This window comes from Oscillospiraceae bacterium MB24-C1, from assembly GCA_030913685.1.
In the GTDB taxonomy this organism is placed as follows: domain Bacteria; phylum Bacillota; class Clostridia; order Oscillospirales; family Ruminococcaceae; genus Yanshouia.
Genome location: CP133187.1, coordinates 2050001 through 2107671 on the forward strand (window position 1 = coordinate 2050001; position 57671 = coordinate 2107671).

The following is a 57671-nucleotide window of genomic DNA, read 5'->3' on the forward strand; positions in this document are numbered from 1 at the left end:
CAAGGGTTTGGCTGTTCGCCAATTAAAGCGGTACGCGAGCTGGGTTCAGAACGTCGTGAGACAGTTCGGTCCCTATCTGTCGTGGGCGCAGGATATTTGAGAGGAGCTGTCCTTAGTACGAGAGGACCGGGATGGACGCACCTCTGGTGCACCAGTTGTCACGCCAGTGGCACAGCTGGGCAGCTATGTGCGGATCGGATAAACGCTGAAAGCATCTAAGCGTGAAGCCGTCCTCAAGATAAGATATCCCACTGCTATAAGCAGGTAAGACCCCCGGAAGACTACCGGGTTGATAGGCTCAAGGTGTAAGCACGGCGACGTGTTAAGCCAGCGAGTACTAATCGGTCGAGGGCTTGACCTTTAAGTGATCTTAATAGGTCTCGCATATTGCAGACATTTCATTGTTCAATTTTGAGTGTGCAGAACATTCTAAATAGTCTTGGGGCTATGCCGCAAGACACAGCCGGTGCCAATGACGATGAGGATCCACCCGTTCCCATTCCGAACACGGTCGTTAAGCTCATCAGTGCCGAAAATACTTGGATGGAGACGTCCTGGGAAGATAGGTCGGTGCCGGCACTTTTACGGACATCCCTGCAATAGCGGGGGTGTCTGTTTTTATTTACTTAATTGTTACATAAATGCCTTTTGTTAGCAGATTAATAATGCTATAATAATAGCAATTACATTTGGTGCATATGATCAAGATTTAGAAATATTGTCAAAGCTATTATAGAAAACATATCAGGAAGAGGGCATTACGGATGGATAAGTTTTGTATTGTTACCGAATCAACTGCTGATCTGACCCCGGCGCTAATTGATAGGTTCAATGTAACCGTAATACCGATGCGGTTTTCATTCGAAGATAAAGAATACTATAACTACCCTGACAATCGTGAGCTTTCTTCTGAAGCTTTCTACCAGATGCTTAGGGAGGGACATGTCTCTACGACTACGGCTATCAACATGAGTCAGTTTGAAGAGGCATTTGTACCCATTTTAGAACGCGGAGAAGATATTTTATATTTAGCTTTTTCCTCCGGTTTGAGCAGCACTTTTGGTACGGCTGTCATGGTTTTGGAACAGCTTCAGGAACGGTATCCCCTGCGCAAGATTGTTGTCATAGATACGCTGGCCGCCTCTATGGGCGAGGGCCTGTTGGTCTGCCTGGCAGCGATCAAAAAACAGGACGGCGCCAGTCTAAGTGAGGTTGCCGATTGGGTACGGGCAAACATCCTGAAGCTTTGTCACTGGTTTACGGTGGACGACTTGATGTATCTTTATCGTGGTGGTAGGGTGAACGCGCTTACCGCACATGTCGGGACAGCTTTTGGAATTAAGCCGATTCTGCATGTGGATAATGATGGGCATCTGATTCCTGCGGCAAAGGTGCGTGGGCGCAAGCAGTCTATTGAAGCACTCGCCGATAAAATTGGGGAGTTAGGGACTGAAATTTCGAAGCAAATGATTTTTATTGGGCATGCAGAGGCTGCCGATGCGGCACAGATGCTCGCGGATATGATCAATAAACGGTTTTCTCCAAAAGAAATACAGATCGCTTCCATCGGCCCCGTTGTGGGTAGCCATACCGGTCCGGGTCTGGTTTCGGTATTTTTCATGGGAACCGGCCGTTAGAGGACAAATATTTGAGTGCAGACAATTAAAGGGGGAGCAACATGGGCGATTTATTATCTTTAATTCGACAGCGGCAAAGTTGTCGAAATTTTGACCCTGGGCGGTTTGTTGAAAAGGAAAAGCTAATGGATATTCTTCAAGCGGCTGCGCTGTCACCTTCTGCCTGCAATAGTCAACCGTGGCGTTATATAGCAGTGGATGAACCACAACGGGTAGAACAGGTGGCACAATGCCTTCAAGACTCGGGGATGAATAAATTTGCCGGTAAAGCCACCGCTTTTGTTGTGGCAATTGAAGGAAAGCAAAATTTAACGGCCAAGGTTGGCGAATCTCTTAAAAATCAAAAATTTTCGGGCATTGATCTCGGCCTTTCGGTGGCGCATCTGGTTCTGGCTGCCGAGGCATTGGGGCTGTCCAGTTGTATATTGGGCTGGTTTAATGAGCGCAAGCTAAAAATGCTGCTTGGCATACCCAAAACCCGCCGCATTCGTCTAGTGGTAGCGCTGGGTTATGCAATGGCGGATGATGTATTGCGTGATAAGCAGCGCAAAAAATTTGATGAAGTGATAAGTTTTAATAAGTTTTAATTCCAGGTAAATAAATGATAGTATAAGAAGGATATTCCGATATAGAGGAATGATATAGACAGCTGCGAGAATGTTTTTCTTTGCCCTTATTTCGCACTTTGCTTACGCTATAATGTTCAATAAAAATTTCATTCCCTTTCAAGACAGCATATTTGACCAAACAAGCGTCATGTGGACCCTTGCGTGGGGATTAGTTGCCTTGACAATCCAACAAAGCAAAAAGTGGTTTTTCTATATGTATTATCCGGCGCACCTGACGATTTTAGGATTGGCTAGAGCTATGTTATATTCCTAATTTAAGTTATTCTCATAGTCTATAGGATTGAATATAGTAGAAACGTAAAATCAAAACCGTGTATTTACTGATGTAAATACACGGTTTTAAGATAGGGGGGTTAGTTGATGGCGTAAAGTCTTTTATAAGGGCTTTTAGCGTTAGGCGTTAGTACATAAAAGTGGTGGGGCAGTATTGCATCCATCGGGATATCAAAGCGCTCACAGTATTCGGTGATATAGGGCATGATCTCTTGCATATCCTTATCTGAAGCATCAGAAGCCAGCACTTGCGGGGGCAAGTTGGTCAGTGGCTGTGCAGAGCGGATAAATATTTTGCCGCCATGCATGCCGGTGCCGCAGAAATAACCAAAAGGAACACGTTCTTCACAGCCCAGACCCAACACAACAATATGTCCACCAGCTTGATATTCACCTAAAAAGCTACCCGCAGCTCCGCCGATGACCAGTAACGGGATTTTATTCTGATAAGCTTTCATGTGGATGCCGGCCCGGTAGCCCGCGTTGCCCTTGACAAAGATGGCACCGCCACGCATTGAATAACCGGTGGCATCGCCTGACGAGCCGTTGATGACAATGAGACCGTCGTTCATAGTATCACCGGTAGCATCCTGTGCGTTCCCGTTTACTATGATGGTGCCACCATCCAGATAAGCGCCCAACGCGTTACCCGGAACACCATTGATGTGGATTTTTTTGTCAGAAATACCTGCGCCGATAAAGCGTTGACCAAGACACCCCATTAGATTAATATCGCCTGTCGGCGCTCGGCGGATGGCCTGATTCAAAACCGTTTGGTTCATATTATACGCATCAATTTTCATAGCAGACTCCTCCGTTTCTTATTGGCCAGCGTGCTGTACGCCAAGAATTTTAAGCTCGGCGTCTGTCAGCCCAACGCCTCGGAGCATGAGGCGGTTACCGCGCAGCGCCTCGATAGAGTTGATACCCATGCCGCCCATCATTTCTTTGACTTCATGTGTCCAGCCTTCGATGAGATTGACCAATTGACGATGTGCTTCATTAGCATTTAAACGCTTGGTCAACTGAGGGGTCTGGGTACAAATTCCCCAATTGCAGCCGCCGGTGTGGCAGCCGTGGCACATGTGACAACCCATTGCAATCAGAGCGGCAGTGCCGATATAAACAGCGTCCGCACCAAGAGCGATAGCTTTGATGACGTCGGCGCTGTTGCGGATGGTGCCGCTGGCGACGACAGAAACCTCATTGCGGATACCCTCTTCACGCAGGCGTGAATCGACCACGGCGAGCGCAAGCTCAATCGGAATGCCGACGTTGTCGCGCGTCTGGGTGGGCGCGGCGCCAGTACCAGCGCGCAGACCGTCAATAGCGATAATGTCTGCGCCACTTCGCGCGATGCCGCTTGCGATAGAAGCCACGTTATGCACGGCGGCAATTTTGACAACAATCGGTTTTTTGTGAGCAGTAACCTCTTTTAGAGAGTAGACGAGCTGCCGCAGATCTTCAATGGAGTAGATATCGTGGTGCGGCGCGGGGGAAATGGCATCGCTACCTTCGGGAATCATGCGGGTTTTTGAGATATCCCCGATGTTTTTTGCGCCGGCCAGATGTCCGCCAATGCCCGGTTTTGCTCCCTGACCAATTTTAATTTCAATAGCTGCACCGGTTTCAAGATATTTGCGATGGACACCAAAACGACCGGAGGCCACCTGTACAATGGTGTGGTCACCATACTGGTACAGATCGTGATGTAGACCGCCTTCACCGGTGTTATAGTAAGTCCCCAGATCGGTTGAGGCTTTTGCCAGTGCCTCATGCGCCGGATAGCTAATCGCGCCATAACTCATGGCTGCAAACATAATCGGGGTGTTGAGCGTCAGGTGCGGGGGGAGAGTGTTGATTAGACGGCCGGAGGCATCCCGGCGGATGTTGACCGAGGTTTTGCCCAAATAGGTGCGGGTTTCCATCGGCTCTCGCAGCGGATCAATGGAAGGGTTGGTCACCTGAGCGGCATTGATGAGCAGTTTATCCCAATAAAGGGGATAGTTTTTGGTGGTGCCCATACCGGAGAGCAGTACGCCGCCGGTGGCTGCCTGCAGGTAGATTTCGCGCATGTTGTTGGCGCTCCAGTTGCTACTGATGTTGACAGCCTGTGTGTTACGGATGATTTTAATGGCTTTGGTGGGGCAGGTCGCCACACAACGATAGCAGTTGACACACTTGCTATTGTTTTCGGTAAGCGCTTTTTTATCGGCTGTGAACTGGTGCACACCGTAACTGCATTCATTGACGCATTTTCCGCACAGCGTGCAGCGACTTTCGCTGCGCACCACTTCAAAATTGGAAGCAAAGTCTAAAGCGTACATACGGATTCCTCCTTGCATCTGAAGATGACGGCCTCGCCGCCCTTTGGGGACCAGAACTTATCCAGCTCCGGCTCAATGGCGCGAATTGCGCACTCTTCGCTGGCGATATAAACGCGGCTGTTGCGCTCGCCTACGACCATTGAACGCAGCTTCAGGCGATCGTTCAATGCCATTAACCCGCCGTCAAATCCAACAAGTATAGAAAATGGGCCGGTCATCAGAAGACTGGCAAAGGTATTGCGAAGATAGGTCAGCTGTTGGCGTTCCGCCGGAGGTTTTGTGGCGATGGTATTCCAAAACGGCGCCGCAATGACGCTTGCCATTTCATTTAACGAAAGTTTTTTCCGCCGTACAAGGTAATCGATAATATAGGTGATAACCTCGGTGTCAGTGAGTAGCGTGCATTTATAACCGAACATTTCAATATATCGCCGGTTGGCATCGTAGGAGGAAATTTCTCCGTTATGTACGACAGAAAAGTTAAGTAGTGCAAAAGGGTGCGCGCCGCCCCACCAACCGGGTGTATTTGTGGGATAACGGCCGTGAGCCGTCCATGCATAGCCTTTATAGTCTTCAAGACGGTAAAATTCGCCTACGTCTTCGGGATATCCTACCGCTTTAAACACGCCCATATTTTTTCCGCTGGAGAAAACGTGGGCCCCTGGCATTGTCGTGTTGACTCGGGTGACACAGCGCATAACATATTCTTTTTCGTCAAGCTGACTATGATCAAGCTTATTTTCAAGCGGCCGCATAAAATAGCGCCAAATTAGGGGGGCATCGGTAATGCGAGGGTGCTTTCTCGTCGGAATCTTTGAGAGGTTTGCAATGTCAAAATGGCGTTCAAGGAATTTTTCACAGGTTTCTTTAGCGGTCTGATCCTCATAAAATACATGGAAGGCGTAGTGATGCTTGTACTGAGGGTAAATACCGTAGGCAGCGAAACCACCGCCTAGACCATTGGAACGGTCGTGCATTGTTGCGATAGATCGGATAATTTCATCACCAGAAATAGGCTTACCTTCCAGATCTATAACGCCTGAGATAGCGCAACCCGATGGAATTCTGACTTGTCCTTCTTTTTGCATGGGGGTTCCTCCTTTTCGAGTGGTCAGGCGGTGAAAAAATAAGAGAGGTGTCTCTAGAGGACACCTCTCTCGGTAATCGCCCTTAAATATGCAAGTAATTGTAATGCAACTTGCAATACTCGTCAAGCGATTCTGCAATTTTTATAAAACGTCCTGCAAAATCCCTCGGCTGCGCACAGTTGATTGTGCAACATTACGCAAATAAACATGGGTTATCTGCCGAGGGATGATCTAGTAATAAACGGTAAGAAAGGAAAATTTGCAGGAGCTATAAATAAACAATCATTTTTCAGCAGGCGGATCTTGCTGGGGATTTGGTTTAGCTGAAGAAATTTTATTTTTATTTTCATTCATTTTAAATTTAACACGGCGTGATGTTCTGAAGGAAATGAAAATAAATGAGCCGAGAACTGCAAGGCAAATCACAATTAATGGTAGGTCTTCAATCACGAAGAGCAGCAACGCTTCAAAGAACCAAGCCAGTTTTTCACCCGAACGCTTAAAAGAGGCGGAAATTTTATCACCTAAAGTTTTAGGCGCCGATTCTACCGGTTGATACTCAACCACCTCGCGCAGATCCAAATTTAAATAAGAATAGGCAACTTGACTATCCATCCGACGCATGGTCGCGGTTAGTGATTCTATCTGGTAGCGCACATCTGAAAGCGCCCGCTCCAGCGAAATGACATCCTCTAGCTTATCAGCCTTGGACAAAATGTCTAAAAGCCGCTCTTCCTGCAGCTTTAAGGAATTAAGATGCGCTTGTGTGTCAAAATATCTATCAGTTATGTCGTCGATATTCTCGCTCTTTGAGGTGACATTGCAGATGCCGCCGACAGCAGTCGTTACACTGTCGAGTTTATCGGCGGGAATTCTTGCTTGTATTGAAGCAGAACGCTCATAATACGAGCCGCGATGGGTCAAACTTTGACCATTGATGCTTTGATTTTCGATATAGCCGCCCTGCTCCGTAATAACGGTCAAAATCTGCTCAAATGCGGTATCAAATTCTTTTGATTCAAGCGAGAGGTGGCTATGCTTAACAATTTTGCGATCGGGCGTCATAACCTCGATATCGGTTTTATTCTGGTCGTCGGTGGAAATTTCGGCTGGTGCGTGCGCTACCATGCGTCCAGAGCCTTCAGCAATTGCAAGCTGCATATTCGAATGGCTTGCGGCAGAAGTTTCGCTGGGGGCCGCTTTATCATTTACACTTGTACTACTGCAGGCGGCGCATATTGCCAGTACTGCAAGAATTATAGCCAACGCTGATAAAATAGACTTTTTATACTGCATTAAAATGCCTCCTTTTAAATATTGTTTTCTGCTAATAAGGTACAGAAAATCTGGCAGATTATTGCATTGGCTAATTAGGTGCCATCAATTTTCTAAATATTTATAAAATATTAAAAAATATCATGGGCTGATGCTTGACATTTTTAAACCTGTCCAATATAATTGCAGTGATCGCAAAAAAAGAACAGATTGGTTAGACAGAGTCTTTCCACTCGCGAATGTTTTTGACCACTTCCATCGGGAAGGAATGGCCATACGGACAGCCGGGTCAAATGCCGAGCGGCAACTTCGTTGCCTTATTGATTGCGTTAGAAGCGCAAATTTTATAAGTTGGTTACTTAAAACCGATGTGTAAGCGGACACATAAAACTTGTGAAACGATCAATAAGAGTAGTAAAAGTAACTATTTGCTATATAGACTCTGACTGTTCTGGTTTTTAATGATGAGGGGCCTGTGCCTTTTCTAAGGTGATTAGGCAACACCTGTTCAAAAATAACAGATTTGAATCGAAGCACAAGTGTTTTGGCGAATTTCGCTGCACTTGTGCTTATTTTTGTTGATGGAGGAAAGCGCGAAAATGGATGAGAAAATGACGCTCTATGGTTTCAACAATCTGACAAAATCTTTGAGCTTTAATATCTATGATGTCTGCTATGCGAAAACTGCGCGGGAACAACAGGACTATATCGCCTATATCGACGAGCAGTACAATTCCGAGCGTCTGACCAATATATTAACCAACCTGACCGAGATGATCGGTGCGACGGTGCTTAATATCTCACGTCAGGACTACGAACCGCAAGGGGCAAGCGTGACGATTCTCATCGCCGAGGAATCAATGATTCCTAGTGGAGACACTATCGTAGGGCACCTTGATAAAAGTCATGTCACGGTGCACACCTACCCTGAGTATCACCCCGAGACGAGTATTGCCACCTTCCGCGTCGATATTGATGTGGCCACCTGTGGCGAGATTACACCTCTTTCAACGCTTGATTACCTCATCGACAGCTTCGATTCCGACATCATTACAATGGATTATCGCGTACGCGGCTTTACGCGCGACGTTACGGGCAAAAAACTTTTCATCGACCATGATATGGTTTCGATTCAGCGGTATATTGCACAGGAGACTCTGGATCACTATGACGCCATCGATATCAATGTTTACGAGTCAAATTTATTCCACACCAAGATGCTGATTAAAGAGCTGGATTTGAAGAACTACCTCTTCAAAACCGACGTGTACGAGCTGCCGCCCAAAGAGCGGCTGGCAATTACCAACAACCTGCGCCGCGAGATGATTGAAATTTTTAGCGGCAGGAATATTTATTGATGCTTTAAAAGGGGGAGCGGCATGCCACAACTTGATCAAACACGCGCACCGATCTATGAAGCGCTTGAGGAATTTAAAAAAATGCGGGTCGTCCCCTTTGACGTGCCGGGCCATAAGCGCGGCCGAGGGAACCCTGAACTTAGAAATTTTCTAGGTGAAAAATGTGTTGGCATCGACGTCAACTCGATGAAGCCGTTGGATAACCTTTGTCATCCGATTTCGGTGATAAAAGATGCTGAAGAACTGGCGGCCGAGGCGTTCGGCGCGGCTAACGCATTTTTCATGGTGAACGGCACCACCTCGTCTGTACAGACGATGGTGCTCTCCTGCTGCAAGCGGGGGGATAAAATCATCCTGCCGCGAAATGTACACCGCAGTGTTATCAACGCGCTGGTACTTTGCGGAGCGCACCCTGTCTACGTCAATCCCGAGGTGGACAAGCGTTTGGGAATCTCGTTGGGCATGTCGGTTGCACAGGTAGAAAAGGCAATCAAAGCCCACCCCGATGCGGTGGCGATTCTCGTTAACAACCCTACCTATTACGGTATTTGTTCAGATATCAAAAGCATTACGCGGTTGGCACATGCTAACGGCATGAAGGTACTGGCAGATGAGGCCCATGGCACCCATTTTTATTTCGGACGAAGGCTACCGGTGTGCGCTATGTCGGTGGGGGCTGATATGGCGGCGGTGAGTATGCATAAATCGGGTGGAAGCCTGACGCAAAGCTCGTTGTTGCTAACAGGCCCTGAGATGAACGCGGGCTATGTCAGCCAGATCATCAACCTAACCCAGACGACGAGCGGGTCCTATTTGTTGTTGTCAAGCCTCGATATCTCCCGCAGAAACCTAGCGCTGCGCGGCAAAGAGATTTTCCGCCATGTGCAGGATTTGACGCAGTATGCCCGTGAGGAGATCAACCGTATCGGCGGCTATTATGCCTACGCACAGGATCTGATCAACAACGACAGCATTTTCGATTTTGACAGTACAAAGTTATCGGTTTATACGTTGGATATTGGACTGGCTGGCATCGAGGTCTATGACCTTTTGCGCGATGAATACGACATTCAGGTCGAGTTTGGAGATCTGGGAAACATTTTGGCCTATGTCTCGGTCGGTGACCGTATGCAGGATATCGAACGGCTGGTCAGTGCGCTGGCCGAGATACGCCGCCGCTATCAGCGTGACCGAACCGGCCTCATGACGCAAGAATATCTGCCACCACAGGTTGAAGTCACCCCGCAGGATGCATTTTATGCCGAAAAAATGTCGCTGCCGCTGGATAAGGCCGAAGGCCATATTTGCAGTGAGTTTGTCATGTGCTACCCGCCCGGCATCCCGATTCTGGCCCCAGGTGAGCGAATCACCCGCGATATTTTGGATTATATTGCCTACGCTAAGGAAAAGGGCTGTTCGATGACCGGACCGGAGGATATAGAGATAGATTACCTCAATGTGCTGCGACGGGCAAAAAATTAATTTAGCAGAGTAATGATGAAGGAGACAGGCATGGAACTTTGGTTTACCGAACAGCACACCCCAAATGTGCGTTTATCTATTAAAACCGATCGGCAAATATACAGCGGCCAAAGCGATTTTCAGCGCATCGATATCTTTGAATCTGATGAATTCGGGCGGTTTCTTACCCTCGATGGCTATATGATGCTCACCGAAAAGGATGAGTTTGTCTACCACGACATGATTACCCATGTGCCGATGGCGGTGCATCCAAACGTTAAAAATGTATTGATTATCGGCGGGGGAGACGGTGGCGCTATCCGCGAGTTGGTGCGCTATCCTGAGGTGGAAAGTATTGATTTGGTCGAGATCGACGAGTTGGTGGTGGAGGTCTGCAAAAAGTATCTGCCCACGACTGCCTGCTGCTTTAGCGACCCGCGCGTGAGCACTTATTTTGAGGATGGGCTAAAATTCATCCGTTCCTGCGTCGAGGAATACGACCTGATTATTGTCGATTCTACCGACCCGTTTGGCCCGGGCGAAGGACTTTTCACCCGCGAGTTTTACGGCAATTGTTATAAAGCGCTGCGCGCCGACGGAATTCTGGTCAACCAGCATGAGAGCCCGTTTTACGACGGCGACGCCGCCGCCATGCAGCGCGCACACAAGCGCATTGCCGAAAGCTTTCCGATCAGTCGAGTGTATCAGGCGCATATTCCAACCTATCCGTCGGGGCACTGGCTGTTCGGCTTCGCTTCAAAAAAATATCACCCGATTAAAGATTTGGATGCTGTCAGATGGAATGTCCTTGGGCTGCGCACGCGTTATTACAACACCAAGCTGCACATCGGTGCATTTGCACTGCCCAACTATGTGGAGGAGATGCTGAGAAATGTTGAATAAAAACGTTGAGACCTTTTTAGGCTGCGACTGCGACTACAAGGACGCCGATATTGTTTTGTTTGGCGCACCGTTTGATTCTACCACCTCTTACCGACCGGGTGCGCGCTTTGGCAGTCGGGCGATTCGCGCAGAGTCCTACGGATTGGAAACTTACAGCCCCTATCAGGATAAGGATTTGGGTGATTATTACGTGTTTGACAGCGGTGAGCTGGAACTGTGCTTTGGTAGCTCAGAAGCGGCACTGGGTGTTGTTCAGCGGCGGACACAAACCATTCTGGAGGACGGCAAGCTGCCCGTCATGCTGGGCGGTGAGCACTCGCTGACACTCGGTGCTGTGCGGGCGCTGCTCGAAAAATATCCCGACCTTTGCATCATCCACTTTGATGCGCACACCGACCTGCGTGAGGATTATCTCGGTGCACCTCTCTCGCACGCCTCTGTGATTCGCCGCTGCTGGGAGCTGTTGGGAGATGGGCGAATTTGGCAGTTCGGCATCCGCTCAGGTGAGCGAGCTGAATTTGAGTGGGCAAAAACCCACACCGCTTTGCGCCCTTTCGACTTTGAAGGATTGGTGCAAGCGGTACAAGAAATTGATGGTAAACCGGTCTACTTTACGCTGGATTTGGACGTGCTCGACCCCGCCTTTTTCTGCGGTACCGGCACACCGGAGGCGGGCGGCGTTTCGTTCTTGGCGCTGCTAGAAGCTATTAAAACCGTCTGCACCGCAAACGTCGTCGGCTGCGATGTCATGGAGCTGGCTCCGACGCTTGATCAGTCGGGGGCCTCTACCGCATTGGCATGCAAGGTGGTACGCGAGCTGCTGTTGGCAATCAACCACTAATATAAAATAATATTAAATAAACGGAGGGTATAGATATGGGAAAAGCTCTTATCATCGGCTGCGGCGGCGTTGCTAGCGTTGCCATTCACAAATGTTGTCAGAACAGCGACGTTTTTGAGGAGATTTGTATCGCCAGCCGCACAAAATCGAAGTGTGACGAATTGAAAGAAAAGCTGACGCCAATTACTAAAACCAAAATCACAACGGCGCAGATTGACGCCAATGATGTGGACGCGCTTGTCTCGCTGATTGAGACGGTTAAGCCTGATGTGGTGCTGAATTTGGCACTGCCCTATCAGGATTTAACCATTATGGAAGCCTGCCTTGCCACTAAGACCAACTATGTGGATACCGCCAACTATGAGCCGGAGGACACCCCAAAGTTTGAGTATTCTTGGCAGTGGGCTTATCGCGAAAAATTTGAAAAAGCGGGCATTACCGCACTGCTTGGCAGTGGCTTTGACCCCGGCGTCACTGGCGTTTTTTCGGCCTATGCGCTCAAGCATCACTTTGACGAGATCAATTATATCGACATTCTCGATTGTAACGCGGGCGACCACGGGTATCCCTTTGCGACCAACTTTAACCCCGAGATCAACATCCGCGAGGTGTCGGCAAAGGGCAGCTATTGGGAGAATGGTGAATGGGTTGAGACCGAGCCGATGGAGATCAAGCGCGTATACAATTTCCCGGAAATTGGCGAGAAGGACATGTACCTTTTGCACCACGAAGAGCTAGAATCGTTGGCACTCAACATTCCGGGCATCAAGCGCATCCGTTTCTTTATGACCTTTGGTCAGAGCTATCTGACCCATCTGCGCTGCCTAGAGAATGTCGGCATGACCTCAATTGAGCCGATCGAGTTCGAGGGCAAAATGATTGTGCCGCTTCAGTTTTTAAAGGCTGTGTTGCCCGACCCTTCTTCGCTAGGCCCGCGTACAAAGGGCAAAACCAACATCGGCTGCATCTTTTACGGCAAAAAGGATGGTAAGAATAAGAGTTACTACCTCTACAACGTTTGCGACCACGAGGAATGCTACAAAGAAGTCGGTTCTCAGGCGGTTGCCTACACCACCGGCGTACCGGCGATGATCGGCGCAATGATGCTGATGAGCGGCAAATGGAATAAGCCCGGTGTGCATAACATTGAGGAGTTTGACCCGGATCCTTTCATGGATGCCCTGAATAAATACGGCCTGCCTTGGCAGGAAAGCTTTAACCCCACACCGGTGGACTGAGATGAAGCTTTCTGATTTACCAACCCCCTGTTTCGTGGTGGATGAGGCGCTACTGGAACAAAACCTGAAAATATTGCAGGGTGTTATGCAGCGCACCGGTTGCAAAATTCTGCTGGCGCAAAAGGCGTTTTCGCTCTATAAGCTCTACCCACTAATTGGGCAATATCTCAGCGGGACGGCGGCAAGCGGGCTGTATGAAGCGCGTCTGGGGTGCGAAGAGATGGGCAAGGAAAACCACGTATTTTCGCCCGCTTACCGTGAGGCCGAGCTTGTCGAGCTGACAAAGATCTGTGGTCATATTGTGTTTAATTCCTTCTCGCAGCTTGAGCGATTTGGTGCGCAGACCAAGGCGGCAGGCTGCGAAATAGGACTGCGTTTGAATCCCGAGTGTTCAACGCAGCAAGGCCACGCGGTTTATGACCCATGCTCTCCAAATTCGCGGCTGGGCGTAACAAGGGCAAATTTCCGCCCGGAGCTGCTCGATAGCGTTTCAGGCTTTCACTTTCATACGTTGTGCGAGCAGAATTCTGACGCGCTGCTGACCACCGTTACCGCTATTGAAGAACAATTCGGCGAATGGCTGCCGCAGATGAAGTGGTTAAACTTGGGCGGTGGGCACCACATCACTCGCCCAGATTATAATATCTCCGCGTTGGAACAGTGTATCAACCGGTTGCAAAATCAATATGATTTGCAGGTTTATCTCGAGCCGGGGGAGGCGGTTGCGCTTAATGCAGGCTTCTTGGTTACCTCGGTGCTTGATACGCTTAAAAACGGCATGGATATCGCAATATTAGACGTTTCTGCGGCCTGTCACATGCCAGATGTACTGGAAATGCCGTATCGCCCACCGCTTCAAGACTCCGGTTTGGCGGAGGAAAAGGCGTGCACTTATCGGTTGGGCGGCCCTACCTGCCTGGCAGGCGATATTATTGGCGATTACAGCTTTGATCAGCCCCTTAAAGCCGGTGACCGTCTGGTGTTTGGTGACATGGCGATCTACTCAATGGTCAAGACAAATACCTTCAACGGTATGCCACTGCCTGCCATTGCGCTGCGCGATCATGAGGGCGACTGCCGTATATTAAACCGATTTGGCTATATGGATTTTAAAGGCCGTCTGGCGTAAATTCCGGGAAATGGTTTGTGAAAAAGGCGACCGCTTTTAAAAAGCGGTCGCCTTTTAACGTTGTACCAATTGTTAATCGTTTATTATAGAATATAAGATATTGTATAACCAAGTTGCTTTGTTTTATCATGCGTAATATTGTTGGTAAATTTTTAGTTTGCTTTCAAGTAGACAACCGCACGTCAATCTGTTATACTAAGCCGCGAAAAGCTTTGAAAGGAGCAAATGTGATGGAAAAATTTATACCATATGAAAAGCTGTCCAAGAAACGCCAGCGTACATTGAATGCTGCGCGGCGCAAAAGCTGGGGCGCAATCAGCCCGGTAACGCGCAAACCTGAGAATCCCAAGGCTTATAACAGAAAAAAGACACGGAAGTGGGGCGATGAGCCAACCATGACCGTGTCTTTTTGATTGTCGTTAAATTAGCCGGACAGGCTTACAGCAAAGCAGTTATTCCCCGCACTCGCCAGCGTGCTGATGTTGATGGCAAACCGAGCCGGTCGATTTCAGATTTCCCTGTAAATAGCTGTTGACGGCGATTTCGGCATCGCCGGAAGCACCGACAATGACCTCTACGCCCTTTTCGTTAAAAATGTCGATTGCCCCCTGGCCCATACCTCCCGAAATGATTACCTTTACGCCCTTGTCATGCAGAAAGACAGGCAAAAATCCAGGACGGTGACCGGGGTTAGGCACAAATTGCCTACCCATGATGCGGCCGCTTTCGATTTCAAAAATGGTAAAGCCCTGACAATGGCCAAAATGTTCGGTGACAGATTTTTCTTCGGATGCAACTGCAATTTTCATAAATATCGCTCCTTTTAATTTATTAAAATCACTTAGAATCATTTTAAATAACGGTTGAAAAGAGTGTGCCAAATAGTGGAAATAGCGCAACCCGCCGGGCTGTTAGGGTAATGAGCAATGCTTTGGCAGCGATTGACGGCTTCAATAACCATGGGGTCATAAGGGATTTTGCCAACGACCGGTACCGACAGGTTGTCGCAACAGTCCTCGATTTCTGTCACGGTGGTAGGGTTGACGTCGTATTTGTTAACGCAAACGGCACAATCGACGCCGAAATGCTGCGCAGTTTCAATAATGCGCTTCATATCATGCAGGCCGGAAACAGTTGGCTCGGCGACGATGAGTACAAAATCTACGCCACTGATTGACGCAATGACGGGGCAGCCGATGCCCGGTGATCCGTCGATGATCGCAATATCGCCCTTAGCGCGATCATTTAGCTGACACTTGACAGCGGTTACCAGCTTGCCGGAGGCACCGCTCCCCATATTGAGGGTGGCTGTAGAAAAAATACACTCCTCATCCTGATAAAGCAGCAGGTCACCCGAAATGTGAGGCTGCATCGTAATGGCGTGCGCCGGACAAATTTCGGCGCAGACGCCGCAGCCCTCGCACTCGAATTCGCTTACCATAAAATTTTGTATGGCGCCAAAGCTGCAGTGGGTTTGACAAAGCCCGCAGTGGGTGCAGCACTCTTGGTCGATAACTGCCTTTTCAAAACCATAATAATCCGTTTTATTGGGGGATGGCAGATCCGGCATCACCAGATGAAGGTTGGGTGCATCCACGTCGCAGTCAGCAAAAGTATCGCTTTGACAGAGCGCGATAAAAGTGCTTGCGACGGTGGTTTTTCCGGTACCGCCTTTGCCGCTTAAAATCAAAAGTTGTTTCAAAACGGCACCTCCCCTTGAATCCGGCGCAGTAAATTTCCGAACAAGTTAAAAAAAGCTTTGCTTTCGCGCGTCGCGACGAGGCCATCGGCGTTTATTTGACCCAACTCGGGGTCATAGGGGATTTTAGCGAGAATATTAAGGCCCTTTTCACTGCAAAACTGCGCGGAGGGGTTTTCTCCGGGCAGGCATTTGTTGAGTACCACACCAAATGGCTTCTTAAACAACGTCACCAGCTCGTAGACCATCTTAAGGTTGTGTGCGCCAAACAGCGTTGGTTCAGCAACAAGCAGGCAAAAATCCGCTTTACGAATGCTTTCCATCACCGAACAGGCACTGCCGGGGGGGCAGTCAATCACCGTCAGGCCCTGATCAGGCATGAGAGCCATCAATTCCTTGATAATGGGTACGCCGGACACTTCGCCGGTGTTCAGCCGCCCGGTAAGCGCGGTAACACCACCCGACATCCCCGACTCAATGACACCAATCGGCCGCGGCATCTTACACAGCGCCTTTTCAGGGCAGAGCAAAATGCAGCCCTGACAGGAATGACAAACCTCATAAAAGATCAGCAGCTTTTCTTTGAGCAGTGCAAGGGCATTATAGCGGCAAAAGTCAACGCATCTACGGCAGGCGGTACATTTGGACGAATCCACCTGCGGGACTATAACCGAAACAGGCTGAGTTTTTAAATTTTGCGGTTTTAGAAACAAATGCCCATTGGGTGCTTCTACGTCACAATCGATATAGGTTGCCTTCTCGGCGGCGCAGGCCAGATTGACCGAAACAAGCGTTTTTCCTGTCCCACCCTTACCGCTGAGGACGGCTATCCTCATTTGCTGCCACCCCCGTGATGGTGGAACCCGGTGTGAATCTCTTCAAGAAGGGGGAGCCGATTGTCTTGAAGCGCTTTGATGTTGTCGTTGAGACTGCCGGCCTGCGCTTTATAAAGCATAATGCCTGCGGCGGTCAACACCTGTGCCGCGTTTTCGCCGCAGCGAAAGGTGATCAGTGCGTTTGCGCTGCCGTCAGCTAAAAACTGTGCAGCTTTAATTCCGGCGCCACCCTGACTTGTCACGGCGGGGTTTTCTAAAAATCGGCAGTCGCCGCTTTGGGTGTCAGCGCAGGCAAACAACGGGGCTCGTCCAAATGATGGACATACTGCTGCGTCGAGCGATTTTTCTTCGACAGGTAAAAAAATGGTCATAACACACGCTCCATTTCGTTTGATAAAACAAATCGGTACACAAGCCCACGATAAAAAACTTATGAGCTTATGCTCATAACTAGATTGTAATACCATTATAAGCATATGTCAATAACTATATGAACCAAGCTTTAAAAAATCTTTAAGTGGTTTTAATACCAGGGGTATATTATTATACTTTAAAAACAGATTATCGCCGGTCTCGGCGAATAGCAGCTATCCGCACGAGACCGGCGATAAATCATTTAAAAATTTTGGCCATTATGCCGCCAGCAATTACCGCGGCCTAGCTTTCCTCGACAGGAATGCTGGCAGGTAATTTTTTTTGAGGCACAAACGGGGCAGGAAAAATTACCACCGTTGATAGCCTCGAGATTTTCAAAACTTTCGGACCAGACATTACCGCATTCCAGACAATGGACGGGGCAGATGTTCTTAGTGAAATTTCCGCCCTCAATATGAATGGTTTTACCGTTGACAAGGCTATCGGCAATCTTTTCCCGTGCGGAAAGGAGAATGCGCTGAAATGTCGGACGAGAAACGGCCATGCGTTCGGCACACTCGCCCTGCTCTAAGCCTTCAAGGTCCTTTAAGCGGACTGCTTCCAGTTCCTCGAGCTTGAGGATATTTTCAGCAACCTGTTCAAGCCCTTCTTCAGCGGGCACAAAGAAAGCAATGGCAGGGATGTGTTCAATCTTTCTCCATTTTGTCGGTCTGGCCATGATATCACTCCGTTTTCGATATTGGCGGCTAAGCAATAAATTTAATTTAGGCTCAGGCGGCAATAGTATTATACTTTATCCTTCATTTTAAATGTGTTTCAGACGGGTGTCAACCGGTGGGGCAACACACCCGTCTTTCACAGTCTGGTAAGCGTTGGCAGCCAATAGCTCAATCATCCTTGCCTAAAGTTGCCAGGTGGTCTTTGACTTGTGTCAGCTGTTTCTCCAAAATAGCGGCCCGCTTGTTTAAATAAGCCTTTTGGTCAAGTACCGCATCACCTGCTAGAAAGGGGATGTCATTGTTGCAGCGCAACCACCCCGGTAGTCGGGGCGTATAAAATGCTCGCCGGTATCCACACCCTCGGCCGCACCGCATTGCGGGCCGCCCAAAGGAATTTACAGCCCGTGCTGAAAAATCGGTGCACGGGCCTGCTCTGCGCCCTGTCATTGGACCATTGCCCAGGGGGCCTGTTCTGTCTCTTGCTGGCATTATAACTACTCCCTTCAAATTGTTTTTTATGCCGAATGCTTTTACTTACTCTGTTCGGCACTCAAAAAGTTATTAGCATATGCCCAAAATCATCATAGCGGAATTATGAGCATATGTCAATAATTTTCTCGCTGTAGTTAATGGATTACAAAAAAGGGCTTATTCGCAAAACACGAATAAGCCAAAGCTATTGAAACCGTCCTAAAATAGAATGGGTGTGTCTATAACACTAGGTAATAAATCCTGAAAAAAAGAAGCAACCGTAAATTAGTATCGGAATGCCGGTCAATGTCGAAGTATGAAAGGGAACGGTGACTAATTCTCGTGATTCAATAAGCATTTTATTTCTGCCCAGTGAAGCAACATCAGGTCTACAATTCCAGGGTCGTACATGCTGCCGCGGCACCGTGCTATTTCATTTCGGCAATCTTCGGCCAGTAGCCTTTCGCGGTATTTGCGCTCGCTCATCATAGCATCCACCGAATCGGCCAGCGAAATAATGCGCGCCCCCAACGGAATGGCCTCCCCCGAAAGACCGGCCGGATAGCCTGAACCATCCCAACGCTCATGGTGGTGACGCACACATAAAGCGATATCTTCAAATCCGCTAATTTTGCTTAAAATATTAAAGCCTATTGTGGGGTGCTGTCGCATAATGAACCATTCGTTATCTGTCAGTCTGCCTGATTTATGCAAGATAACGTCGGGAACTCCGATTTTTCCGATATCGTGAACATGGGCTGCAATATGAATTGTCTCAGATTGTCTGACCGGCAGTTGCAGTAATCTGCAAAGAAATTCGGTAATGTCGGCCACGCGGGAGGAATGGCTGGCGGTGTAGCTATCTCTGGCCTCCATTGCGGCAACAATTGCTGCTAAAAGCTCATGGAACAGCATAAGAGACGATTGATTCTGGTTGTCCTTCACAAATATATCCTGCCTTTAATACGGCCAAACAGCCGGTTTTTTCTTGAGCCTAAAGTGCTTTTTAAAGTCACGGGTATCCCTAGACTGGGGGCCGAAATTTGTTAAAGCGCCAGATCGGGCAGTTCACTAAATTGAGCATCGCTTGATATCATCAGGTGCAAACTTCAGAGAGCTTGTTAGCATAATTGCTTCAATCAGTCGAGCGAACCGCACCGCAACGCTTTTTTGAAGAAGCCCCTTGCCGGAAAGCACCGCCAGCATTTTATTGACCGAGGGACGAGTGACTTTTAGCTTGCCGGTTGCATACAAAACCGCCAAAATAAAGTGGGGCGTGAACAATCCTGCCCACGCCCCATGCGGAATTTATTTATGATGGCATGCGCTAGCGCTTGGGCAATTTGCGCAACCGCAGCCACAGCTGCTTTTATGATTAATCTTATCCTTGATTAATTTGACGACAACCATTGTAATCACAGTAAAGACGATGGCGCCGACAATTATTGTGGGAAGATTCGAAGAAAGAAACTCAAACATTTGCTTTAGCCTCCGATTTAATGTGGCGTCCCTCACTGTGCTGATCGTAGGGGTTCTTGCGGAACAATAACCACAGTAGAGCAGCTATTAAAACAACCGCAATTGCTGTTGCGATGGTGAAACCATTGCCGGTAAAGAACAGTCCTAGCTGATAAACAATAAGGGAAATGGCATAAGCGAATACGCAAAGATAACCGATGGCAGCCCAAGTCCATTTTGCGCTGTTCATTTCGCGCTTAATAGCGCCCATTGCAGCAAAGCAGGGTGCGCAGAGCAGATTAAACAGCAAAAACGAGAAGGCCGACAGGGTGGTAAACTGCGCCGCAATAGGAGAAAGGCCTTCAAAGGTGCCTTCTTCAACCATTTCCAACGCATCACCGGCGACGCCGTAAAGGACGCCGAAGACGCCGACGACTTCCTCTTTAGCAACGAGACCCATCACAGTGGCCACTGTGGCCTGCCAAGTGCCAAAGCCCAAGGGGGCGAACAGCGGTGCGACGGCGCCGCCAACAGCTGCAAGAACCGAATGGTCCGTATCCTCAACCATTGTAAAGCTGCCCTCGACAAAGCCGAAGCTGGAGGTGAACCAGATCAGCACGCTGGCTGCGAGAATAACAGTACCAGCACGCTTGATGAAGGACCAGCCGCGCTCCCCGGTGCTGCGCAGCACGTTAGTTGCAGAAGGAACGTGATAAGCGGGCAGCTCCATGACAAACGGAGCGGGCTCCCCTGCAAAAGCCTTGGTCTTTTTAAGAATGATACCGGAAATAATAACGGCAGCCACGCCGATAAAATAGGCGGAAGGGGCAACCCACCAGGCGCCACCGAACAACGCACCTGCAATGAGGCCGACAATCGGCATTTTAGCACCACATGGGATGAACGAGGTGGTCATAATGGTCATGCGGCGGTCGCGCTCATTTTCAATGGTGCGGCTGGCCATAATGCCGGGTACCGAGCAGCCTGAACCAATGAGCATGGGGATGAAGGACTTGCCCGAAAGGCCGAATCTGCGAAAAATTCTGTCCATGATAAACGCGACGCGGGCCATATAGCCGACATCTTCAAGAATGGAGAGCAGCAAGAACAAAACGAGCATCTGCGGCACAAAACCGATAACCGCGCCTACACCGCCGACGATGCCATCGACCACAAGGCCAGTAAGCCAGTCGGCAACGCCGATGCCAGCCATCCACTCGCCGAGCGGGCCCATAATCCATTCGCCAACCAGTGTATCGTTTGTAAAGCCGGTCAGCACATCGCCAATGGTCGTGATCGAGATGTAATAGACGATAAACATAATCGTGGCAAAGATGGGCAGTGCCAAAACACGGTTGGTGACGACCTGATCGATTCGATCTGAGCCGGTGAACTTGGAGTGGTTCTTCTTTTTAACGCTGACTGAAACTACCTTGGAAATGTAAGCGTAACGCTGGTTGGTGATGATGCTTTCGGCGTCGTCATCCATTTCGGTTTCACAGGAGGCGATATGTTCTTCAATGTGCGAAAGTAGCGACGGGCCGAGCTTGAGCTCCTCAATGACCTTGATGTCGCGTTCAAACAGCTTGATGGCATACCAGCGCAGGTTGCGTTCCGGAACCTTACCCTCAAGCGACTCTTCAATATGTGCAATGGCATGCTCGACGCTGCCGTTAAAGACAGCTGGCATGTTCACGGCGGTTTTGCTCTTTGCCAGTTCTGCAGCTCTTTTAGCGACCTGTTCAGAGCCAACGCCCTTGAGTGCCGATGTTTCAATTACCTCACAGCCCAGCGCTTCACTGAGCTTAGCTAAGTCGATGACATCGCCATTTTTACGCACGATGTCGATCATGTTCACCGCGATAACGGTGGGAATGCCGAGCTCGATGAGCTGAGTGGTCAAATAAAGGTTTCGTTCAATGTTGGTGCCGTCCACAATGTTGATGATGGCGTCCGGCTTTTCGTTGACCAGATAACCACGCGCAACAACCTCTTCAAGCGTATAGGGAGACAGCGAATAGATGCCGGGCAGGTCTTGGATGATGATGTCCTTAAAGCCCTTGAGCTTGCCCTCTTTCTTTTCGACGGTAACACCGGGCCAGTTGCCGACGTACTGGGCCGAGCCAGTCAGATCGTTGAACATTGTGGTTTTACCACAGTTGGGATTACCGGCAAGCGCTATTTTAATACCCATGTATGCTCCTCCTTGAAACGCGAGTTAGGGGGTGCTAACTCGCTGATAAAATTACATTATTCGACCTCTACCATTTCTGCGTCGCTCTTGCGAAGGCTCAGTTCATAACCGCGTACCGTCACTTCGATAGGATCGCCCAAAGGCGCTACCTTGCGTACATAAATTTGCGCGCCCTTTGTTACGCCCATGTCCATAATGCGGCGCTTCACCGCCCCCACTCCGTGCAGCTTAACAACAGTGACCGTCTGGCCTATGGCGACTTGTTTCAATGTTTTCATGGATTGCTCAACTCCCTATATCATAATTCTATTAGTCATGGTTTTATCCAGCGCAATACGGCTGTCTTTAATTGATAATATCATATTTCCACCAATTTCAGAAACGACTATGACGCGTTCCCCAACCACAAAGCCCAGTTCGGCCAAGTGCTGACGTACCTCGTCCTTTCCTGTAATTTTGCAGATATAATTTACTTCTCCGGGTTTAGCCATTGTAAGAGGCATCATGTTTTGTTACTCCGTTTCATTGGGCTCACCATTTTAAGCCCCACAGTTCGACAAATGGTTAGCACATCCTAACCTCCAAACAGTCTACCACCTCTGACGCTTTTTTGTCAATAGGAAATTTTTAAAAAACTAATATAAATTAAAATTATTTTTAAAATGAAATGCGTCTAGATTTGCAGAGTCATTGAACCGAGTCTGCAAATGCCAAGGCGCGCTTTGTTATGATACAAAGCGCGCCGGTTATGGTTGAAAAGTACACACACGAAAGACATTGGAACTTGACCCACCGGGACAGGGGGTACAATTAAGGTCAGTGGATTAACCCCGACTTTTTTGTAGATAGGTTAAAACCTCAGCGGCGTTGGTATCGGGCTTTACTTTGGGCATGACGTGTTCAATATTGCCCTCGCCATCAATGATATAGGTGCTGCGTACAATGCCCATGCTCACCTTGCCATAGTTTTTCTTCTCCTGCCAGACGTCATAGGCTTTGATAGCAGTTAGCTCGGGATCGGACAATAAAATAAAAGGTAAGTTGTATTTTTCGGCGAATCTTTGGTGCGATGTCACACTGTCTTTGCTGACACCGATAACGGTAACGCCCTGAGCCTGAAACTGTTCAAAAGCCTGTGCAAAAGCGCTGGCCTGCCGGCTGCAACCGGGCGTGTTATCACGGGGATAAAAATAGAGAACGACTGTCCGACCACGAAAATCCGACAATGAAACAAGATTACTATCCTTATCCGGCAGTGTAAAATCGGGGGCCTTGGTGTTTGCGCTTAGCATGTTGTTTCCTCCTTAAAATTAAACGTCAATAAGATTTTGCCGTAGCATGTATTGTGTTATTGATGCATTGTTAGTCGACATCATTTAGCGTATTAAACGTGGATTTCTTTGCTCATTATAACATCTTTTTTGGACGGTTCAATACAATAAGGCCTGTTGCCGTAGCGCAATAATCAGCCGATGCTTCTTTTTTTGCATGGTATTCGTACCACGCACATATATTGTGTTGAATCATAGTTAGACTTTTGTACAGGGGATGTGGGGATTTGAAGATATATACAGTTCAGCCCAAAGATAGCATTTACGCTATCGCCAAAAAATATGGTATACCTATGCAGCGGCTGATAGATGATAACAACCTTAAAGGCATGCGCCATCTAATCGTCGGCCAATCGCTTGTGATCATGGCGGATGATGTCCGGCATGTTGTACAGAGCGGAGAATCGCTCCACAGCATTGCCGCTAAATATGATGTTGCTCAACAGGATGTTTTGGCGGCCAACCCAGACATCAGCGACCCGGATATAATCTGGGCCGGGCAGGTCATAACCGTTCCGCTGTCCTGGCCAAAGCAGCGCACGATCGACGTTAACGGCTATGTCTTTCCCAGTGTCGGGGACGAAACGCTAGCAAAGACGCTGCCACACCTGAACTTTGTCAGCATTTTCAGTTATCAGGTGCGCCCCGACGGTAGTCTGGCACCGATCACAGATGAAAATATTATTGCGGCGGCACGTGCGCAACGGACCGCCCCGCTAATGGTTATCACCAATATCAGGCAGGGTGGTAGTTTTGACAGCGAGTTGGTTCATACGATATTAAATGATGATGCCGTACAAAATAATATCTTAGAAAATGTAATGAAGACATTACCCAAAGGTTATTCCGGACTGGATATTGATTTTGAATACATTTATTCGTGGGACAGGGAGAAGTACAATCGTTTTGTACGAAAAGCGGTGGATACTCTACGCCCGCAGGGGTATTCGGTTTCGGTTGCGCTGGCGCCTAAAATCAGCGCCGACCAGCCCGGGCTTTTGTACGAGGCGCACGACTATTCTTTCCATGGCGCGACAGTTGATCACGTCATCCTAATGACCTACGAATGGGGGTACACCCGTGGCCCTGCTCAAGCGGTTGCACCGTTAGATAAGGTTAAACAAGTGCTCGATTATGCGGTATCGGTTATTCCAAGCCAGAAAATTCTAATGGGCATGCCCAATTACGGTTATGACTGGACGCTGCCATTTGTGCTAGGCTCAACAGCACGCTCGATGCCAAATACGGAAGCAATCAGCCTTGCGGAGCGGGTAGGGGCGGTCATTGAATTTGACAAACAGGCGCAGGCGCCGTATTTTTACTATTATGACAAAGAAGGACGAAAGCATGTTGTTTGGTTTGAAGATGCCCGCAGCATTGCGGCAAAACTTGCGCTGGTAGAAGCGTATAATTTGGGCGGGGTAAGCTATTGGACGGTAAACAAGTTCTTTCCTCAGAACTGGCTGGTACTCGAATCAATGTATGACATCCAAAAAACATTATAACCAGACAGACGATAGCTGTAACACCAAAGCATGGCCCCTTCTGTGGCTTTAAAGCGCCTTAAACGCTGCTAGTCACAGAAGGGGCTCTTTTTTGCATATAGTCGAAATTTATTGTGCTGCAGCCTGTTCATATCCTTTTATCGGTTGATTTTACGGATATGAAAGATACGCGCCAATGTCGAATCGCTATTTAATCTGTTGCATAAAGCGCGCAAAATCGCGTGCGGCGGGTGAGAGATGCGTGTCCTTTTTATAATAGAGTGTAATGCCGCGAACCACGTTGGGGTCGTCTATTTTGTAGAAGAAAAGCTTGTCGGTCGGTTCAACGTAATGGGTGATCGCGTTTCGAATAAAGGTTACGCCAAATCCGTTTGAAGCGACATAATAAGAGGTGAGCATCTGATCCAGATACATTTTAACATTTGGTGAAAAACCTGCATTTCGGCACATTTTAGAGGCGCGCTGGTGCATGTCGTTGCCCTTTTTCAGCAACAGAAAATCCTGGTGTTTAAAACAGCCCAAATCCGTTTTGGGGCAGTTTTCATCATAAAAACGGCCGTCTCGTACCTCCTCAAAGGTGAGACGATAGCTTTTAAGCTGTTCGTTTATGGCAATTTGAGCGGGCACCGCCAGCAAAATATGTTCCTCGCCCATCGGTTGGCCGATGAAGGTATTGCTGTCCATGGGGTCAACATCCAGAATAAAATCGACAACCCCCGTTTGAAGGCATTGGGTAAGGTCGCCGGTGTTACCCTCTAAAATATTGACGGTGCAATTGGGGTATCGCTCCTGAAATAAAGACGAAAGTTCAGGCAGTACATGTGCGCAAAAAAAGGCTGCTCCGCCGACACTGATGCTGCCGGAGTGGTTGATCGACAGCTCAGCTAGCTGCAGCTCAAGATCTTTTTCGATAGCCATTATCTTTTCAGCGGCATTAATATAGGCCCGCCCGGCGGCAGTAAGGCTAATGGGCGTCGTGCTGCGGTCAAAAAGTGGCATACGTATTTGCAATTCAATTTTTTTAATTTTGTTACTCAATGCGGGCTGCGTAATAAACAGCCGTTGAGCCGCCTTAGAAAAACTCAATTCCTGATAAACGGCGTAGACGTATTCCATATCTCGCAGCATGTGCTCTTCCTCCATTGATTTCTGGCTCTATTCTACTCTTTTTTGATAGTGTTCGCAACTTGTGGCGCGATTTTGAAATAGTGACGCCGGCTTGCGCCTTTATCCTTTGCCTTTCTTTAAAAGGTCTAGGTATTCCAAATTCGTCATGTTGTTATGTCGTTTTTGGAATTTTACAGCGTCGCCGCCTTTTGCTAAAATGATATTTGTAAGGAGTTTACTCGTACACCTGAAGGAGGACTAGAGTAATGGATTATATCACTGAAAAGTTTAAAAAGCTTGGGGTGGATACGGCCCCTGGGCAGGAGACAAGACAAAAACAGGAGACGCTACCTGCCAAGGGGGAGAATCTTACCGGTACACCGGTGGATTTTTCTCATGGCGATGTCGATGCTTTTACGCCGATTCCCGGAACGCTTGAGACGTTTATCCAGGGTGTCAAAGTTGGCGGCAAACAGGCCTACACCGAGTATCGTGGTAAGGCCGAACTGAGAATAGATTTAGCCAGAAAGCTCGCGGATTTTTCTGGAGCACCGGTCGACGCCGACAGCGAAATCATTCTTACGCCTGGTACGCAGGGTGCGCTGTTTTTGGCGATGGGCGCACTTGTGGGAAGGGGCGATAAAGTTGCCATTATTGAGCCCGACTATTTTGCCAACCGCAAACTAGTGGAGTTTTTTGATGGCGAGCTGCTGCCGGTACAGATTCACTATAACGATGTCGAGCATTATTCGGGGCTTGATCTTGCTGAACTGGAGGCTGCCTTTAAAAACGGCGCAAAGGTCTTTTTATTCTCGAATCCCAACAACCCCACCGGCGTGATCTATTCCCCGGACGAGGTGGCGGCTATTGGCCGCTTGGCTAAGCAATATGATGTTTCTGTAATCGCCGACGAGCTTTACAGCCGTCAAATATTCTCGGACACGCTGCCGTACACGCATTTGCGCGCACTGCCCGAACGTCCTGAAAAGCTTGTCACCATCATCGGGCCGTCCAAGACCGAGTCGTTAAGTGGTTACCGTCTCGGTGTAGCTTACGGTTCCGCAGACATAATCACCCGTATGGAAAAGCTGCAGGCCATCGTCTCGCTGCGCGCGGGCGGTTATAGCCAAGCGGTGTTCAAAGATTGGTTTGCAGAACCCGAGGGCTGGATGAGCGACCGGGTGCGACAGCACCAAGCAATTCGTGACGATCTGGCCAAAATTTTCAGAGCTTGCCCGGGCTGCTCATTGCGTGCCACCGAAGCCGGCAGCTATGTGTTTGTCACTATCCCTAAGCTTGAGGTGACCATGCTGCAATTTGTCAAGTTGTTGCGTGCGCAAGCCGCTGTGATAGTAACACCTGGCGTTGAGTTCGGTCCTCAGTTTACGTCGAGTTTCCGCATGAATTTCTCACAGGATCATAAAGCTGCGGTTGCTGCGGCGCACCGCATTGTAACCATGATTGAGCGCTACCGCGCATAAAGGAGGAAAAAATGATGGCACAATACAAAAATATCGGATTCTTGGGGTGCGGCAAAATTGGCGGCACCATGCTTGAAAGCTTAAAGAAGTTTGAGGGCGTTTCGGTTTCATTTGTACAGGCGCTGGATTTTTCGGCCGAGGGAAAGGCGTTTCCAGTAGTGACCGAGCAGGATGAGGCATTGCTGGAAAAGACTGATCTTGTGGTGGAAAGCGCTACTGCCAATGTCCTCAAGGCTAATTTTGACGGCATCATAAAGCACTGCGACGTCATGATTTTTTCGGTTACAGCTTTTTCTGATGCAGAATTTGAGCGCCATGCCAAGGAAATGGCGGAGAAATATGGGCGTAAAATTTATCTGCCCCACGGTGCCATTCTCGGCGTTGACGGCATTGTAGACGGCAACACATTGCTATCCGAAGTTTCGATTGTGACGACTAAGAGCCCTAAGAGCTTGGGCCGCGACGACACCGAGCGTACCGTTGTCTGCGAATGCAGCACCCGCGAAGCCTGCGCGCTCTATCCCCGCAACGTCAATGTCCACGCGACGGTTGCGCTGGCTGGAATCGGTTTTGACCGCACCCGTTCGCTCGTTATCTCTGACCCGGCGGTGAATACCAACACCCATGTCATTGACGTCAAAGGTGACGGCATCCATTTCTGCCTTGAAGTCAGCAGCTTCTCCACAGGGGGCGTCACCGGAAAATATACCCCCTATTCCGCCTGTGCAAGTCTGGCGCGTGTGCTGGGTCAGGGCGGTCTGTTCAGATTTGTTTAATTAGCTCCGTAAATTTTATATAGTAAAAGAGCGTGAGCCCCAACTTAAAGTTGGGGCTCACGCTCTTTTATCCTAAAAAGCTTTCAGGCGGTTTGCTTTTTCGGCCTACTACTTGAGGCCAACCATAATATAAAATTCGGCGTGGTGGTAAGACGAATCGTTATTGATGGTAGCATTCTGCACCACAAGGGTGAGTTTGGCGCGATCGTTCTCGACTGTAAAAGTCGCTTGTTCTGTCGAAAGCGCCGATTTATTCTCGTCAAACTCCTTGTACCGGGAGAATACTTCAGCAGTGTTAAAGGCGATAAGCTCTTCGCTCGTGGCTTTTGTGAGAATAATGTGAGACTGGTCGTCGCGTAAGGTTTTGGCCAGCGTGTAGCCTTGGTCGTTGCGCTGGAAGGTGCTGATCGTCTCGCGACCTACTCCGTCAGCACTTACCGAGGCGCGGGCGAGTAGTTGATAACCGGTAATGTCAATAGGCACCTTGGGTGAAAGAAACACATTGATATACCGGTTAGGTTTCCCGGAGATGCCGTACCGGTTAAAGCCGAATGTGCTTTCAAAGTCGGCGTAATAATCAAACGAGCTTGGCAACCAAGTTAATGTTTTGGCAGCATTTATCTGGTACAAATATTCCATCGATGAAGTGATTTTTTCCTTGTCGCCCTCAGGAATATTCGCGTTTGGAAGGAGGGCGTTATTTTGCAGCATACCGTTTTGAGACAGCACCGTTTCAAGACGCTGGCGCTGGCTTAGCCGACTGATGGTGAATGCGTCAACCGGCGGCATGATTGACACAAATGAAAAAGCAATGAGCAAAGCCGCAACAATGCCGGTTTTTTTAATGGGAAAAAGGCTTAGGATTATACCGGCGCAGGCGGCAAAAACACCAAATAGAATCACAAAATAGCGAGGATGCGTTACGCCAGTATCGCGCATAATGAAAGTCGAAGCAAAAAGCTGAAACACTACAATGGGAACAAGCACTTTGGGGAAGATCTTACGAAACCAGAGCGCCATATGGTTTTCGAGTCGAGCGGAAAGAAAAAGAATCAGCATAACCACAATAGCGTATGAAATAAGCAGCGGTTCCAACAGGTTGTTGCGCCAAAAATCACCGCTGATGTTTAAGGAAATATAAAGAACAAGAATAACAGTAAAAATTTCCGCCAATGGAATAATGATATAAGAAATCAAGATTTCTAAAAATTTGGGACAAGAAGCCGCACGCGCGATATTTTCCTCCCGCGCAAAGGCTGCGGGGGTCGCGCTGCTGCTCAGGCTGAACCTGCCTGGATAAACTGGAATAAGCGATAGAAAAAACACCGGCGCAAACAGTACAAATACCAGGTTGGCCATGTGCAGATAGGTGTCGGAGCCAATGGGAGCAATCAACGTATCAAAAGCGGCAATAATCAAGCTGCACCCTATAAAAATAACAGCCGCATATAATATGGACTGAAACAAAGCCTTAAAAGCGGCCATAAAACTTTCGTTAAAGCTGATGCGGCTCTTGATGACGGGCGCCAGCATATAAGCAAAAATCAATGCAAAGATGAGTACGGATGTTCTTATGTTGTTTTCGGTATTGTAATCTGGGCGTGAGCGAACTAAAAGATAATATCCCCCCGCCAACGCCGCGCTTGTTAACCCTAACAGCAACCGAATAAGTGAATTTTGGAAAAAACGTTCATATGACGCCTGTGACACAGCAGATAATGCGGCGCCAACGATGCATGCCATAAATACCTTGTCATAGGTTTTGTCGGCGATCAAAGCATAAGCATTTGTGGCGGCTGCTAGTAGTAAAAACACCGTGGTGGCAGGGTAACGCGTTGCTGCTGAGGTCAGACCGGTTATTTTTTCGGATAATCTAAAAAGCTTTTTCATGGATGTTCTCCTTTTGCCCAACTAAAAGTGTGTATATAGCCGCCCCAATTGAGAGCGGTTAAAACGGGTGCTTTGACAATACCAAAAAAAGGGTGGCTTATAAAGTTGAAAATCACAAACGCCTTACGAAATAAATGATATAAACTCCTGTGGAATTGTTTATTTTTTACAAATACCAAAAGTATATAATTTTGTACTGGCAAGGGGCAGCGTAATTCGTAGTAATTTAAACTTTACCATGTAATTTTTCCCGTTGTCAAGCCGATATGCATTAGCCGGACGATTTACTATATTTAAAATATCTGGGGTAGATATGACGTTTATAGCGCTATCTACAGTTGAAAATTGATACAACAACAAGTGGAAAAATTGTGTAGCAATGAGAGGTTGCCCCGGCGTTCTGTTTGACAAAATAATGTAAAAATTATAAAATAAAGGCATATAGTTAATATGTTTTAGAGATAATACATAGATTAGACAAGGGCTGAAGCGGTCTTGGGTGCTGCGCAAAATTTGCATATTATGCACCTGAGCTGAGTCAATATACGTTTCGACAAAACAAGACAGAGAGGAGCATAAAATGGCAAGAAGGATAAACTTAAAGGTGCTAGATGAGCAATGGAACGACTGGAAATGGCAACTGGAACATCGGATCAAAGATATTGATACCTTCGAAAAACTACTCGGCGTAAATTTTCAAGCGGAGGAGAAGGCGACGCTTAAAGAAACTTTGGAAAAATTTCCGCTTTCAATTACCCCGTATTACATGTCCTTGATCGATACACAGGATTATAAAAACGACCCTATTTACAAGCAGAGCTTCCCAAACCCGAGCGAACTGATTATTAAAAAACACGAAATGTCGGATCCGTTGGCTGAGGATAGGGACAGTCCTGTGCCCTATCTGACCCATCGCTATCCCGATAGGGTGCTGCTGCAGGTGAGCAATATTTGCTCTATGTATTGTCGTCATTGCACCCGGAAGCGCAAAGTAGGGGACATCGACTTCATTCCTGACCGTCAGGCCATAGCCAAGGCGATTGAATATATTAAAGACACGCCTCGTGTGCGTGATGTATTGCTTTCTGGCGGGGATCCGCTGATGCTCTCAGATGAGCATCTTGACTGGATTTTGACCGAATTGCGTAAAATACCGCATGTCGAGGTGATCAGAATCGGCAGCCGCATGCCCGTCGTACTGCCTTACCGCATCACCAACGATTTGGTAAAAATCCTTAAAAAGCATCACCCGGTCTGGCTGAACACCCATTTCAACCACCCTTATGAAATTACGAAGTCCTCTAAAAAAGCGCTGGCTAAACTGGCTGATGCCGGTGTCCCTCTGGGCAACCAGTCGGTGCTGCTGGCGGGGGTAAACGACTGTCCTATCATCATGAAAAAGCTGGTACAAATGCTGGTGGCAAATCGGGTGCGGCCTTACTACCTCTATCAGTGCGACCTGTCGGAGGGGTTGACACACTTTAGAACCTCGGTGGGTAAGGGCATTGAGATTATCGAAAATTTACTGGGACACACCAGTGGATTTGCCGTACCGACCTATGTAATTGATGCACCCGGCGGCGGAGGGAAAATTCCGATCATGCCAAATTATTTGATTTCGTGGTCGGATAACAAGGTAGTGCTGCGTAATTATGAGGGCATTATTACCACCTATCATGAGCCGGATTCCTATCGCTCAGTGGCCTGCAACCGCTCTTGTGACAGCTGCGATTTACAGTTTGATCTAGGCGAACGGCAGGAGAATAAAGCCATTGGCATCAGCAAGTTACTCTCGGATTATGATGAGGCTATAACGCTTATCCCCGAGAATAATACCAGGCTTAAACGGCGTAAAAATCAGCTGGAACAGCACACAAGATTGGGGCAGTAATATGGCGGATACAATGATTCGTATCGGACAATCTGAGATTCAGCATGGCAAAGCAAACGACAGGGTTTATCTGATGAAACTTTCAAAATCGGATTTTCCCGACATTATCGACCAGATTGACGATTTGGTTGTACAAAATAATTACTCAAAGGTTTTTGTTAAGGTGCCCACCTGGGCCAGACAGGGCTTTGAGAACAGGGGTTATACGGTAGAAGCATCTGTGCCGAACTTTTATGACGGCAGTGAGGATGCCATCTTCATGGCACACTATCCCGACCCAAGGCGAAAAGAGCGTGCAGACCATCAAACAATTACTCAGATAATCCGCACAGCAATGATTGCACCCAAGCTTGATGCGCCAGATTTGCCTAACGGCTTTTCTCACGCTGTTTTAACGCCAAAAGATACCGAGGAGCTTGCAACGCTGTACAAAGCAGTATTTAAAAGCTATCCTTTCCCAATATTTGACGCAGGTTATTTAAAAGAGACCATGGCCAGTCATATTGTGTATTTTGGTGTTTGGGAAGGAGTGCGTTTAGTTGCTGCATCCTCTTGCGAGATGGATGTGGCCCACAAAAACGTTGAGATGACCGACTTTGCAACGCTTGACGCCTATCGTGCCAAGGGCTTTGCCTCGTTTTTGCTCACTCAGATGGAGCAGGAAATGTGTCGCCGTGGCATAAAGACGGCCTACACCATTGCCCGTAGCATGTCCTATGGCATGAACATAACCTTTGCCAAAAACCGCTACACCTTTGCCGGTACACTTTTTAACAATACAGATATTTCCGGCGAAATTGAAAGTATGAACGTGTGGTATAAAGCACTATAATAGCGTTATCAGCTAAGGCTTTATCAGCTTTTTGTAGGGGCAGTCCTGTTTGTTCAGAATAAGGTTGAACAAGAGCCGGAGTTTCTTCCAATCAACCCGTTTTTTGCACTGTTTTGCTTGACGGATGGCACCGAAAAAGCTAAACTAAAGTGTAATGTCAAAGAACACTTGGAGGAAGTGCAATGAACAACAGCGATAAAAACATGGAAAAGATCGTAGCCCTGGCGAAGGGGCGCGGCTTTGTTTATTCCGGCTCTGAGATCTACGGTGGTCTGGCCAACACATGGGACTACGGTCCGCTGGGCGTCGAACTTAAAAACAATATTAAACGCGCATGGTGGAAAAAATTTGTACAGCAGTCGCCATACAATGTCGGACTTGACTCCGCCATTCTGATGAACCCACAGGTGTGGGTGGCATCAGGGCATGTGGGGGGTTTTTCCGACCCATTGATGGATTGCCGTGACTGTAAAACCCGCCATCGTGCCGATAAGCTGATTGAAGACCAGACCGGTGTTTCGCCCGAGGGTTGGGAATTTGACCGCATGAAGGCTTTTGTTGAAGAAAAGGATGTTAAGTGTCCTGAATGTGGCAGCACCAACTTCACCGATATTCGCTCTTTCAACCTGATGTTTAAGACGTTCCAGGGCGTAACTGAGGACGCGAAGAACCAGGTTTATCTCCGCCCCGAGACGGCACAGGGTATCTTTGTCAACTTCTCAAACATTCAACGCACCACCCGCCGCAAGGTGCCGTTTGGCGTCTGTCAGATCGGTAAAAGCTTTAGAAATGAGATTACCCCCGGCAACTTCATTTTCAGAACTCGCGAGTTTGAACAGATGGAGCTGGAATTTTTCTGCAAGCCTGGTACCGACCTCGAGTGGTTTGCCTACTGGCGAAAATTTTGCCACGATTGGCTGTTGAATCTCGGCATGACCAATGAGAATTTGCGCTTGCGTGACCACGGACCCGAAGAGCTGTCGTTCTATTCCAAGGCGACCACCGACTTCGAGTTCTTATTCCCGTTTGGCTGGGGCGAACTGTGGGGTATCGCCGACCGTACCGACTATGACTTGAGCCAGCATCAGAATACCTCCGGCAAGGCGATGGATTATTTTGATCAGGAAGCCAACGAGCACTACCTACCCTATGTCATCGAGCCGTCGCTGGGCGCCGACCGCGTTACGCTGGCATTCTTGTGCGACGCCTATGATGAGGAAGTCATCGATGCTGAGAAAAATGACACCCGCGTCGTGCTGCGGCTACATCCGGCGCTGGCTCCGTATAAAGCCTGTGTGCTGCCGCTTTCTAAAAAGCTTTCAGAAAAAGCAATGGAACTCTACAACAGTCTTTCGGAAGATTATATGATCGATTTTGACGAGGCAGGCTCTATCGGAAAGCGTTATCGTCGCCAAGACGAAATCGGAACGCCGCTTTGTATCACCTACGACTTTGAGTCGGAAACCGACGGCGCGGTGACTATCCGTGATCGCGACACGATGGAGCAGGTTCGTTTGCCCATTGCCGAGGTTTCGGATTATATCAAGGGCAAGCTGGTCTTTTGATTTTAAATGTTAATCATAGCTGGTTTTAAATCAGCTATTAGCAGGCAAAGCAACGGGGGGAATCGGTAAAAAAGGGGACTTAAGACGCGCCGCTGGGGCATCTGTGCAGCCCAGGCAATGATCAAGGTCACCTTTTGGTCGCGATTCCCCACTTTTGTCTCCGGACTACAAACTGCACCAACGAGCTGCCAAATGTGCATCAAGATGCGATGATACGTATTTTGTAATGTCCGGTGGAGTCGGTTGCGATGCAAAGAGATCCGGAGGCTGCCTGAAATTGTTGGAAGGGGTAACTCAAGAGCGATGCGACAATCTATGATAACCCGCCGCGCGTGGCTGGAAATTGACTTGGACCGCCTACAATATAATTTAACGCAGCTGCGTGCGCATCTTGCGCCCGGCTGTGAGATTTCGGCGGTCGTCAAAGCCGATGCCTACGGGCAGGGTGCCGTGCCGATCGCCCAGTACCTGCAGCAGAATCAGGGGATTGCCCGGTTTTGTGTGGCCTGCTTTTCAGAGGCGGTTAAATTGCGTGAGGCTGGCATCACCGGCGAAATACTGATACTAGCTTACACAACGCCGGAGTTGACTGGCGAGATATTGAAGTATGATCTAACCCAGTCGGTGGCCTCACCTGAATATGCCTGTGAGCTGGATGAACAGGCGCGGCTGGCGGGTGGGATTGTCAAAATGCATGTCAAGCTGGACACCGGTATGACCCGTACCGGCTTTGACTGTAAAACACCACAGGACATTGCACAGATTGTCAAGGTCTACCAAATGCCCAACCTTTCGGCCGCCGGCACGTTCAGCCACTTTTCTTCGGCGGATGACGGCAGCGAGGGCGCGGATGAATACTGCCATATGCAAATTACGCGTTTTAACGAGGTGATTGCTGCGCTGCGTGAACAAGGTTGTAACCTTGGCACGCTACACATGTGCAATACCGGTGGCATACAAAAATATCCACAGGCGCATTTTGACATGGTGCGTTGCGGTGCGGCAATGGCGGGCTATAACACCGCCGCTCATATCCCCAAATGGGATTTAAAAATTATGAGTGCACTTAAAGTCACGGTTATTTCACTACGCGATGTTCAGCCCGGAACGCCGGTTAGCTACAGCCGAACCTTTAAGGCTGAAAAGCCGCTGCGTGTTGCGGTGCTGTCCATCGGATATGCCGACGGTTACCCGCGCAACCTTTCGCGCGTGGGTCGGGTCATATTGCACGGCAAGTGGGCACGTCAGCTGGGTAACGTCTGTATGGATCAGATGATGGTGGATGTGACCGATATCCCTGGGGTTGAGATAGGCGATGCTGCTACCATTATCGGCGAAGACGGCGGCCTGATTCAGACTGCCGACGATCTCGGCGCGCAGTACGGGTCGTGTATGCACGAGGTGCTTTCGCGCCTTGGGTCAAGGCTGCAAAGGATTTACTATCGCAATGATAAAATAGAGACGATTTTGTAATACGCTTCTATTTGGCGCAATAAAAGGAATAACAAAGCCCGTTTAGGTGCATGTGCTGCACGAAAACGGGCTTTTAATATGCTTGAAGCGGGGCACGGGCTTATACTGATCTTCCGCTAAAAATCAATATTTTCAAGAGGGCTTCTACCCGGCATCATCCGTACCGGTCGAAAAATCCGCTCGTGAATAAGTTTGTTTTTTAATGGGAAATAGTATTGTAGTCAAACTACTTATTGCTGTCTAAAATCTTTGAAACTTTGTACTTGTCGGTTGCTCCGGTGTTCAGTTTAAAGTCGAGGGTATCAGCCATCGCAATCATGTCACTGCGGAAGGCGTCGCCTTTGTAGGCACTGAGCAGTGAGGCTTTAGCGCTGGTGAACGCCGTGCCATCGCCAAGCGTGTCGCGAAGCTCGTAGATGACATAATAGTTGTCGTCCTCATAAAACTCGGGGGTGTTCTGCTTTGTAGAGGTAAAGATTTGGTCGAGCAGCGCCTGTGGATACGAGGTGTTGCCCTTGTTTACCAGCAGCTCCTGCTCCGACTCGACCAGCGGGGGCGTCTCTTCGGTGTTTCCAGCCGCGGCCTGAGCTCGGTCATTTTCTACAACGATAATATCGAACAGCGGTTCGCCAGCTTGTACGCGCGCTTTATAAGCTTCATAGAGCTTTTGCTGCTCGTCAAGCTTACCGCTGTCCAGCGTTTCGCCGGTCAAAATATCACGCTTAGAAAGTACCAGCATCAGTGAACGGCGGTAATTGTCGGTAAAGTAGGTCTTTAGCTCAGATTCCGGCACAGCCTTTTCTCCACCCTCGCCATAATAGGCCTCAAACACCTGATTGGCGAGCTGAGAATTAACGGCGATCGCTTCAGCGGAGGCCAACGAAATGCCCAGCTTCTCAAGGCTGGCGCCCTCGGTACCCCAGGTCTTGTTGAGCGACTGTTTAATAGAGGAGGCAATCGTTTCGTCTAATGTGATGTTAAGACGGGTGGCCTCAGAGGTGACGGCCGCATAAGTCTTAACCAGCTCTACCGTGCGGTTGTTGATCCATTGTTCGGCCTTTACACCGTCGATTTCTTGCGACAGAATATCACCGTAAGGATTGGCAACCTTTTGATATGCCTCGTTCATGGCGTTTACCTGGTTGAAAATATAAATGCCCGCGGGAATAGAGCCATCTTTATAGGTAGCTGCGATCTCCGCCTGCTTGCTGCCGCATCCGGCTAAAGAAACAGCCGCCATACCCAGCGCCAAACCCAGCGCTGCCAGCTTTTTAATGGTCATATTTTTTGTTTCCTCCTTAAATCGTCCGCTATTAATCATAATTATCAAAAACAAGCTATACTATTATACCCTCGCAAAGCGGCAAAGTCCAGCATTGCATTGAGATTTTTGCCATAAAAGCAACTCTCATTGAAAGAAGGCACATTCTGTGTTAAAATAAATGTTTGATTAAGAATTTAAAAAGGATGTTGACAGGATGATAAGACAGGGGTTCAATAATGAAACCTATATCAGGCAGCAGAGCGCAAAGATACGTGAACGCGTCGAACGGTTTGGCGGCAAGTTGTATCTTGAATTTGGAGGCAAGTTGTTTGACGATTTTCATGCGGCCCGGGTGTTGCCCGGTTTTGATTTAAATGGCAAGGTGAAGCTTTTATGGGAACTGCGAGAGCAGGCTGAAATTATTTTTTGCATTAGCGCGACGGCGATTGAAAAGAATAAAGTGCGTTCAGATGTGGGAATCACCTATGACTTGGATGTGCTGCGCCTTATCGACAGCCTGCGCCGCATGGATTTATATATCGGCTCGGTACTCATCACGCAGTATTCCGGGCAGAGTGCCGCCGATGTCTTTCGCAAAAAGCTGGAGATGCGTGGCGAGAGGGTGTATGTGCACACACTGACCAAAGGGTACCCTTCGGATGTGGATACCATCGTCTCGGACGAGGGCTACGGCGCAAACCCTTATGTAGAAACCTCCCGCCCACTGGTGGTGGTCACCGCCCCTGGCCCAGGCAGCGGAAAACTTGCCACCTGCCTGTCGCAGCTTTATCACGACCAAAAGCGCGGCGTCAAGGCGGGTTATGCCAAATACGAGACGTTTCCCGTGTGGAACCTGCCGCTACAGCACCCTGTCAATGTGGCCTATGAAGCGGCGACGGCCGATCTAAAGGACGTCAACATGATTGATCCCTTCCACCTGTCGGCTTACGGCGTGACGACTGTCAATTACAACCGTGATATTGAGGCGTTTCCGGTGGTACGAACCATCCTTAATCGCATCATCGGTGGGGATATTTATGCTTCGCCTACCGATATGGGTGTCAATATGATCGGTAGCTGCATCACCGATGACGAAGCGGTGCGTCAGGCGGCTTCTCAGGAAATTATTCGTCGCTATTTCAAGGCGCGTTGCGACTATAAAAAGGGAGAGGGCGATCTTGAAGCCTGTCAGCGTATTGAGTTCTTGATGAGTTCCTTGGATCTGCGCAGTACGGACAGGCGCACCGTTGCTCCTGCTGTGAAAAAATCGCAGGAAAGCGGCAGAAGCGCGGTGGCGCTTGAGCTGCCCGACGGGCAGATCGTCACCGGAAAATCCTCCGAGCTGATGAATGACACCGCCAGTGTGGTGCTCAATTCCATCAAGCTTTTGGCAGGGCTATCCGATGAAATTCTACTGATCTCGCCGATCGTGCTTGAGCCGATTGTGCGGCTTAAAAAAGAGGTGCTGGGTTCGCGCTATCCGGTATTAAAGCTGGAGGAAGTGTTGCAGGCGCTCTCTATTTCTGCTGCGACCAACCCCACCGCCGAACTGGCGATGAAGCAGCTGCCCAAGCTGCGCGGCTGCGATGCGCATTGTTCAGACATTATTACACAGGCTGACGGCGCAACGTTTTTAAAGCTCGGCATCAACTATACCTGCGAACCGCAGTTCCCCACCAAGGATTTGTATTTTAAATAGGCAACAACAGCCGCCGGGAACATCCGACGGCCGTAGAGCTGGCGCTATTGTATAAATGCTGCCTCAAAGCGGTATTGGGGCATGTATTATAAAGTCTGTCCTAGGCAGTTTTTACGTCCCCTCCTACGCCCTTTTATAGATGGAGGGCGCTGGGAGCTTTGTCCAAAACAAAAACCTCCGCCCGAAATTTTTCAGGGCGGAGGTTTTTATATTACGCGGCGATCACCCGGGCAGCCAATACCGTCATGTCGTCCTCATGATCGGTGATGCGTCTTGCCGACGCGGTTTCGAGCAGTTCCTCACACATCTGCTCCAATGGGCGGTCTGCCAGCGCAATGAGCTGAGAAGAGATCCAGTCGCCGCCCGAGTCGAGCAGGCCGTCTGAAATCATAATGATAAGGTCCCCCTCGGATAGTGAAAGCGTTGTGTGTTTAGCTTCGGCCCCGCTGAGAATGCCCGCGGGCAACGAGGGCGATTCCACCTTGGCACAGCGGCCCTGTCGCAGAATAAAGGTCGGGGCTGCGCCCGCCTTAAAAATATCCAGCCGACAGGTGTATAGATCCAATAGCGCAGCGTCCACGGTACACAATCGCTCCTCTCCGCCGCCAGAAAGCAGGGCGGCGTTGACCAAGCGCAGCGCAGCGGTAAAATCCGCGCCAGCCTTTAAGAGCCGCTCTAAAAGCGAGGTGGTCATAGTGGCGTCAACTGCTGCGGGGCTGCCTACCCCCATGCCATCGCTTAACAGCAGCACGGCGCGGCTCTGCGCACGAGTAATGACGCTGCAGCTGTCTCCGCAGAATCGATTTTGGTTAGCGGCGCGCTGGACAAAAGCTGTTTCGAGCGCGTAATGCGCTTTTGCTGTCCAAAACAGGCGGGCAATGGCACCCTCGCACAGCGTTTCGGGCTCTGAAAGCTCCTGTGACACAATCTCGGACAGATCGGCGGTTGTCTCCGGCGGTAGCAGGCGCGACACCTTATGTAACGGTAGTTCAATTAAAAGGCTGACATGCTGCTGCGCGTCAAGGTAGCAGCAGATTGACCCGGCTTCGCAGTTTTTGGCGGCTAAATATTTGGAGATGGCGTCGGTAGTGGTTACAGGCGCGCTGGTATATTCGCTGAGCTGTTCCTGCAGCGAAGCTAACAGCAGCCCCATTCCGCTGAACTGATCGCTAGAGACGCTGCGCAACTGCGCGGCGTGCCGCTTTTCGGCGCGACGGTTTAAATAACCGCCGGTTTGATCGTTGATGGCGGCCAGCAGCTTTTCGGTGTGTAAGCACTTGAAGTGTGTTGGGAAATCTGCCATAACTGCCTTGTGGCCACTACGAGCCACCGCAAAAACATGGTTTAGCGCATCGGCGGTTTCCTCGTAATTACTCTGCCAGCATCGGGGTGAATCTTTGCAGCTCTTACAAACCTTGGCACAGGCCTTTGCCAGAACCGACTCAATGGGGTCGCCGTTTAAAGCGTCAAGTTTTTCTGAGACTTGGCCGGTGACTGAAGCGATGTCGCACAGGGCATGACGGGTGCGTGAAAGCTGTGATATGACCACCCGCCGTATCATTTCGCCTTCGGCCGAGTCGGCGGCGCGAGCCAACCCCAGCCGGCGCAGAAGCGAGGCTGGTATGATCATCAGAATGGCCGCAGCCAACATGCACTCAATAAACAATGTTGTTGCCGGACCTGCGTTGTTTTGTGCAATCAGCGCTAGCATTGCGGCGACAGTCATGGCGGCGGCGGCACCAAGGCGTCCGAGCGGTGCAAAAATACCTGCGGCTAATCCGCCTGCACAAAATACGGCCAAAAGTTGTGGCTCGCCTGCAAGGGCGGCGGCCAAGCCCGCCGTGACAGCGGCAGCGGCACTAAAGCCCGAGCCGGCAAAGCAGCCGCAGCATAAAATGACAGCTAGGGCACAGACGCGAGCGGGGGAGATCCCTGCCACTGTAAAGGCACTTAGCCCCATATAAATTACTGCCAGCCAGATGCCGGTGCAGACGCCGTTTGTTCGGGTGAGGCCGGTACCCTCGCGCAGCGCGCGGTAGGATTTTGCAAACAAAATGCCAGCTGTGGCGGTAATGGCCGTCTCACAAAAAACCATGACAAAACCATAGAGATTTCGATCCCCTGAAATAGCAATGGCCAACCCGGTGGTGGCGATGGTTGCCGAAGCGAGCAGAGGCGAAAAAACGTGCATGCGTGCCTTTGAGATGAATGAAAAGGCCCAGCGCAGCGCCAACAAAAGTACTAGGCAGGCCATATAACGCAGCGTGCCGTTGCCTTTTAGCAAAAACAGATAGCCGAGAGTTGCTCCGACGGCGGAGGCGATAGCCTGATCGGGCGGCGCAGCGCCCGCCCATGCCACCCCAAACGGGGCGGCGGTGAGCATGATGGAAGCGCCGCTCATAACAAAGCCGATTATGGCAGCGCCGATCTGCTCCAACGGTCCGGTGGCCTCGCGCAGCCTGCCAAACAGACGTGAAGAAGCGGTGGCGGAAATAGACATGGAATGGCCCCCTTATAGGTTTGATGGAAAATACTGTAAAATTAATTTTAAGCTTGTCCACCAAAAAAAGCTGTCGTTTCGCATAAGAGAAACAGCGGTAAATAAGTGAATTTATTGGGATTCTTGACAATGCCGCGCGACTAGCCTAATATAATATCGTTAAGGCTATAAAATGGAAATATCCTTAGATTTAAATTAAGCTTCAAATATGGAGGAATCACGATGATCGACCACAGCCATCCGCGCACACGTTTTGCACCCAGCCCCACCGGATATATGCATGTAGGCAACCTGCGCACGGCGCTCTATGCTTATCTTGCCGCCAAAGCCGATGAAAACGGCGTGTTTATACTCAGGGTGGAAGACACCGACCAAGAACGCTTTGTGGAAGGTGCCATGGATGTGATCTATCAGACCCTCAAAGAGACCGGGCTGGTCTGGGATGAGGGCCCCGACGTAAGCGGACCGGTCGGACCATATATCCAGTCGGATAGAAAGAGCATCTACGAGAAATATGCCCAGCAGCTCATCGACCAGGGCGATGCGTATTACTGTTTTTGTGACAAAGAGCGTCTCGATGAAATGAAGACGCTACAGCGCGCTTCAAATATTGCCCCCAAATATGACCGCCACTGCCTGTCGCTTTCCAAGGAAGAGATTGCGGACAAGCTCAAGGCCGGTGTGCCGCATGTTATCCGTCAGCGCATTCCAGACAGCGGTACCGTCACTTTTCACGATGAAATCCGCGAGGGTATCACCGTTGAGTGTAATACGTTGGACGACCAGGTGCTGATCAAGGCCGACGGTATGCCCACCTATAACTTTGCAAATGTTGTGGATGATCATCTCATGGGCATCACGACCGTTATTCGCGGTACCGAATATCTGTCCTCTGCGCCTAAATATAATCTGTTGTATCAGGCGTTCGGGTGGGAGATCCCCAAATATCTGCACTGTCCGCCGGTTATGAAGGATGCGACTCAGAAGCTTTCAAAGCGCAATGGTGACGCCTCTTATCAGGATCTGGTGGCCAAGGGCTATTTAAAAGAAGCAGTGCTCAACTATATTGCGCTGCTCGGCTGGAGCCCACGTAGCGGGCAGGAAATTATGACGCTCGACGAGATGAAAAAGGATTTTTCGATCTACGACGTCTCAAAATCCCCGGCAATTTTTGACCCTATCAAGCTTAACTACGTCAACGCCGAATATATTCGCCGCATGTCGCCTGAGCAATTTTTAGAGGTTGCACTGCCGTGGATGAAGCAGGCTGTCAAGCGTGAGGATGTTGACTTTGCGCTGTTGGCCGAGGCGCTGCACCCCCGCTGTGAGGTGTTGGGCGATATTCCCCCGCAACTTGATTTTATCGACGCGCTACCGGACTACGACATCGCACTTTACACCTCAAAAAAGATGAAAACGAACCCCGAAGTGGCGCTGGATTCTCTAAAACAGGTTCGCCCGATTCTTGAGGGTATAGAAAGCTTTACCGTTACAAACATTCACGATACGTTATTTGCCCTCATCGAAAAATTAGGTTGCAAAAATGGCATCATTCTCTGGCCGCTGCGCGTTGCAGTCAGCGGCAAGCAGTTTACTCCCGGTGGCGGCATTGAGATTGCAGCCGCTATAGGCAAAACCGACGCACTTTCACGTATTGACGCCGGAATCAAAAAGCTTGAAGCGGCAGTAAAATAAACGGTTAGGAGACCTTGACAGCTATGTATCGCAATGTGATGGAAAGGCTCGTTGAAGCTAAAGTTGACAGACTTTGGAAAAACCACACAGGATGCACCTGCGCGCGATGCCGCGAAGATGTGATCGCCTTAGCACTCAACAATCTGCCGCCGAAATATGTTGTCAGCGACGCAGGCGCGCTCTTTGTAAAAATGACGCAGCTTGAAAATATCAATGAAGTCGAAATTACCAGGCAGGTAGCCGCTGCGATGAAAGTCGTAGACGAGTCGCCTCACCATGACGAATAATTAAAGGGAGTGTTTGTATGCAATACACGATTTCCGACAACATGAATGGTGTTCAGGGTTCCATTATTCGCGAACTTTTTAAGCTGGCCAAGGACCCCAACATGATTGCATTTGGCGGCGGTAATCCTTCTTCCGAGTCGTTCCCCGTCGATGCCATTGCCAAAATAACTGCCCAAGCGTTTAAAGAGGATGCCGTTTCGGTGTTGCAGTACGGCTTGTCAGAGGGCTACACTCCCTTGCGCGAGACGATGAAAAAGCATCTTGCTAAGGTCGAAGGCATTGATTTTGAAGAAAACGAACTATTGATCGTCTCCGGCGGGCAACAGGCCGCCGACCTTGCTACCAAGGTGCTGGTTAACCGCGGCGACGTCATTCTAACCGAAGAGCCGGCCTTTGTTGGCTGCTTGAACACCTTTCGCTCCTATGGGGCTAAGTTGGTTGGCGTACCGGTAGAAAGCGACGGCATTAATGTCGATAAGTTGGAAGAAGCGCTTAAAGCCAACGACAACGTACGCTTTTTGTATACCATCCCCAGCTTTCAAAACCCGAGCGGCATCACCATGTCGGCTCAAAAGCGTAAAAAGGTCTTTGAACTGTGCCAAAAGTATGACGTCATGATCTTTGAAGATAACCCTTACAGTGAGTTGCGTTTCAGTGGGGAGAGCCAAAAGCCCATTAAGGCGCTGGATACCGATGGCCGGGTTGTTTATGCCGGCAGTTTTTCAAAGGTAATGGCACCGGCCTTCCGCTTGGGATTTATCGTGTTTAATAAAGCCCTCACCAGCCGGTTCACAGTTGCTAAGCAGTGTACAGACGTACACTCCACCGTTTTGTTCCAGTACATCGTCAACGAATACATGACAAAGCACGATTATCAGGCGCACATCGACCACACCCGCGAAATTTACCGCAGGAAATGTGATATCATGTTGGGCGAGATGGAGAAGAAGTTCCATTCTTCTGTGTCTTTCAACCGGCCGGAAGGCGGACTTTTCGTTATGGCGTTCTTGCCTGAGGGCATGGATTCCTATCCCTTTGTGCAGGAAGGTATTAAGCGCGGTGTTTACTGCGTGCCGGGCGTCGCCTTTATGGTGGACGGAGATAAGCCCAACAACGGCTTTAGAATGAATTATTCCACCCCAAGCGATGAGCAGATCGTAAAGGGTGTAGATATTTTGGGTAAGCTGACACACGAGTGGTTTAAATAAGAAGCCCACTTTACGGCGGTGAATGAATTTTGTTACCATAAACAGCTGCCAAATCACGCAACCAAACAGAAAGGGTGAGACCCATGGCTGAAGAAATCAGCACCCAACAGGTTTCTGAAAAGAAAAAAATTGTGCTTTCGGGCATACAGCCCTCAGGGCTTATAACCATCGGAAATTATCTTGGCGCGGTAAAAAATTGGGCCGAAATCCAGGAAAATTATAATTGCCTATTTATGGTCGCCAACCTACACGCCACCACTGTGCGACAGGACCCCGTCGCGCTGCGTAGAAATACGCTGGAGGCGTATGCCATGCTGCTGGCTTGCGGCGTCGATCCGCAGCGTAGCATCGTGTTTATCCAGAGCCACAACCCACACCATACCGAGCTGATGTGGGCGCTCAACTGCTACACCCAGTTCGGTGAGCTCTCGCGTATGACCCAGTTTAAGGATAAATCGGCGCGTTACGCCGATAACATCAATGCCGGACTGTTTACCTATCCGACGCTTATGGCGGCAGATATTCTCTTGTATCAGGCACACTATGTGCCGGTGGGTGAGGATCAGCGGCAGCACGTCGAGCTGACCCGTGACATCGCCCAGCGCGTCAACGGTGTGATGGGCAATGTGTTTACGATGCCGGAGTGCCTGTTCCCTAAAGCGGGTGCAAAGATTATGGCACTGACCGACCCGACCAAGAAAATGAGTAAGTCCGACCCCAATCCCAAGTCTTATGTTGCAGTGCTTGACCCCCGAGATACCATCGTCAAAAAGCTTAAAAGCGCTGTTACTGATTCGGGCAGCGGTATCCATCGCGGCGAGGGCAAAGAGGGGATTGCAAACCTCATGACCATCTACTCAGCGTTCACCAAAAAGAGCGACGAGGAGATTATGCGTGAGTTTGATGGTAAGGGCTACGGCGAATTTAAGGTGGCGGTGGGAGAAACGGTGGCCGATACGTTGGCGCCTGTTAAGGCGGAGTTTGACCGCCTGATAGCCGACAAGGCTTATCTTGAGGGGTGCTATACCGACGGCGTACAAAAGGCGATGCATTTTTCACGGCGTACCCGAGATAAAGTCTATAAAAAGATGGGATTTTCGCTGTAATAGCTTCAACAAACGCTGCGCCTCAACTAGGGGGTGCGGCGTTTTTGTATTTTAGCCGTAAGACACTTTTAATGGTCTGAAGATTTATGTGAGAACGTTGCCCAATATCAGGGAGTCAAGCTTCTTCATATTATTTGCGAACAATGTAAATAATTTATGAAAGCACTTGACAATAGAGAGCGATAATGATAAAGTACATTTAGCACTCAGGTGTCAAGAGTGCTAAACAAGCAGATTAAGGACGATTTTCGCCCGAATAAAAGGGGGCTTACCAATGGCATTGGATAAACGTAAGATGCTTATTCTTGAAGCGGTTGTTGAGCAGTTCATCCGCACGGGCGAACCGGTAGGCTCTAAATTTGTAGCACATGCGATGCAAAATGCCGTTTCCTCCGCCACTATCCGCAACGATATGGTTATGCTTGAGGAAGCAGGTTATTTGGAGCAGCCCCATACGTCTTCTGGCAGGGTGCCCACCCATATGGGGTATCGACTTTACATCGATGAAATGATGAAGACCCGTCCACTGACCGCTGTCGAGCGCGCTGAGATTGACGCACTGTTCAACATCAGAAACGCTGATCCCGACCAGTTATTAGAGGATGCTGCGGTCGCTTTGGCCGAAGTGACGAGGCTGGCGACTATTTCTACTACGATGATTCCCGCGACCGTAACGGTACGTCACATTGAGATTATCCCCGCGGGGCCGCGTACGGTGGTCATTTTGCTTATCGCTTCATCAGGTGTTATTAAAAATAAGGTCTGCCGGGTAGATTTTAACGTCACGCAACCAATTGTTGATTTTTTTGTGAATTTTGCAGACACCCAGCTAGTTGGGCGAAGTCTTGAAGAAATTACTGCATCCTATATCAGCGGTGTCAGCGTCTCTTTAGGAGAATATGCACGGCTATTTATGCCGGTTTTTGCTGCGCTTTATGATTTGGTACGTGAGATTAACGAAGGGCAGTATTTTACGAAAGGCATTACCAATCTGTTGGAATATGCGGAGCTTACACCCGGTGCTTATGAGTTGCTGAGCTTTATCGAACGCCGAAAGGAAATGTTAGATTTAATCGGCTCAAACGATACGCCCGTTCAGATTATGATCGGTCACGAATCGGCGACGAGCCAGCTGGCCGAAAGCTCGGTGATCATCGCGCGTTATAACATCGGACAGAGCGCGGCGGGTGCCATTGGCATCATTGGGCCAACGCGAATGGACTACGCGGGATTAATACCGCATCTGGAATATTTTGCAGAGACACTAGGCAAGCTTTTAAGCGAGACTTATAACGCCTGATACTGTTTATAACATAACAGTATTACAACAAAAATCGGAGGTAAACCACATGGCAGACAAGGAGAAGGTCACGCCGCAGCAGGCAGAGAATATCGAGCACAACGCCGGGCCGGCCGAAAAAGAAAAGGTTGAAAAAGAAGTAACCGCAGAGGCAAAGGCTCAAGAAAAAACCAACGAGACAAAGGCTAAAGATAAGGCGCCCGAAAGAACCGAGCTTGAAAAGCTGCAGGACGATTATGCGGCGTTAAATGATAAATATCTTCGGTTAATGGCGGAATATGACAACTTTAGAAAGCGCAGTCAGCGCGAGCGCGACGCCATTTATCCTGAGGCAACAGCCGCCGCCGCCACCGTGTTTCTCACGGTTGCGGATAATTTTGAACGGGCGCTGGCCGCTGAATGTGCCGATGCTGAATATAAAAAGGGTACCGAGCTGACCTACCAGTCGCTGATGGATGCCTTTTCTAAACTGAAGATCGAAAAATTTGGTGAGTCTGGAGACGCCTTTGACCCCAACCGTTACAACGCGGTGATGCATGTCGAGGATGACAGTGTCGGAAGCGAGACGGTGGTCGAGGTTTTCCAAAAGGGCTATCAAATGGGCGATCGTATCATCCGCCATGCGATGGTAACGGTTGCAAACTAAAATGGTTTGAGCACGGCGGTAAGCCGTTTCAGATAATTAATTTTGTATAGAATCGTCTGTGATATATTGAGGAGGAAATGACTATGGGTAAGATTATTGGTATAGACCTTGGAACTACAAACTCTTGTGTATCCGTCATGGAAGGCGGCGAACCGGTCGTTATCACAAACGCCGAAGGCGGCAGAACTACGCCGTCGGTCGTCGCGTTTTCTAAAACGGGCGAGCGTATGGTCGGCCAGGTGGCAAAGCGCCAGGCAATCACCAATCCTGACAAAACGATTAGCTCTATTAAGCGCAAGATGGGCTCGGATCACACCGTAACCATCGACGGAAAGAAATATACCCCCCAGGAAATTTCGGCAATGATCCTGCAGAAACTCAAGACCGACGCCGAGGCCTATCTGGGGCAGACAGTCACCGAGGCGGTCATCACCGTTCCGGCATACTTCACTGACGCACAGCGCCAGGCGACCAAGGACGCGGGCCGCATCGCCGGTCTGGATGTCAAGCGTATCATCAACGAGCCGACCGCCGCGGCACTGGCCTACGGCGTTGATAAGGAAAACGACCAGAAGGTCATGGTTTATGACCTTGGCGGCGGTACCTTCGACGTTTCGATCATCGAGATGGGTGACGGCGTACAGGAGGTTCTGGCGACCGCAGGTAACAACAGCTTGGGTGGCGACGACTTTGACGATCGCCTGATCAAGTATATGGCTGAGACCTTCAAGAAGGAAAACGGCATTGATCTCACTCAGGATAAAATGGCGATGCAGCGTCTGAAGGAAGCGGCCGAAAAAGCGAAGATCGAGCTTTCGGGTGTGACGACTGCACAGGTTAACCTGCCATTCATCACCGCCGATGCCACCGGCCCGAAGCATTTGGATATGAGCATTACCCGGGCGAAGTTCAACGAGCTGACTGCCGACCTTGTTGCGGCTACGATGGGCCCGGTTAAGCAGGCGCTTTCCGACTCGGGGCTCACCACCGGTCAGATTGACAAGGTGCTCATGGTTGGCGGGTCGTCGAGAATCCCCGCTGTTCTTGACGCTGTAAAGAGCTTTGTCGGGAAAGAGCCGTTCAAGGGCATCAACCCTGACGAGTGTGTTGCAGTAGGTGCTGCCATCCAGGGTGGCGTGCTTGGCGGCGATGTTAAAGGTCTGCTGCTGCTCGACGTGACGCCGCTGTCTCTGGGCATTGAGACGATGGGTGGTGTGTTTACCAAGATCATCGATCGCAACACCACTATCCCAACTAAGAAGAGCCAGATATTCTCTACCGCCGCCGACAACCAGACCTCGGTCGAAGTGCATGTGTTGCAGGGTGAGCGCGAGATGGCTTCCGGCAACAAGACACTGGGTCTCTTTAAGCTCGATGGCATTCTGCCCGCCCGCCGCGGCATGCCCCAGATTGAGGTAACCTTCGATATCGACGCTAACGGCATTGTGCACGTTACGGCGAAGGATAAAGGCACCGGCAAGGAGCAGAACATCACGATTTCCTCCTCCACCAATATGTCTAAGGAGGATATTGAGAAGGCTGTTAAGGATGCCGAGCAGTTCGCTGAAGAGGATAAGAAGCGCCGTGATGAGGCTGACATTCGTAACAACGCCGACCAGCTGGTTTATCAGACTGAACAGGCGCTCTCCGAGCTGGGAGATAAGGTTGATGCTGCCGACAAGGCTGAAATTGAGCAGAAGCTCAACGCGTTGAAAGAGGCGCTCAAGGGCACCGACAACGAGCTGATCAAAACCGGCACCGAGTCGCTCTCCAAGAAGTTTGCTGAAATGTCTGAGAAGATCTACAAGGCTGCACAGGCTGAGCAGCCCGCGCAGGATCCCACGGGTGGCGCGCAGGGCGACAGCCAGAACGCTGACTTTGTTGACGCCGATTTTAAGGACGCCGAATAAGCAAAAAATGCATATAGGAAAAGGCCTTTGACGCCGAGCTGCGCCAAGGGCCTTGACCCCTGTTTGCACATCAGAAGGGAGATGATGCGATTTGGCGGAGAAGAAGGATTTTTATGAGGTGCTAGGCGTGTCCAAAGGGGCCTCAGATGATGAAATCAAAAAAGCCTACCGCAAGCTGGCCAAGCAATACCACCCCGATATGAACCCCGGGGATAAAAAGGCCGAAGCAAAATTTAAAGAGGTCGGCGAGGCTTACGAAATACTCTCAGAGCCGCAGAAGCGCGCGCGTTATGACCAGTTTGGCCATGCGGGGGTGGACCCCAGCTACGGCGCAGGGGCTGGGGGCTTTGGCGGTGGCTTTGAGGACATAGATTTGGGAGACCTGTTCGGTAGCTTTTTTGGCGGCTTTGGCGGCTCTACCCGCACCCGCAACCCTAATGGGCCAATTCGTGGGCGGGATATTGGGCTGACGCTGTCACTATCGTTTGAAGAAGCGGCGCTGGGTTGCCAAAAAGATATTTCGATACCCCACCTTGAAACCTGTGAAACCTGCGCGGGGTCAGGCGCAAAGAAAGGTACCACCCCTGATGTTTGCTCCACTTGTGGTGGTTCGGGCAGCATACGGGCCACTGAGCGCACGATGTTGGGCACCATGCAGGTGCAAAAGACCTGCCCCCATTGTGGCGGTAAGGGTAAGGTTATCAAAGACCCTTGCCCCGATTGCAGCGGTCAGGGTCGCGTGAGAAAACAGCGAAAGCTGACAGTTACCGTACCGGCGGGCATTAACCATGGTCAGACCTTTACGCTGCGGGGCCAAGGTGATGCGGGCTTAAACGGTGGCCCGGCGGGCGATGCCAACATCACCGTCTCAGTGCGGCCAGACCTCGTGTTTGAGCGCGACGGCTACGACATTTGGTGCGATATCCCAATAACGTTTATGCAGGCGGCGCTGGGCGATGAAATTACTGTCCCGACGCTGGAGGGCAAGGTGAAGTACAATATACCCGAGGGTACACAACCCCAGACGGTGTTCCGCCTCAAAGGGCGGGGCGTCCCCTTTATCAACGGCCGCGGCAAAGGCGATCAGTTTGTACGCGTAGCGGTTGAGGTGCCAAAATCGCTTAACAATAAGCAAAAACAGGCACTGCGCGACTTTGAGGGCGCGCTATCAGATCGCAATTATGAAAAGCGAAAGAGTTTTTTTGATCGCATCAAAGACTCGATGCGTGGCGATAATCAGTAACTACGTTAATAAAAAAGCACCGAAGGACTTATGGTCTTTTGGTGTTTTTTTAACGATTGATTTACTTTTTATCCATTTCTTACTCAACAATAGCCCTGTTCAAATTGTGTAAATTGTCGTATAATAGGAAAGCTAAGTGCAAATGGATTTGAAACGGAGAGGTTATTAATGATAAAAAAAGGTATTGCGCTGATTCTGGCAATGGTTTTATTGGCGTCCTGCCAATCTGCGCCATCCAGCTCTTCGGCGGCTCCCTCATCTTCGCAGAGCAGTTCCTCGTCAGAAACTGCCGACCACATTGAAAATGGTCGCTTTGTGTTTAAGCAGCTGGATGATCCGGTGTTCACCATGGACTACGAGCCGCGCAGTGGGTCGGTAACCATGCAGCACTTTGGCTTGAATTTCCCTAATGGTACCGATACCGACTGGCTGGGCGACAGTGGATTTGATACGCTTTTTAACATCCATGAAGCCGAAACCGACCAGGTATATGGCTCGGTTGTCATTACGACGGCGCCGGCCGATTTGGCGGCCTATTATAACACAAGTGATCCCCAAGAGCAGCTCAACCAGATGAAGCCGACCTTTTTTACAACCGATGTCTATTACGAGGGCCTTAAGAAAAATATTGTTGAGGACTTTGGGTACGACTTGATTGTGGACGAAAAGGGTATTGCGTTTGATGGCGGCTGGAATGCGTTTTATTTTGAATTTATCGATAAAGAAAGCGGCAATCATGCGCTGCGCTTTTACATGTGCAATGACCAGATGAATGAAAAGTTCTACGCCATGACTATCAAGGTGGATGTGCCGGTTAACGACACCGAAAACCTGAAGATTTATCGCGATATTATCTTTACTCTTCATCCCATGGAAGGCTAATAAAACGCACCGGCAACATGCCGGTGCGTTTTTACGCTTTAGGATGGCAGGGAAGAAAACAACTCGGTATAATGCGCCATCTGTTCCTGTTTTGATCGCTCATAGGCTGCGCGCGCATCCTGTACGATAGAATCGTCTGCGCCTATTGCTGCAAGCGCTGCTGACATCTTTAGCAGAATTGCTTCCGACTGGGCGTCGCTTTCTTCTTCGAGCGCGGTCACGCGCGGCAAATATTTTTCCATCAAAGACGGTAGTGCAGCAGAGCGCTTGTCGGGTGAAAGCCCCAGATATTCCGAGAGGGCTTCGTCGGCCAGCTCGCCAAAAGCGAGGACATTGCGGTCTTTTAGTGCGAAAAGTTCTTTAATATAGGGCTCTGCCGCCTCCAACTTTTCTTCCTCTGTGGGCGGAATAAGTTCGTACGGCTTTGAGCTTTCACCATCGACCGGATAAAGCAGAGCGTGTGCCGAGGGATCCGGCAGCGAGTCTCCGGAGTATTCGGACGAGTCGGACGTCCCTGCTTCAGCGGGTGGTATGGGGTTGGTGAGCGGTTCGTCCATAACAAAGCGTGGCGAGGTACTGCTGCTCTGGGATGAAGCGGTCGACTCAGGTTTCGATTCAGGCTCAGGTTCGGTGCTGATGGGGGGCTCTGAGGACTCAGCGGGCATGCTGGTCACAGGTGTTTTGGCCATCCTTAAAGCCTGTGTCAACTGCTCATCTTGACCCAGATAGGCGGCCGAGAGGGTAACAAGCAGCAGAGTGAGAACAAGAATCATGGCACGAAGCATTAAAAATCCTCCCTAAAATCAGTGGGATATAGACTCATACCTTCTCATTCTACCCGTGCTTTAAAAATGTTATTCAGACAACAAAAAGAAACGGGGGCTGGTCATTTGACCAGCCCCCGTAGGTAATGGAAACAATTTAATTAATAAGCCCTGCCCCAAACAACCATAGCGGTAGCTTTTTTGCCGCAGATTGGGCAACCGTCTCCGAGTTGCTCCTGTTCAAAGGGCATGCAGCGGGAGGAAAGCCCAGCCTTTTCCTTCATGGCCATCTCGCACTCAAGAGTGCCGCACCACATGGTTTTCAAAAATCCGCTCTTTTCAGCTGAGAACGCCATAATTTCTTCCATCGTAGTGGCTGTAAAGGTTTTGTTTTCGCGGTTTTCAAGCGCCATCTGATAGATGCCGTCGTGAACCTTTTGTAACAGCGAAGGGATCTGTGCGTTGAGTTCGCTGAGCGAAATAAAATGCTTCTCACGATTGTGGCGGGTGACAACGACGCACTGTCCCTGTTCGATATCCTTGGGGCCAAGCTCAATGCGCAACGGCACGCCCTTCATCTCATACTCGGCGAATTTCCAGCCGGGGGAATTGTCCGAAGTATCAAGCTTGACTCGGCAGACGCCAGAAAGCTGTTGTTTTAAATTTTCAACGGCTTCAAGCACACCGGGTTTGTGCTGGGCAACCGGTACAATGACGGCCTGCCACGGTGCGATAGCAGGCGGCAGCACTAAACCGTTGTCGTCGCCATGCGTCATGATGATGGCGCCGATAATGCGGGTGGACATACCCCAAGAAGTCTCATGCGGGTGCTGAAGCTTATTATCACGCCCCTGAAAGGTGATGCCAAACGCCTTGGCAAAGCCATCGCCAAAATAGTGCGATGTACCGGACTGCAGCGCTTTGCCATCGTGCATCATCGCCTCTATCGTGTAGGTGCGCTCGGCGCCCGCAAACTTTTCCTTTTCAGTTTTTCGGCCTTTGATGACTGGAATCGCTAGGAACTCCTCGCAAAGCCGTGCATAGCAGTCGAGCTGCTGCTCAGTCTCCTGCATAGCTTCCTCGGCAGTTTCGTGGATGGTGTGACCTTCCTGCCACCAGAATTCGGCGGTGCGCAAAAACGGGCGGGTGGTCTTTTCCCACCGGCAGACGGAACACCATTGGTTATAGAGCATTGGCAGATCACGGTAGGAGTTGCAGACCTTTGCAAAATGCTCGCAGAATAGCGTCTCAGAGGTGGGGCGTATACAAAGGCGCTCGGTGAGCTCTTCTGCTCCGCCGTGTGTTACCCACGCAACCTCAGGCGCAAAGCCTTCGACGTGATCTTTTTCGCGCTGCAACAGTCCTTCGGGGATGAACATGGGCATCATAACATTTTCGTGCCCGGTTTCCTTGAACATGCCGTCGAGCAGGTTTTTAATGTTTTCCCAGATGGCCGTGCCATAAGGGCGCACGATCATGCAGCCACGCACACTGGAATAATCGGCGAGATCGGCTTTTCTTACAATATCGGTATACCACTTGGCAAAGTCAACATCCATCGGGGTGATGTCTTCCACCAATTTCTTTTTATTATCCGCCACTTCAGATATTCCTCCTTAAAAGCGCCATATACCCAATTATTATACGTTTTGATACGGCAAAATGCAAGCCGCCCATTACAGAAAACCCGTCTTCCTATGAAAGACGGGTTTAAAAGGGTACCGCGGTTTGATTACGCCAGGGTCTCTTCAATGAAATGCACGATATCGCCAACCGTTTTGATGTTCTCGATTGCTTCGTCAGGAATTTCGGTATCGAACTCGTCTTCAAGGCTCATGACGAGATCGACAATATCCAGCGAATCTGCGCCGAGGTCATCAACGATTGAGGATTCTGAGGTGATAAGATCCTCATCGATATCCAACTGCTCAGCAAGGATATCCCTTACCTTATCAAAAATCATTTTGGTTCCTCCTTAGGATGATAGACGCTTGTTAGATGTGTTTAGGCGTCCTTAGCTTTGTACGTGAACATAATAGCGGTTTTCTATTGGCTTGACAAGTGGGAAAATGAAATTTAGCATAAAAAATTTTATCCAGATAGGGGAGGATAATTGGCAAATCGCATAAAAACCATGGATTACACGTAAAAAAACATATGTTTGCATTTTTAAGACGCCTGTGATATAATTTAGAAACTTAAAACTTTGGAATGCGGAGGGAAAAGGATGGAGAATTTAAGCGACAAGGAGCGTAGCCTGCTCGCCTATATCAAGGAGCGTTTGATTGACCAGGTGCCGCCGACTGTGCGTGAAATTTGCCGGGACCTGAATATCAAGTCAACCTCTTCCGCACACCGTTATCTCAAAAGTCTTGAGGCGAAGGGCTATATCAGCATGGGTGACAATGAGAACCGCGTGATCCGGCTTGTCGGATCAGGCGCAGTTCGCACCGCGCAAATTCCGCTTCTGGGCACCGTTACGGCCGGGCAGCCGATTTTGGCCTTTGAAGAGGTCACCGACTACATTCCATTTTGCGCCGACGGTGAAGACCCGGCTAAGCTTTTTGCGCTCAACGTACGAGGCGACAGCATGATTGAGGCCGCCATTCTTGACGGAGATGTCGTAATAGTGCGGCAGACCCCCTCGGTTGAAAATGGTGCGATTGCCGTAGCTATGGTTGAGGATGAGGCGACAGTCAAACGCTTTTATAAAGAAAACGGACATTATCGACTACAGCCTGAAAACAGCAGCATGGAGCCGATCATCGTACGGGATTGCCGCGTTTTGGGCCGGGTGGTGGCTGTGGTTCGCCGCCTTTCATAAAAAGCAATATTTTGGCTCGCGGTGTTTTATGCGTGTTTTTTTTAATTTTTTATACGTTAACGATAATACTTGCGTCTTGATGGATGACGAATAAATTATTAAGGGGCCGGTTCCGCTCAAAAACGGATGCCGACTCCTTATATTTTAATTGCGCCAGGAGGCTATTGTGAACTTGGCGCAATATATTGTTCCAGCCTGTAAAACATCGCTTTAAAATAATCATTTGCGATTTTGAACTTTATATACAGCAATTATTTTATGCTTGTACGGTGGACGGGGGTTTGTTATACTTATTAATAAAATATTTGTGAGGGCAATACATATGAGCCAAAAGAAAAAAAGAAAAGATTTCTGGTGGATATTTGCTATTGTGACAGCGGTAATCAAAATATTTAGCAGTGAAGATGGTTTTGGTACGATAATATTCGGATTGATTGTTGGCATCATAATTTGGGGCGTCGCAAGTGTAGTAAAAAAAGTGAAAAGACATAATCAATCTGAGGTACAGGCTTATCAGAGCGAAGTACGAGGTCAGGCCGCACAAATGAGCCATCAGAGGGCTCAGGATTTCAAGGTGAGGGTTAATCGACACAATCAGGCTTCAGAAAGGGTTGCCTCTTCGTCCCGTGAGGTGAGCGGAAGGGCGCAGGAGCTAAAAGATCTGTTTGAGGCAGGTATCGTCGACCGTAGTGAATATCTTGAACGTATGGCGGAAATTGAAGCTGAAATGCGCTGATTTAACTTAAAAGGGCCGATGCGGATAGAGTTTATTTCGCAAATATGATGCGAAATAAAACTTTCTGCGACGGCTCTTTGTTATCGCTGGGTTTTCTTGATTTTTTGAGCTGCTTTCGATATAATATTCTGATACAGGAGGAGAGAAAAGATGCTTTACAGACTCTTTGGCGGACTGAGCTTTCAAATTGTTTTAGCGAGACTGATTGTCCTGATGACGGCTATACCGGTGCATGAATTTGCGCATGCGTGGGCAGCTGAAAAAATGGGCGATTCCACTGCGCGCTATTCCCGTAGATTGTCCCTAAACCCCTTGGATCACATCGACCCCATTGGCGCGCTGATGATTCTACTGATTGGCATCGGCTTTGCTCGGCCCGTGCCGATCGATTCACGGAATTTCCGCGATCACAAAATGGGAACCATCGTCACAAGTCTGGCAGGGCCGTTCTCCAATATACTCATGGCATTGGTCTGCATGATCATAGCCAAGCTTTTGCGGTTGGTTTTTATCGCGACCCAGTTGGGATTTTTGGTGGGTATCTATCAGGTGGTTTCCTTTATGGTCAGCGTCAACCTTATGCTGGCGGTGTTTAACCTGCTGCCGATTCCACCGCTTGACGGCTGGCACGCTATCTGCCCTTTGCTTCCCCGTGAGATTTACTGGAAGATAGCGGCCTATGAGCATCAGATGGTCTGGCTTGTGCTCTTCCTTGTTTGGTTCGGTGCATTTAACGGCATTCTCGGTACACTGAGTGGCGCGTTGTATATGTTGCTGGATGCGATAACATTCTTTATCTAAAAAGAGTGGAAAGGAACTAAAGCCATGACACAGCTTTCCTTTCGCCTTTCGGATTTTGAAGGGCCGCTTGACTTGTTGTTGCATTTGATTGCCAAACACAAGTTGGATATATTAGATATTGAAATTTCAGAGCTGCTGCGGCAGTATCTGGCGTTTATAGAAAACCGCGAAGACCACGATCTGGAGGTGGCGAGCGAATTTCTTGAGATGGCCGCACGCCTTGTGCATATTAAAACCGTCATGCTGCTGCCGCGCCACGAGGAAGAGGCAGACGACCTTAAAAACCGACTGACCGGCGAGCTGATGGAATATCAGCTCTGTAAGCTGGCGGCAAAGCAGCTCGGTGCGCTGGCGGAAGGAAACCGTCTTTATGTGCGTGCGCCCATGGCGCTTGAAACCGATTTAACCTATCATTTGACTCATCCGGCTTCCATACTTCTTGAAGCCGCAGCTGTCGCCACTGGTAGAGCGGTTCGCCGTCAGGCGCTGCGTCCGGCAGTTTTTTCCGGCATTGTCAAGCGCCGGATGGTGTCGGTTTCGTCTCGGATCATCCACCTGATGCGCAAGCTCTATCGCAACCCGAATAGTCGCTTTAGCGCGCTATTTGAAGATCAACAGGACCGCAGCGAACTTGTGGCCACCTTTTTGGCGGTGTTGGAACTGATCAAAGGCGGGCGCATTACCATTTCGCCCGACGGCGAGACGGTTCACTTTCACCGTTCGGTAAAAACATCGGAACAAGAGGTGCCGGTATGAGCAAAAAATTGGAACAAACGCTGCTGGCGGTGCTATTTGCCGTCGGTGAGCCGATTGCGCCCGACCGAATTGCAGAAGCGCTTGATATCGGCGTCGACAGTGTGCGCGGCCTGATTGAACATTTGCGTGACACGTTGGACATGCAGGACGGCGCTTTACAGATTTTAAACTTAGGCGGCCAGTATCAGCTGGCCACCCGCAACGAATATACCGAGGATATCCGAAAGGTCATGCAGGAACGGCGCAATGTGCCGCTTTCGCCGGCGGCCCTTGAGGTGCTGGCGGCAG

At 49.4% G+C, this 57671-nt stretch carries 54 protein-coding genes and 2 rRNA genes (2 of these 56 running past the window's edge); 33 read left to right on the forward strand and 23 right to left on the reverse strand.

The window, feature by feature from the left end; translation table 11 throughout:
* The 4 genes from RBH76_09825 to RBH76_09840 all read left to right on the forward strand — a co-directional run.
* Positions 1–361 (forward strand): 23S ribosomal RNA (locus RBH76_09825); it begins 2471 nt to the left of the window's first position.
* A 101-nt stretch (positions 362–462) separates the two neighbouring features.
* Positions 463–579, forward strand: a 5S ribosomal RNA gene (rrf, locus tag RBH76_09830).
* Between the two features lie 185 nt (positions 580–764).
* Entirely contained in the window at positions 765–1637 is an 873-nt protein-coding gene (locus RBH76_09835) for a DegV family protein (protein WMJ83023.1), read from the forward strand.
* A gap of 41 nt (positions 1638–1678) precedes the next feature.
* A complete protein-coding gene (locus RBH76_09840) occupies positions 1679–2224 on the forward strand; it encodes a nitroreductase family protein (protein ID WMJ83024.1) in 546 nt (181 codons plus the stop codon).
* Between the two features lie 395 nt (positions 2225–2619).
* On the opposite strand, the gene RBH76_09845 is transcribed toward RBH76_09840, so the two are convergent.
* The 4 genes from RBH76_09845 to RBH76_09860 all read right to left on the reverse strand — a co-directional run bounded on the left by RBH76_09845 (position 2620) and on the right by RBH76_09860 (position 7250).
* A complete protein-coding gene (locus tag RBH76_09845; GenBank protein ID WMJ83025.1) occupies positions 2620–3342 on the reverse strand; it encodes a glutamate synthase in 723 nt (240 codons plus the stop codon).
* An 18-nt stretch (positions 3343–3360) separates the two neighbouring features.
* Positions 3361–4866, reverse strand: a complete 1506-nt coding sequence (locus RBH76_09850) for a glutamate synthase-related protein (protein WMJ83026.1) — start codon at positions 4864–4866, stop codon at positions 3361–3363.
* A complete protein-coding gene (locus RBH76_09855; GenBank protein WMJ83027.1) occupies positions 4854–5954 on the reverse strand; it encodes a hypothetical protein in 1101 nt (366 codons plus the stop codon). Before RBH76_09855 ends, RBH76_09850 begins: the two co-directional genes overlap by 13 nt.
* A 282-nt stretch (positions 5955–6236) precedes the next feature.
* A complete protein-coding gene (locus RBH76_09860) occupies positions 6237–7250 on the reverse strand; it encodes a DUF4349 domain-containing protein (GenBank protein WMJ83028.1) in 1014 nt (337 codons plus the stop codon).
* Positions 7251–7828: 578 nt separating this feature from the next.
* On the opposite strand from RBH76_09860, the gene speD reads away from it, so the two are divergent.
* The 7 genes from speD (at position 7829) to RBH76_09895 (ending at position 14572) form a co-directional block, all read left to right on the forward strand.
* On the forward strand, positions 7829–8587 hold the full coding sequence (speD, locus tag RBH76_09865; protein ID WMJ83029.1) for an adenosylmethionine decarboxylase: 759 nt from the start codon (positions 7829–7831) through the stop codon (positions 8585–8587).
* Positions 8588–8608: 21 nt separating this feature from the next.
* Positions 8609–10069, forward strand: coding sequence for an aminotransferase class V-fold PLP-dependent enzyme (locus RBH76_09870; GenBank protein ID WMJ83030.1), 1461 nt, complete (start codon positions 8609–8611; stop codon positions 10067–10069).
* Positions 10070–10099: 30 nt separating this feature from the next.
* Positions 10100–10951, forward strand: a complete 852-nt coding sequence (gene speE, locus RBH76_09875) for a polyamine aminopropyltransferase (GenBank protein ID WMJ83031.1) — start codon at positions 10100–10102, stop codon at positions 10949–10951.
* Entirely contained in the window at positions 10941–11792 is an 852-nt protein-coding gene (gene speB, locus RBH76_09880) for an agmatinase (GenBank protein ID WMJ83032.1), read from the forward strand. Before speE ends, speB begins: the two co-directional genes overlap by 11 nt.
* A 35-nt stretch (positions 11793–11827) precedes the next feature.
* A complete protein-coding gene (locus tag RBH76_09885; GenBank protein WMJ83033.1) occupies positions 11828–13030 on the forward strand; it encodes a saccharopine dehydrogenase family protein in 1203 nt (400 codons plus the stop codon).
* Position 13031: 1 nt separating this feature from the next.
* A complete protein-coding gene (gene nspC / locus RBH76_09890; protein WMJ83034.1) occupies positions 13032–14159 on the forward strand; it encodes a carboxynorspermidine decarboxylase in 1128 nt (375 codons plus the stop codon).
* Positions 14160–14389: 230 nt separating this feature from the next.
* The gene (locus tag RBH76_09895) at positions 14390–14572 is read left to right on the forward strand and encodes a hypothetical protein (GenBank protein ID WMJ83035.1); all 183 of its coding nucleotides are present in this window, start codon (positions 14390–14392) and stop codon (positions 14570–14572) included.
* A gap of 39 nt (positions 14573–14611) precedes the next feature.
* Here RBH76_09895 and RBH76_09900 read toward each other — a convergent pair whose 3' ends face one another.
* The 12 genes from RBH76_09900 to bcp all read right to left on the reverse strand — a co-directional run bounded on the left by RBH76_09900 (position 14612) and on the right by bcp (position 23203).
* Positions 14612–14968, reverse strand: coding sequence for a NifB/NifX family molybdenum-iron cluster-binding protein (locus tag RBH76_09900; GenBank protein ID WMJ83036.1), 357 nt, complete (start codon positions 14966–14968; stop codon positions 14612–14614).
* A gap of 38 nt (positions 14969–15006) precedes the next feature.
* On the reverse strand, positions 15007–15861 hold the full coding sequence (locus tag RBH76_09905; GenBank protein WMJ83037.1) for an ATP-binding protein: 855 nt from the start codon (positions 15859–15861) through the stop codon (positions 15007–15009).
* Positions 15858–16694, reverse strand: a complete 837-nt coding sequence (locus RBH76_09910; protein ID WMJ83038.1) for an ATP-binding protein — start codon at positions 16692–16694, stop codon at positions 15858–15860. The genes RBH76_09905 and RBH76_09910 overlap by 4 nt, the downstream gene beginning before the upstream one ends.
* Complete coding sequence (locus RBH76_09915) at positions 16691–17065, reverse strand: NifB/NifX family molybdenum-iron cluster-binding protein (protein WMJ83039.1); 375 nt, start codon at positions 17063–17065, stop codon at positions 16691–16693. The genes RBH76_09910 and RBH76_09915 overlap by 4 nt, the downstream gene beginning before the upstream one ends.
* Positions 17066–17310: 245 nt before the next feature.
* Positions 17311–17787 carry a DUF134 domain-containing protein gene (locus RBH76_09920; GenBank protein ID WMJ83040.1) on the reverse strand — a complete coding sequence of 159 codons (477 nt, stop codon included), beginning with the start codon at positions 17785–17787 and terminating at the stop codon, positions 17311–17313.
* Positions 17788–18592: 805 nt separating this feature from the next.
* On the reverse strand, positions 18593–19204 hold the full coding sequence (locus RBH76_09925) for an HD-GYP domain-containing protein (protein WMJ83041.1): 612 nt from the start codon (positions 19202–19204) through the stop codon (positions 18593–18595).
* A 126-nt stretch (positions 19205–19330) separates the two neighbouring features.
* Positions 19331–19543, reverse strand: a complete 213-nt coding sequence (locus tag RBH76_09930) for a hypothetical protein (protein WMJ83042.1) — start codon at positions 19541–19543, stop codon at positions 19331–19333.
* Between the two features lie 24 nt (positions 19544–19567).
* The gene (locus RBH76_09935; protein WMJ83043.1) at positions 19568–19738 is read right to left on the reverse strand and encodes a FeoB-associated Cys-rich membrane protein; all 171 of its coding nucleotides are present in this window, start codon (positions 19736–19738) and stop codon (positions 19568–19570) included.
* Entirely contained in the window at positions 19731–21911 is a 2181-nt protein-coding gene (gene feoB, locus RBH76_09940) for a ferrous iron transport protein B (protein WMJ83044.1), read from the reverse strand. The genes RBH76_09935 and feoB overlap by 8 nt, the downstream gene beginning before the upstream one ends.
* A 56-nt stretch (positions 21912–21967) precedes the next feature.
* Positions 21968–22189, reverse strand: coding sequence for a ferrous iron transport protein A (locus RBH76_09945; protein WMJ83045.1), 222 nt, complete (start codon positions 22187–22189; stop codon positions 21968–21970).
* Positions 22190–22204: 15 nt separating this feature from the next.
* Positions 22205–22417 carry a FeoA family protein gene (locus tag RBH76_09950; protein ID WMJ83046.1) on the reverse strand — a complete coding sequence of 71 codons (213 nt, stop codon included), beginning with the start codon at positions 22415–22417 and terminating at the stop codon, positions 22205–22207.
* A 318-nt stretch (positions 22418–22735) separates the two neighbouring features.
* Entirely contained in the window at positions 22736–23203 is a 468-nt protein-coding gene (gene bcp, locus RBH76_09955; GenBank protein ID WMJ83047.1) for a thioredoxin-dependent thiol peroxidase, read from the reverse strand.
* Positions 23204–23469: 266 nt separating this feature from the next.
* Between bcp and RBH76_09960 the strand changes: the two genes are divergently transcribed.
* Positions 23470–24747 carry a LysM peptidoglycan-binding domain-containing protein gene (locus RBH76_09960; protein ID WMJ83048.1) on the forward strand — a complete coding sequence of 426 codons (1278 nt, stop codon included), beginning with the start codon at positions 23470–23472 and terminating at the stop codon, positions 24745–24747.
* Positions 24748–24933: 186 nt separating this feature from the next.
* Here RBH76_09960 and RBH76_09965 read toward each other — a convergent pair whose 3' ends face one another.
* Complete coding sequence (locus RBH76_09965; GenBank protein ID WMJ83049.1) at positions 24934–25875, reverse strand: LysR family transcriptional regulator; 942 nt, start codon at positions 25873–25875, stop codon at positions 24934–24936.
* A gap of 245 nt (positions 25876–26120) precedes the next feature.
* Here RBH76_09965 and RBH76_09970 point away from each other — a divergent pair, with 245 nt between their 5' ends.
* Both RBH76_09970 and RBH76_09975 read left to right on the forward strand, forming a co-directional pair.
* Positions 26121–27335, forward strand: a complete 1215-nt coding sequence (locus RBH76_09970) for a pyridoxal phosphate-dependent aminotransferase (GenBank protein ID WMJ83050.1) — start codon at positions 26121–26123, stop codon at positions 27333–27335.
* A 14-nt stretch (positions 27336–27349) separates the two neighbouring features.
* Positions 27350–28111: a DUF108 domain-containing protein gene (locus tag RBH76_09975; protein WMJ83051.1), complete on the forward strand. Its 762-nt coding sequence runs from the start codon at positions 27350–27352 to the stop codon at positions 28109–28111.
* Between the two features lie 108 nt (positions 28112–28219).
* On the opposite strand, the gene RBH76_09980 is transcribed toward RBH76_09975, so the two are convergent.
* A complete protein-coding gene (locus RBH76_09980) occupies positions 28220–30001 on the reverse strand; it encodes a DUF4153 domain-containing protein (protein WMJ83052.1) in 1782 nt (593 codons plus the stop codon).
* Between the two features lie 580 nt (positions 30002–30581).
* Here RBH76_09980 and ablA point away from each other — a divergent pair.
* From ablA to alr, 4 genes are all read left to right on the forward strand, one after another.
* The gene (ablA, locus tag RBH76_09985; protein ID WMJ83053.1) at positions 30582–31892 is read left to right on the forward strand and encodes a lysine 2,3-aminomutase; all 1311 of its coding nucleotides are present in this window, start codon (positions 30582–30584) and stop codon (positions 31890–31892) included.
* A gap of 1 nt (position 31893) precedes the next feature.
* Complete coding sequence (gene ablB, locus RBH76_09990; GenBank protein WMJ83054.1) at positions 31894–32724, forward strand: putative beta-lysine N-acetyltransferase; 831 nt, start codon at positions 31894–31896, stop codon at positions 32722–32724.
* 182 nt (positions 32725–32906) lie between these two features.
* Positions 32907–34289 (forward strand): glycine--tRNA ligase, encoded by a 1383-nt coding sequence (locus RBH76_09995; GenBank protein WMJ83055.1) that lies wholly within the window; start codon positions 32907–32909, stop codon positions 34287–34289.
* Between the two features lie 303 nt (positions 34290–34592).
* The gene (gene alr, locus RBH76_10000) at positions 34593–35762 is read left to right on the forward strand and encodes an alanine racemase (protein WMJ83056.1); all 1170 of its coding nucleotides are present in this window, start codon (positions 34593–34595) and stop codon (positions 35760–35762) included.
* A gap of 226 nt (positions 35763–35988) precedes the next feature.
* Here the strand turns inward: alr and RBH76_10005 are convergent, their stop codons facing one another.
* A complete protein-coding gene (locus RBH76_10005; GenBank protein WMJ83057.1) occupies positions 35989–37044 on the reverse strand; it encodes a hypothetical protein in 1056 nt (351 codons plus the stop codon).
* A gap of 199 nt (positions 37045–37243) precedes the next feature.
* On the opposite strand from RBH76_10005, the gene RBH76_10010 reads away from it, so the two are divergent.
* A complete protein-coding gene (locus tag RBH76_10010) occupies positions 37244–38725 on the forward strand; it encodes a DUF1846 domain-containing protein (GenBank protein WMJ85224.1) in 1482 nt (493 codons plus the stop codon).
* A gap of 211 nt (positions 38726–38936) precedes the next feature.
* Here RBH76_10010 and RBH76_10015 read toward each other — a convergent pair whose 3' ends face one another.
* On the reverse strand, positions 38937–41225 hold the full coding sequence (locus RBH76_10015; protein ID WMJ83058.1) for a SpoIIE family protein phosphatase: 2289 nt from the start codon (positions 41223–41225) through the stop codon (positions 38937–38939).
* A 222-nt stretch (positions 41226–41447) separates the two neighbouring features.
* Here RBH76_10015 and gltX point away from each other — a divergent pair, with 222 nt between their 5' ends.
* The 9 genes from gltX (at position 41448) to RBH76_10060 (ending at position 51502) form a co-directional block, all read left to right on the forward strand.
* Positions 41448–42920 (forward strand): glutamate--tRNA ligase, encoded by a 1473-nt coding sequence (gltX, locus tag RBH76_10020; GenBank protein ID WMJ83059.1) that lies wholly within the window; start codon positions 41448–41450, stop codon positions 42918–42920.
* A gap of 23 nt (positions 42921–42943) precedes the next feature.
* A complete protein-coding gene (locus RBH76_10025; GenBank protein WMJ83060.1) occupies positions 42944–43207 on the forward strand; it encodes a late competence development ComFB family protein in 264 nt (87 codons plus the stop codon).
* Between the two features lie 17 nt (positions 43208–43224).
* Positions 43225–44415 carry a PLP-dependent aminotransferase family protein gene (locus RBH76_10030; GenBank protein ID WMJ83061.1) on the forward strand — a complete coding sequence of 397 codons (1191 nt, stop codon included), beginning with the start codon at positions 43225–43227 and terminating at the stop codon, positions 44413–44415.
* A gap of 83 nt (positions 44416–44498) precedes the next feature.
* The gene (gene trpS, locus RBH76_10035; GenBank protein WMJ83062.1) at positions 44499–45521 is read left to right on the forward strand and encodes a tryptophan--tRNA ligase; all 1023 of its coding nucleotides are present in this window, start codon (positions 44499–44501) and stop codon (positions 45519–45521) included.
* A gap of 274 nt (positions 45522–45795) precedes the next feature.
* The gene (hrcA, locus tag RBH76_10040) at positions 45796–46821 is read left to right on the forward strand and encodes a heat-inducible transcriptional repressor HrcA (GenBank protein ID WMJ83063.1); all 1026 of its coding nucleotides are present in this window, start codon (positions 45796–45798) and stop codon (positions 46819–46821) included.
* A gap of 49 nt (positions 46822–46870) precedes the next feature.
* On the forward strand, positions 46871–47467 hold the full coding sequence (grpE, locus tag RBH76_10045) for a nucleotide exchange factor GrpE (protein ID WMJ83064.1): 597 nt from the start codon (positions 46871–46873) through the stop codon (positions 47465–47467).
* An 83-nt stretch (positions 47468–47550) separates the two neighbouring features.
* A complete protein-coding gene (dnaK, locus tag RBH76_10050; protein ID WMJ83065.1) occupies positions 47551–49377 on the forward strand; it encodes a molecular chaperone DnaK in 1827 nt (608 codons plus the stop codon).
* Between the two features lie 91 nt (positions 49378–49468).
* On the forward strand, positions 49469–50620 hold the full coding sequence (gene dnaJ, locus RBH76_10055; GenBank protein ID WMJ83066.1) for a molecular chaperone DnaJ: 1152 nt from the start codon (positions 49469–49471) through the stop codon (positions 50618–50620).
* A 168-nt stretch (positions 50621–50788) separates the two neighbouring features.
* Entirely contained in the window at positions 50789–51502 is a 714-nt protein-coding gene (locus RBH76_10060; protein WMJ83067.1) for a hypothetical protein, read from the forward strand.
* A 38-nt stretch (positions 51503–51540) separates the two neighbouring features.
* Here RBH76_10060 and RBH76_10065 read toward each other — a convergent pair whose 3' ends face one another.
* From RBH76_10065 to acpP, 3 genes are all read right to left on the reverse strand, one after another.
* A complete protein-coding gene (locus RBH76_10065; protein WMJ83068.1) occupies positions 51541–52287 on the reverse strand; it encodes a hypothetical protein in 747 nt (248 codons plus the stop codon).
* A 140-nt stretch (positions 52288–52427) separates the two neighbouring features.
* Entirely contained in the window at positions 52428–53867 is a 1440-nt protein-coding gene (gene proS / locus RBH76_10070; protein WMJ83069.1) for a proline--tRNA ligase, read from the reverse strand.
* 131 nt (positions 53868–53998) lie between these two features.
* Positions 53999–54229: an acyl carrier protein gene (gene acpP / locus RBH76_10075; protein WMJ83070.1), complete on the reverse strand. Its 231-nt coding sequence runs from the start codon at positions 54227–54229 to the stop codon at positions 53999–54001.
* A gap of 264 nt (positions 54230–54493) precedes the next feature.
* Between acpP and lexA the strand changes: the two genes are divergently transcribed.
* From lexA to scpB, 5 genes are all read left to right on the forward strand, one after another.
* Entirely contained in the window at positions 54494–55090 is a 597-nt protein-coding gene (gene lexA, locus RBH76_10080) for a transcriptional repressor LexA (GenBank protein WMJ83071.1), read from the forward strand.
* A 322-nt stretch (positions 55091–55412) separates the two neighbouring features.
* Positions 55413–55826, forward strand: coding sequence for a hypothetical protein (locus tag RBH76_10085; protein ID WMJ83072.1), 414 nt, complete (start codon positions 55413–55415; stop codon positions 55824–55826).
* A 150-nt stretch (positions 55827–55976) separates the two neighbouring features.
* On the forward strand, positions 55977–56627 hold the full coding sequence (locus RBH76_10090; protein ID WMJ83073.1) for a site-2 protease family protein: 651 nt from the start codon (positions 55977–55979) through the stop codon (positions 56625–56627).
* 24 nt (positions 56628–56651) lie between these two features.
* On the forward strand, positions 56652–57383 hold the full coding sequence (locus tag RBH76_10095) for a segregation/condensation protein A (GenBank protein ID WMJ83074.1): 732 nt from the start codon (positions 56652–56654) through the stop codon (positions 57381–57383).
* Positions 57380–57671, forward strand: the 5' portion of a protein-coding gene (gene scpB, locus RBH76_10100) for an SMC-Scp complex subunit ScpB (GenBank protein ID WMJ83075.1). Its footprint extends 299 nt past the window's final position; the window shows 292 of its 591 coding nt (coding positions 1–292); its start codon is at positions 57380–57382; its stop codon lies off the right edge, out of view. The genes RBH76_10095 and scpB overlap by 4 nt, the downstream gene beginning before the upstream one ends.

Coding starts and splice junctions, on each gene's coding strand:
- RBH76_09870 (WMJ83030.1), top strand. CDS start 8,609: ATGCCACAACTTGATCAAACACGCGCACCGATCTATGAAGCGCTTGAG.
- RBH76_09950 (WMJ83046.1), bottom strand. CDS start 22,417: ATGATGCCTCTTACAATGGCTAAACCCGGAGAAGTAAATTATATCTGC.
- lexA (WMJ83071.1), top strand. CDS start 54,494: ATGGAGAATTTAAGCGACAAGGAGCGTAGCCTGCTCGCCTATATCAAG.
- RBH76_09885 (WMJ83033.1), top strand. CDS start 11,828: ATGGGAAAAGCTCTTATCATCGGCTGCGGCGGCGTTGCTAGCGTTGCC.
- RBH76_10090 (WMJ83073.1), top strand. CDS start 55,977: ATGCTTTACAGACTCTTTGGCGGACTGAGCTTTCAAATTGTTTTAGCG.
- gltX (WMJ83059.1), top strand. CDS start 41,448: ATGATCGACCACAGCCATCCGCGCACACGTTTTGCACCCAGCCCCACC.
- RBH76_10015 (WMJ83058.1), bottom strand. CDS start 41,225: ATGTCTATTTCCGCCACCGCTTCTTCACGTCTGTTTGGCAGGCTGCGC.
- RBH76_09945 (WMJ83045.1), bottom strand. CDS start 22,189: ATGAAAACATTGAAACAAGTCGCCATAGGCCAGACGGTCACTGTTGTT.
- RBH76_09970 (WMJ83050.1), top strand. CDS start 26,121: ATGGATTATATCACTGAAAAGTTTAAAAAGCTTGGGGTGGATACGGCC.
- RBH76_09835 (WMJ83023.1), top strand. CDS start 765: ATGGATAAGTTTTGTATTGTTACCGAATCAACTGCTGATCTGACCCCG.
- RBH76_09980 (WMJ83052.1), bottom strand. CDS start 30,001: ATGAAAAAGCTTTTTAGATTATCCGAAAAAATAACCGGTCTGACCTCA.
- RBH76_09995 (WMJ83055.1), top strand. CDS start 32,907: ATGAACAACAGCGATAAAAACATGGAAAAGATCGTAGCCCTGGCGAAG.
- speE (WMJ83031.1), top strand. CDS start 10,100: ATGGAACTTTGGTTTACCGAACAGCACACCCCAAATGTGCGTTTATCT.
- acpP (WMJ83070.1), bottom strand. CDS start 54,229: ATGATTTTTGATAAGGTAAGGGATATCCTTGCTGAGCAGTTGGATATC.
- feoB (WMJ83044.1), bottom strand. CDS start 21,911: ATGGGTATTAAAATAGCGCTTGCCGGTAATCCCAACTGTGGTAAAACC.
- nspC (WMJ83034.1), top strand. CDS start 13,032: ATGAAGCTTTCTGATTTACCAACCCCCTGTTTCGTGGTGGATGAGGCG.
- RBH76_09920 (WMJ83040.1), bottom strand. CDS start 17,787: ATGGCCAGACCGACAAAATGGAGAAAGATTGAACACATCCCTGCCATT.
- RBH76_09855 (WMJ83027.1), bottom strand. CDS start 5,954: ATGCAAAAAGAAGGACAAGTCAGAATTCCATCGGGTTGCGCTATCTCA.
- RBH76_10005 (WMJ83057.1), bottom strand. CDS start 37,044: ATGACCATTAAAAAGCTGGCAGCGCTGGGTTTGGCGCTGGGTATGGCG.
- trpS (WMJ83062.1), top strand. CDS start 44,499: ATGGCTGAAGAAATCAGCACCCAACAGGTTTCTGAAAAGAAAAAAATT.
- dnaK (WMJ83065.1), top strand. CDS start 47,551: ATGGGTAAGATTATTGGTATAGACCTTGGAACTACAAACTCTTGTGTA.
- RBH76_09915 (WMJ83039.1), bottom strand. CDS start 17,065: ATGACCATTTTTTTACCTGTCGAAGAAAAATCGCTCGACGCAGCAGTA.
- RBH76_10030 (WMJ83061.1), top strand. CDS start 43,225: ATGCAATACACGATTTCCGACAACATGAATGGTGTTCAGGGTTCCATT.
- RBH76_09965 (WMJ83049.1), bottom strand. CDS start 25,875: ATGCTGCGAGATATGGAATACGTCTACGCCGTTTATCAGGAATTGAGT.
- bcp (WMJ83047.1), bottom strand. CDS start 23,203: ATGCTAAGCGCAAACACCAAGGCCCCCGATTTTACACTGCCGGATAAG.
- ablB (WMJ83054.1), top strand. CDS start 31,894: ATGGCGGATACAATGATTCGTATCGGACAATCTGAGATTCAGCATGGC.
- RBH76_09840 (WMJ83024.1), top strand. CDS start 1,679: ATGGGCGATTTATTATCTTTAATTCGACAGCGGCAAAGTTGTCGAAAT.
- grpE (WMJ83064.1), top strand. CDS start 46,871: ATGGCAGACAAGGAGAAGGTCACGCCGCAGCAGGCAGAGAATATCGAG.
- RBH76_09910 (WMJ83038.1), bottom strand. CDS start 16,694: ATGAGGATAGCCGTCCTCAGCGGTAAGGGTGGGACAGGAAAAACGCTT.
- RBH76_10095 (WMJ83074.1), top strand. CDS start 56,652: ATGACACAGCTTTCCTTTCGCCTTTCGGATTTTGAAGGGCCGCTTGAC.
- RBH76_10065 (WMJ83068.1), bottom strand. CDS start 52,287: ATGCTTCGTGCCATGATTCTTGTTCTCACTCTGCTGCTTGTTACCCTC.
- RBH76_10060 (WMJ83067.1), top strand. CDS start 50,789: ATGATAAAAAAAGGTATTGCGCTGATTCTGGCAATGGTTTTATTGGCG.
- RBH76_09975 (WMJ83051.1), top strand. CDS start 27,350: ATGGCACAATACAAAAATATCGGATTCTTGGGGTGCGGCAAAATTGGC.
- ablA (WMJ83053.1), top strand. CDS start 30,582: ATGGCAAGAAGGATAAACTTAAAGGTGCTAGATGAGCAATGGAACGAC.
- RBH76_10025 (WMJ83060.1), top strand. CDS start 42,944: ATGTATCGCAATGTGATGGAAAGGCTCGTTGAAGCTAAAGTTGACAGA.
- RBH76_09895 (WMJ83035.1), top strand. CDS start 14,390: ATGGAAAAATTTATACCATATGAAAAGCTGTCCAAGAAACGCCAGCGT.
- RBH76_09935 (WMJ83043.1), bottom strand. CDS start 19,738: ATGTTTGAGTTTCTTTCTTCGAATCTTCCCACAATAATTGTCGGCGCC.
- RBH76_09900 (WMJ83036.1), bottom strand. CDS start 14,968: ATGAAAATTGCAGTTGCATCCGAAGAAAAATCTGTCACCGAACATTTT.
- RBH76_09850 (WMJ83026.1), bottom strand. CDS start 4,866: ATGTACGCTTTAGACTTTGCTTCCAATTTTGAAGTGGTGCGCAGCGAA.
- hrcA (WMJ83063.1), top strand. CDS start 45,796: ATGGCATTGGATAAACGTAAGATGCTTATTCTTGAAGCGGTTGTTGAG.
- RBH76_09845 (WMJ83025.1), bottom strand. CDS start 3,342: ATGAAAATTGATGCGTATAATATGAACCAAACGGTTTTGAATCAGGCC.
- speD (WMJ83029.1), top strand. CDS start 7,829: ATGGATGAGAAAATGACGCTCTATGGTTTCAACAATCTGACAAAATCT.
- speB (WMJ83032.1), top strand. CDS start 10,941: ATGTTGAATAAAAACGTTGAGACCTTTTTAGGCTGCGACTGCGACTAC.
- alr (WMJ83056.1), top strand. CDS start 34,593: ATGCGACAATCTATGATAACCCGCCGCGCGTGGCTGGAAATTGACTTG.
- RBH76_10085 (WMJ83072.1), top strand. CDS start 55,413: ATGAGCCAAAAGAAAAAAAGAAAAGATTTCTGGTGGATATTTGCTATT.
- RBH76_09860 (WMJ83028.1), bottom strand. CDS start 7,250: ATGCAGTATAAAAAGTCTATTTTATCAGCGTTGGCTATAATTCTTGCA.